The following is a 51,829-nucleotide window of genomic DNA, read 5'->3' on the forward strand; positions in this document are numbered from 1 at the left end:
ATGGGCCGTGGGAAGGAGTAACGCCATGGCATCCGAGAAGCGGAAAGTGAACCGCCGTACCGCCATTCAGGAAGTGGCGCGCGGCGTCGGAGCGGTGGCTCTCGGCGGCTTCACGCTTGCCGCGCTGGTCAAGGGCGCCTCCCGCGCGGATGCCCGCGCCCTGCGACCGCCGGGGGCGTTGCCCGAAGATGATTTTCTGGCGACCTGTGTGCGCTGCGGCCTCTGCGTGCAGGCCTGTCCCTATGGCACGCTGTCTCTGGCCGAATGGGGGCAGGAGGCGGCGGTCGGCACGCCCTATTACACGCCGCGCCAGACCCCTTGCTACATGTGCCGTGACGTGCCGTGCGCGCGGGCCTGTCCCACCGGCGCGCTCGACCGCGACATTCCCTCGATTACCGATGCCCGCATGGGGCTTGCCGTGCTCGTCGGGCATGAGGACTGCCTCAACTACAAGGGCATGAACTGCAGCATCTGCGTGCGCGTCTGCCCGATCCGCGGCAAGGCGATCACGCTCGAGCCGGGCGAGTGGAAGGGCCGCAAGATCAAGATCCCCACCGTTCATTCCGAATACTGTACCGGCTGCGGCACCTGCGAGAAACACTGTGTGACCGGTCACGCTTCCATCCGCGTCCTGCCGCGCGATCTCGGCAAGGGCGGAGCCGGGCGTAATCCGGCGGGACGCAAGGGATGATCGGCTGGCTGATTTCGGATAACCGCCGCCTGAGCGTGGCGGAGAGGGGACTCTGGCGCTCCCACAAGTTCTGGCTGCTGCGGCGGATCAGCCAGGTTTCGGTGCTTGGCCTCTTCGTGCTGGGACCCTGGTTCGGGATCTGGATCGTGCGCGGCAATTTCGGCGCCAGCGACATCTTCGGCCTGCATCTGGCCGATCCCTATGTGGTGCTGCAGGGAATCGCGGGCGGCGCCTGGCCTGCCTGGCCTGCGCTGACTGGCGCGCTGATCGTGGCGGCCGCCTATTTCCTGCTCGGCGGGCGCGTCTATTGCGCCTGGGTGTGTCCCGTCAACGTCGTTACCGATACGGCCTACTGGCTGCGCGAGAAGACCGGCCTGACGCGCGATCGCAAGCTGGACCGGCGTGCGCGCCTCATGATCCTGGCGGCCACCTTTGTCGCCTCGGCGGTCACGGGAACGGTCGCCTGGGAATTCGTGAATCCGGTGAGCCTGTTGCAGCGCGCCTTCATCTCCGGCATCGGCTTCGGCTGGGTGATCATCCTGGCCGTGTTCTTGGTGGACCTGTTCGTCGCCCGCCGTGCCTGGTGCAGCCATCTGTGCCCGGTTGGCGCCTTCTGGAGCATCATCGGCCGCGGTTCGGTCGTGCGCGTGTCCGCGAAGCGGCGCGAGGCCTGCACCGACTGCGGCGCCTGCTTCAACATCTGCCCCGAGCCGCATGTGATCACCCCGGCCCTCAAGGGCACCGGCACGCGCCTCATCCTTTCCGGCGACTGCCAGAACTGCGGCGGCTGCATCGACGCCTGCCCGGTGAGTGTGTTCGAGTTCTCTTCCAGGCTGTCGGAAGGCGAATGGGTAGGGGGAGCGAGCGTTACGGGGCAGAAGCGGGATGGTGTGGGTAGTTCTGCCTAGATCCGAGTATCGGCTGATCTCCGGCCATCTGGTGATCGGGCTAATTCATTGGTGCGGGAGTGCTCGAATGGGCGGATCCTGAAGTTGTGAGATTGCTAGAGTTTCAAGGCGATGGCCTGAGCTCTTGTGCCACGTCAGGCGAAGGACTGGGCGGGCCTTGTAAGAAGGTATGCCAGGTGACGCTAAGGCTATGAACGACGGACATCGAGTTCAGCGGGACGTTCCAGGCCCCGGGGTAACAGTGGTGTGCCGCTCACGCGCTCCGCAGTTCGGAAAGCTGGGATCGTCGTCCGCACCGAACAATCAGTATAACGATGGGAAGTGGAGGCAAGGCAATTTGTGGTGAGCGCGCAGGGATTCGAACCCTGGACCTACTGATTAAAAGTCAGTTGCTCTACCGGCTGAGCTACGCGCTCTCCCCGCGTGCCCCTGCGGAGGGAAACGCGGCGGAACATAGTTGCCAGGGCTTCGCAGGTCAACTGCAAATCCGGGCAAGCTTAACATAGCTGTAAATAAGTCGCCTCACCAGTTTGTGAACGCTGAATTTCGCCTGTTTGGCCGGCAAGACCTCCGCGATGCGGCGCTTTGCCCGGTCTCCCCCATTGGGTTTCTGGCCTGCGGACGCTATAACCCGGCCCAGCCGGATCAGGCAGGCTGGAGAACGGCCGATGGTTCGGCCGTGCTGGTGCAGTCCCGGAACAGGCAGCAGCCGTTTCCGGGAGGGCTGCGCAGGACGGAGCGGGGCAGGTTCAGGCATCGGAAAGATCTGGACTGCTCCGGCGCGATTCCGGGAGCGGCGGGAACCGTATCCCTCAGGACTTGCGCGGAATCAGGGGTTTGTACGTTTCTGTGTCCCACGGGAACGCAGAGGCGGACCGGCGGAGCGCCGGAGGAACGCGGCGGTGGCCGTGCGATCAACCAGTCGAGGGGAAGACGGGCATTCATGGCACTCGAGATCGGATATGGCAGCGCGCTTGTGGCAGGGGCGATTTCCTTCCTGTCGCCCTGTGTCCTGCCGCTGGTGCCTCCTTATCTCTGCTACATGGCGGGCGTGTCCATGGATGACTTCCGCCGTCCCGGGGACGCCCGCGCGCGATTCGCGCTGATGTCTGCGGCGTTTGCGTTCGTGCTTGGCTTCTCCACCGTCTTCGTGGCGCTGGGGGCAGGCGCCTCCTCCATCGGCGCCGTCCTGCGTGCCTGGCAGCAGGAACTGGCCGTCATTGCCGGCATCGTCATCATCGTGATGGGCCTGAACTTCCTCGGCATCCTGCGCATTCCGATCCTGTCGCGAGAGTTCCGCTTCCAGGGAGCGTCCCGGCAGGCCGGCGTCGGCTCCGCCTACCTGATGGGCCTGGCCTTCGCCTTCGGCTGGACGCCCTGCATCGGCCCGGTGCTCGGTCCGATTCTGACGCTTGCGGGTGCCCGCGAGACCATCGGCGAGGGCGCGTTGATGCTGGCGGTCTATTCGCTGGGCCTCGGCATACCGTTCCTGGTTGCCGCCCTGTTCTCCGGCGCCTTCATGCGTTTCATGCAACGTTTCCGCGTTCACATGGGCCGCGTCGAGAAGGTGATCGGCGGCCTTTTGGTCCTGGCCGGCGTGCTGTTCCTCTCGGGCGGAATCCAGACTGCGGCCTTCTGGCTTCTGGAGACCTTCCCGGTGCTTGGAACGCTTGGCTGAACCGCGTTCGGCGCTCTTGCAACCCGCCCACGGTTGCATGCTAGAAGACTGAAATCGCTTTGATCGAAGGAATATCCATGACGTCGAGAACCTGCCTTTCCATCATCCTGGCCGCGGGCGAGGGAACGCGCATGAAGAGCAGCCTTCCCAAGGTGCTGCACAGGGTTGCCGGCCTGGAAATGGTGGCGCATGTCATCAACGCCGCGCGCGCGGCGGGTTCAGACGCGCTTTCCGTGGTGATCGGCCACGGCGCCGAGACTGTCCGCGCTGCGATCGAAAAGCGGTATGGCACCGGGGCGCTTTCCTTTTTCGTGCAGGAGAAGCAGCTCGGCACGGCCAATGCGGTGCTTGCGGCCCGCGAGGCCATTGCGCGCGGCCATGACGACGTCCTGGTGATGTTCGGCGATACGCCGCTCATCGACGCGGATGCGCTGCTGGCCATGCGCGCCGCCCTGGCGCAAGGCGCCGCGGTCGCCGTCATGGGCTTCCGCACGGAAAATCCCACCGGTTATGGCCGCCTTATCGAGAAGGATGGCAGCCTCGTCGCCATCCGCGAGGAGAAGGACTGCACCGACGACGAGCGCCGGATCCGCTTTTGCAACGGCGGCATCATGGCGATTGCAGGCCGCCACGCGCTGGCGCTGCTCGACCAGGTCGGCAACGAAAACGCCAAGGGCGAATATTATCTGACGGACATCGTGGAAATCGCCGTTCGGCAGGGCCTCGCCGTCCGCGCCGTCGAAGCGTCCTTCGAGAACGCGCTGGGCGTTAACAACCGCGTGGAGCTTGCGCAGGCCGAGGCGATCTGGCAGGGCCGCCGGCGCGAGCAACTCATGCGCGAGGGCGTGACCATGATCGCGCCCGAGACGGTGTTTCTGTCCTTCGATACCGAGATCGGTCCCGATACGGTAATTGAGCCCAACGTCTTCTTCGGTCCCGGCGTGAAGGTGGGCGCGGGCGTCACCATCCATGCCTTCTGCCATTTCGAGCAGGCGACGATTTCCGCCGGTGCCGAGATCGGGCCCTACGCCCGCCTGCGCCCGGGAGCGGAGATCCAGAACAAGGCCAAGATAGGCAACTTCGTCGAGGTCAAGAAGTCCGTGGTCGAGGTGGGCGCCAAGGTCAACCACCTGTCCTACATCGGCGACACCACCGTGGGCACCAAGGCCAACATCGGCGCGGGCACCATCACCTGCAACTATGACGGCTTCAACAAGCACCGAACGGTGATCGGCCCGGGCGCCTTTGTTGGTTCCAATTCCTCGCTCGTCGCGCCGGTGACGATCGGGGCAGGTGCCTATGTGGGCTCGGGCAGCGTCGTCACCAAGGACGTTCCCGACGATGCGCTCGCCGTCGCCCGCGGACGCCAGGTGAATCTGGAAGGCCGCGGCAAGGCCCTGCGCGAGCGCCTTGCGCGGGAAAAGGAAGAGAAGACCAACGCGGCGGGGAAGAAGTAGGTCCCCTCCATCGCGAGGTGGCGCGGCCTTCGATTCCGTCCTGTCTGTCCAGGAAGTGGTAGGAATGGGCTGCGAAACGGAGCCCCGCCCGGCATTGGCCGGGCAACCCTTCACAGTCCCTTGCGCTCCATTGCCTCCTCAAGGCCGGGCGGGACGTCGATGCCGAAGACGTCCTGCAGCACGGCCCGCACTTCTGCGGGCGAGGTGAATTCCTGCTGGGACGCGTTCTCCCCATGCCGGTTGAGCCGGCGGTTGAGCAGCGCATGGCGCCCGCCGGGCACTGGCCTGGCCGCCATCAGTGCATTGACGAAGGCCGACTGCGGGTGCGTCGAAAGGTAGTAGTTGGTGATCTCGTAATCGGCGAGCCGGTGTTCGTCGAGGTCGAACCGGTAGACCGCCCGCCAGTCATTGCCGATGCGTGCCAGCAGGATCCAGTAGCCGCCCGCCCGCTCGAGCCGGAACGTCTCGTGCGGCGTCGGCTGCTCCGTCCCTCCTTCGAGCCGCAGCGGCGCGGTGAGCGTGATGCCCCCGAAGCCCACGTCGGCAATCCAGACCGCTCCGTCCATTTCAATCCGCAGCAGCATGTGCGTGCGCGGTCTGACCTCGCCCGCCGGATAGTTCCACATCACGCGGGCCGCTAGACCGGTGACCCGGAAACCGAGGGCTGTCAGCACGTGCATGAAGAGGGTGTTATGCTCGTAGCAGTATCCACCGCGCCGGGATCCGACCAGCTTGGCCTGCAGCGAGGCGAGGTCCAGCCGCACCGGCCGACCCAGCAATGAGTCGAGGTTCTCGAAGGGAATCGCGAGCGGATGCAGAAGATGCAGCGTCTTCAGCGTCTCCAGCGTGGGTTCCGGCGTTCCCGAAAATCCGATGCGGCGGAAGTAGGCGCCGAGATCGAAGCAGGCATCGAGATCAATGTTGCCCACAATCATAGTCTCCTCCTCTGGGCATTTTTTGCACGTCCGCGCAGCGGCGACAACCGTCTGACGCGCTCACACGGACTTGTGCCCAGGGGAGGGGGACCGGGTCATTTGGGGCTTGCCCGGTTCGCAAAAACCGCTTCAATGGTACGAATACTGTTTTGATGGGTGACTATGCTGCCGGGGTTGGCGACCGGCCCGGGTCGGGCGAGGCGGCATGGGATCACTGCGACTGGTAAGGATCATGACGATAAAGACAGAAAAGAATTCAACGGCCCTGAAACCCCGTCACGAGGTCATGCCGCTTCTGGTGGATGTGGCAATGGGCCGTGCCACGGCGGATCTGGTGATCCGCAACGGCCGCTGGGTCAACGTGCATTCGGGCGAGATCATTCCAAACACGGACCTTGCCATCGTGGCGGGCCGCTTTGCCTATTGCGGGCCGGATGCGAGCCACACGATCGGCGAGAACACCGAGGTCGTCGACGCTGGCGGACGCTATCTCGTGCCTGGCCTGTGCGACGCGCACATGCACGTCGAAAGCGGCATGGTGACAGTCACCGAGTTCTGCCGCGCCGTTATTCCCCACGGTACGACCAGCATGTTCATCGATCCGCACGAGATCGCCAACGTGCTTGGCATGGAGGGTGTACGCCTGATGCACGACGAGGCCATGGCGCAGCCCGTCAACGTCTATGTCCAGATGCCCTCCTGCGTGCCCTCAGCACCCGGACTGGAGAATGCCGGCGCTATCCTTGGTGCGGACGACGTGGCCGAGGCCATGACCTGGCCGAACATCATCGGCCTCGGCGAGGTGATGAACTTCCCGGGCGTGGCCATGAACGATCCCACCATGGTGGGAGAGATCGCCGCCTCCATGAAAGCCGGCAAGACCATCGGAGGTCACTACGCTTCGCCGGATCTCGGGCTTGCCTTCCACGGCTATGTCGCCGGCGGCCCGGAGGACGACCACGAGGGCACCCGTATGGAGGACGCCATCGCCCGCGTCCGCCAGGGCATGAAGGCCATGCTGCGCCTGGGCTCGGCCTGGTATGACGTGGCCACCCAGGTCAAGGCGATCACGGAGGAGGGGCTCGACCCGCGCAACTTCATCCTCTGCACCGACGACAGCCACTCCGGCACGCTGGTGAACGATGGCCATATGGACCGCGTCGTCCGGCATGCGATCGCCCAGGGGCTGAAGCCGGTGACCGCGATCCAGATGGCGACCATCAATACGGCCGAGCATTTCGGCCTTGCGCGCGAGCTGGGCTCGATTGCCCCCGGTCGTCGCGCCGACGTACTGATCGTCTCCGACCTTGCCACGATGGCAATCGACGAGGTCTACGCCCGCGGCCGCCTGCTCGCCCGCGACGGCAGGCTCGTCGCCGACATCCCCGCGTGGGACTATCCGGCGAGCGCCAAGAACACGGTGAAACTTGGCAAGTCGCTGTCGCCCGAGGACTTCGACATTGCCGCTCCCGAGGGCGCCAACAGCGTCCGGGCGCGCGTCATCAACATCATCGAGAATCAGGCCCCGACGCGCGCGAGTGTTGCCGAGCTCAAGGTCGAGAACGGCCTCGTCACCATGGACCGCGGGAACGACATCTGCCAGATCGCGCTGGTCGAGCGCCATCGCGGCACCGGCACGGTGGTCAACGCCTTCGTTTCCGGCTTCGGGTACACGAAGGATTGTGCGCTGGCCTCCACCGTCGCGCACGATTCCCACCACATGCTGGTGGTCGGCACCAACAAGCGTGACATGGCGATTGCGGCCAACCGCCTCAACGAAGTGGGCGGCGGCGTGGTCCTGATTTCGGAGGGCAGGGAGCTTGCTCTGGTCGAGCTGCCGATTGCCGGTCTCATGTCCGCCGAGCGGGCGGAGATCGTGGCCGAGAAGGCCTCGCGCCTAACGGAGGCCATGCGCGAAATGGGCTGCACGCTCAACAACGCCTACATGCAGCACTCGCTGCTGGCGCTGGTGGTGATCCCCGAGCTGCGCATCTCCGACATCGGCCTGATCGACGTTACCACCTTCCAGAAGGTCGATCTGTTCGTCTGATCCGGCACGGATGGGTTGGTCACGGGAGCTCCGCCCGAATTGCGCCAGAACAATGCCCCCGACCGTTTTCGTGCTTCAATGGAAAGCCGGAACGGTCCGGCAGCCCTCGGGGGAAACGCCTTTGCCGCCTACGGTAGTCTGGCGCAAACGGAGATCTGGATCGCTCCCCGGTTTTGTCCGATGCTTGGACGACTCGAGCCGGACAGGGGGGCTTCCGTTCCGGCAAGCCCGCACCTGATCGGGGACAGTCCGCAGGCTGGCCCGTCGTCTGTCCCCACCCGCTTGTCCGGTCACCTCAGGCATTCATCTTCGAGAGAGCTCTCATGACATCACCACGTCTGTTCACTCCGATCGAGATTGGCAAGCTGAAGCTGGCCAACCGCATCGTCATTGCGCCGATGTGCCAGTATTCGGCCGAGAACGGCTGCATGACCGACTGGCACACCATTCACTACGGCAACCTCGCGCTCTCCGGCGCGGGCGCCCTCACCATCGAGGCGACCGCCGTGGTTCCGGAGGGCCGCATCACTTATGGCGACGTCGGCCTCTGGGATGATGCGACCGAAGCGGCGATGGGCCGTGTTCTGGACTCCATCCGCCGCTGGTCGGACATGCCGATCGTCATCCAGCTGGCCCATGCCGGACGCAAGGCTTCCACCGAGAAGCCGTGGCTTGGCGGTCACCAGCTTGCGCCGAATCATCCGAACGGCTGGCAGACGGTCTCCGCCTCCGCGCTGGCCTTCAAGGAGGGGGACAACCCGCCGGTGGCGCTGGACAGGGATGGTCTTGCCCGCGTGCGCAACGCCTTTGCCGATGCGGCCCGCCGCGCAGCTCGTCTCGGCATTGACGCCATTCAAATCCACAGCGCCCACGGCTATCTTCTGCACCAGTTCCTGTCGCCCCTGTCCAACCGGCGTGACGACGAATATGGCGGCAGCCTCGAAAACCGCATGCGCTTCCCGCTGGAGGTGTTTGACGCTGTGCGTGACGCCTTCTCGGCAGACCGGCCGGTTACTGTGCGTGTCTCCGGCACCGATTGGGTGGAAGGCGGCTGGGATATCGAGCAGACCCTCGAATATGCAAAGGCGCTGGAGGCGCGCGGCTGCGACGCCATCCACGTGTCGAGCGGCGGTCTGGATCCGCGCCAGCAGTTCTGGGTCGGCCCGAACTATCAGGTCCCGCTCGCCCGTGCTGTGAAGCAGGCCACCAGCATGCCCGTGGTGGCGGTGGGCCTGATCACCGATTACGAGCAGGCGGAGGCAATCATCGGCACCGGCGATGCCGACATGATCGGCATTGCGCGCACCATCCTCTACGATCCGCGCTGGCCGTGGCACGCGGCGGCCCATCTCGGCGCGACGGTGCAGGCTGCGCCTCAGTACCTGCGAAGCCAGCCCCATCGCTATCGCTCGCTGTTCGAGCCGATGAAGCAGAAGGGCTGACGGCCATACAACCGACCGGCCTCATGGCAAGCCTCTCGAACCATGAGGGCGTCGAACCATGATACCGGTCGATGGTGTTCTCCCGGTTGGTGCCAGACTTCCCCTCATGTTTCGGCAGGATCGACATGAGGGGAGAGCTGCCCCGGCCCCGTCTGGGGCCCTCAGAACGGTCGTGACGCCTGCGGCCGTATTCCGTATTCTCTTTAGCGCCGCCAGAACATTGGCGTGAAGATCACGAGCACGGACAGGATCTCGAGACGTCCGAGCAGCATGGCGAAGGCCATGATGAACTTCGCCACGTCGCTGAAGCTTGCGAAACTGTCGTCCGGCCCGACCATGGTTCCGAGCGCCGGACCGACGTTGGTAATGGCCGTCAGAGCTGACGTGACCGCGGTGACGAGATCGATCCCGGTGGCGGCGAGCAGCAGGATGATCGCCGCCCACACCATGAGGAATGCGGCCAGAAACAGCACTACCGCCCGCTGTAGATCTTCCTCCACCGGCCGGTCGCCGTAGCGGACGATCTGGATGGAATTCGGGTAGACCAGCCGCCTGAGGCCGTTGCGCAGGAGTTCGTAGAGGATCAGGAAGCGGTAGGCCTTGATGCCGCCGGCCGTGGAGCCGGAGCAGCCGCCGAGGAACATCGCCAGAAATGCGGCAGCCACGCCGAGCGAGCCCCATTCGCCGTAGTCTTCGGTGAAGAACCCGGTCGTCGTGATGATGGACACAAAGTTGAAGGCCGAATGCGTGATGGCGCTGGCGAACGAGCGGTCGGTGGAGAGTTGCAGGTAGATTGCGCCCAGAATAACGAACAGCAGGATGTAGGTCGCGTAGACCCTGATCTGCGGATCCTTGAGCGCGTCGGCGCGGCCCTTCACCAGGAAGAGGATCAGCACCGGAAAGGGCAGTCCGCCGATGAACATGAAGATGGTGGTGATCCACAGGATCGTCGGGTGGTCGTTGTAGAAGCTCATCGACGCGTCGTGCGTGGAGAAGCCGCCTGTGGAGAGCGTGGTCATGGCGTGGTTGAGTGCGTCGAACAGGCGCATGCCGGCGAAGGTGAAGGCCATGGCGCACAGGAAGGTCAGCATCACATAGATACTGATGAGCGACCGGACGAAGATCGAGAAGCGGTCAAAGGGCTGGTCCTCGACATGGGTCGACTCGATCTTGAAGTACGAGACGCCGCCCACGTTGAGGAAGGGCAGGATGAACAGGCCGAGGGCGATCACGCCGAGGCCGCCCACCCATTGCAGCAGCGAGCGCCACAGCAGGATTCCAGGGGGCATGAGATCCAGCCCGACGAGCACCGTTGAACCGGTGCTGGTGACGGCAGAGACCGCTTCAAAGAATGCGTCCGCCACCCGCAGGTCGAGAGAGGAGGCGATCAGCGGCACGGCTCCGACCACGCAGGACGTAAACCACAACAGGCTTACCAGTATGAAGCCGAAGCGCGTCGACAGCACCGGCCTCGACCCTTGGGTGGCCAGCGCCACGCCTGCCGCGAGCCCGCCGCTGAAGAAGGCGGAGACCGCGAAGACCCGCCAGTCGTCATTCCCGTAATAGAGGTCGACTGCGGACGGAAACAGCATCGCCACGGACAGGTAAAGTGCGAAGATCGAAGCTATGTGGATCGCGGCGCGAACAGCCGTGTACTGCACAGGCAGGTCCTCCAGGGCGCTTCAACATTGATGTGCGCGATCGGTCGAAGACGAGATTCGCGTCACGCAGCACAATATGCGATAGCAAGGGTGTGACTGAAATCAGCGCGATAATCCAGCCGTTGCGTGACAAGGACCGCAGGAATGAACGCTTTTGTTGAGCGCGTGAAGAAGGCCGAAGAGGCCCTGGGCGCATTGTTTCCGCCGACACCCCTCCAGCATAACGCATATCTTTCGCGAAAGACGGGCGCGCACATCTACCTCAAGCGCGAGGATCTGACGCCCGTGCGGTCCTACAAGCTGCGCGGCGCCTTCACCTTCATCCGCAGGGCGCTGGAGGCGGACCAGGGTGTCGAAAGCTTCGTCTGCGCCTCCGCCGGCAACCATGCCCAGGGCTTCGCCTATGCCTGCCGCCATTTCCGCAAGAAGGGCGTCGTCTTCATGCCGGTCACCACCCCGCAGCAGAAGATCGACAAGACGCGGCTTTTCGGCGGTGAGTATATCGAGGTCCGTCTGGTCGGCGACTTCTTCGACGACTGCAACCGCGCGGCGGAAGTCTTCGCTGCCTCGACAACCGCCCTCATGGTTCCGCCTTTCGATCATGAGGACATCATCGAGGGGCAGGCGACCATCGGCCTCGAGCTCGTCCAGCAGCTGGGCGACCGCCTGGACGGCGCGCTGATCATCCTGCCGGTGGGCGGAGGCGGCCTGGCTTCCGGCGTCACTTCCTATCTCAGGGAGGTTGGAGCAGGGTGCGAATTTCTCTTTGTCGAGCCCGCGGGCGCGCCGAGCCTGGCCCGCAGCCTCGAGGCCGGCCGTCGCATCCGGCTGCCGCTGGTCGACACGTTTGTCGATGGAGCGGCGGTGGCCGAAATCGGCAAGGAGCCCTTCCGCCGCCTGAAATCCTTCCCCGCCGAGTCGGTACATCTGGTTCCGGAGAACAGCATCTGTTCCGCCATCATCGACATGCTCAACATCGAGGGCGTGGTGCTGGAGCCCGCCGGCGCCATGTCCATTGACGTGTTGAAGACGCTGCCGCGCGCCAGCATCAAGGGCCGCACGGTGGTCTGCCTGATTTCCGGGGGCAACTTCGACTTCGAGCGCCTGCCTGACGTGAAGGAAAGGGCGCTTCGCTTCGAGGGCAAGAAGAAATACTTCATCTTCCGTTTCCCGCAGCGTCCCGGCGCTTTGCGCGACTTCCTCGGCCTGCTCGGACCGGAGGACGACATCACCCGCTTCGAGTACCTGAAAAAGTCCGCCCGCAACTTCGGCTCGGTGCTGATCGGCATCGAGACCAAGGATGCGAGGAACTTCAAGGGCCTGATCAAGCGTTTTGACGAGTCCGGCTGGGCTTATCAGGATATCACTGACAACGAGACGATCTTCAGCCTGCTGATCTGAGGAAGGCAGCCATATGGGTGAGGTGGCCTATGTCGTTCTGTTCCGAGGCGTCGGCGGTGCCACGCTACTGCCGGTAAGGGAGCTGCGCGCCCATCTGGAAGAAGGCGGCTTCCGCCATGTCTCGACCTATATCAACTCCGGCAATGCGGTCCTTGCGTCCCCCATGGCAGAGGGCGAGGTGGCCGAGCACGTGACGGCTATCGTCCGCGCCTGCATGGGCTTTGACAAGCACGTCTTTGTCCGCTCGCTCGCTGATTGGACCGCCTCGATCGAGGCGAACCCGTTCGTCAAGGCGGAGGCTGAGCCTACGAAGCTCCACCTTTACACGCTGGAGCGTGAGCCCGAGCCGGAGGCGGTTGCGCGTCTGAAGGCGAGGGCCAAAGGGACAGAGCGTTTCGCCGTGAGGGGCAGGACACTCTACCTTCATACGCCGGACGGCATGGGAACGTCTCTTTTCGCCCAGAAGATCGAGCCTACGCTGGGACTTGCCGCCACGGCGCGCAACTGGCGGACGGTTTTGAAGCTTGGCGAGATGCTGAGAAAGATTCCGCTGCTGAAATAAATCGTTTGCTATTTGCTTCCCTCTGGCCCATATGTGCGTCAGGCGCATGGGCCGGCTGTCCGGCTTTCTCCGCAATGGGACTGGTTGCGCTTGCCTCCCGCGGCCTTCGAGTCCGGGAAAAGGTTGCGGAAGGGCCGCAGCCGCGACAGCGCAGCCGTGCGGGATGACCCGCCGCCTTGTCGTTTCAGAAGAAAAATCCGTTTGGCGGGTTGCGCCCCGCCGCACCAGCAGCGTGCATTGTCGCACGCGCAAGAAAGAGACCATTTTGACGAATACAATCGAAGCAGCTCGCACCGGGTTCGCCACCCTTGGCATTTCCGGCATGCTGCTGAAGGCGCTCGAAAGCGCCGGCATGACCGAGCCGAAGCCGATCCAGGCCGAGGCAATTCCCCACGCTCTGGAGGGCCGCGACATTCTGGGCCTCGCCCAGACTGGCTCCGGCAAGACGGCCGCCTTTGCGCTGCCGATCCTCGCCCGCATCATTCGTGAAGGCGCCCGCAACAAGCCGCGCACGGCCAAGGCTCTCATCCTCGCACCGACCCGCGAGCTCGCGGTCCAGATCGAGGACGTGATCCGCGCTCTGTCCAGGGGGTCGCGCATTTTCACCGCGCTGGTTCTGGGTGGTGTGTCGCGCGGCGGCCAGGTCCGCCGTCTCGCCCAGGGCGTCGACGTGCTGATAGCCACGCCCGGACGTCTTGCCGACCTGATGCAGGAAGGAGCTGTCACCCTGTCCGAGACCCGCTATCTGGTGCTGGACGAGGCCGACCGCATGCTCGACATGGGCTTCATTCATGAGGTCCGCCGCATCGCGAAGGCGACCCATCCCGACCGCCAGACGCAGCTCTTTTCGGCCACCATGCCGAGGGAGATCGAGTCCCTGGCGGCCAGCCTGCTCAAGCATCCGGTTCGCGTCGAGGTAGCCCGTCAGGGCACCACCGCCGCGGAGATCCGCCAGAGCGTCATCATGGCGCGCGTCAAGCAGAAGCGCGGCGTTCTTGCCGAGCTTCTTTCCGGCGATGCCATGAAGCAGGTGATCGTCTTCGCGCGCACCAAGCACGGCGCCGACCGCGTGGCCCGCGACCTCGAACGCGACGGGTTCGCTGCCGCCGTGATCCACGGCAACAAGTCCCAGAACGCGCGCCAGCGCGCGTTGAACGATTTCCGCACCGGCAGGGCCCGCGTTCTGGTGGCGACCGACATCGCCGCGCGCGGCATCGACGTGCCCGGCATCAGCCACGTGGTCAACTACGACCTGCCGGATGAGGCGGAAAGCTACGTCCACCGCATTGGCCGCACCGGCCGCAACGGCGCCTCCGGCGAGGCCATCACCCTGTGCGATCCGGCCGAGATGAGCCGTCTGCGCCAGGTGGAACGGCTGATTCGCCAGAAGCTCGCCGTCACCCGCGACGTGACCGGTGTTCCGGCGGCCGAGCACGGGACCCGTGCTCCGGCTTCGCGCGGGGCCGGCAATGCCCGTTCCGCCCCGGTCGCGCGAAAGGCCGAAACGGCGGAGCAGGGCAGGGGGCGCGACAGCCGCCCGCACGCGGTTCACGCCCGCGAGGACCGGCAGGCGGCAGGAAAGCCGCGCCAGCGCCGTCGCAATCGCCGTCCGGCCAACCAGGATCAGCGACGCGACACCCGCGCCGCCTGACCCCGTAACGACTTCGATCCCGTCACATGGCGGGGAACTTCGAGAAGTTCCAGCGCCGTCCGGCCCTCCGGGCGGCGTTGCCATATTCCAGTTCCTCTGTGCAGACTCCGCATGACCGTCCCCCCGCAACGAGCATGCCGCTTTCCGAACCGGCCATCCCAACTTATCCGGGACAGGCAGGGCCCTGTGCGGTGCCGTCGGCTGCCTTCCTGTTTCCCGATTCTCGGCCAGCTCCGGGCCGGAAATTATCATCTCATACAAACAACTGGACCTCTGCCGCCGGCAAACTAAAGTACCGCCGTTCGATCTCAGGGGAGGTGAGTCGATGGTCGGGATTGTTGCGCTTACGGCAGCCTACATGCTGTCGCAGTTCTATCGCTCTTTCCTGGCCGTGCTGACCCCCGTTCTTTCTCAGGAGCTGAATGCCACCAACGCCGAACTCTCGATGGCGTCGGGTACGTGGTTCATTGTGTTCGCCCTCATGCAATTCGCGGTCGGCATGGCTCTCGACCGCATCGGGCCGCGGATCACGACGGCTGCGCTGCTCGGCCTCTGCGGAACGGCAGGCGCTCTTCTGCTTGCCGTGGCATCGAGCCCCTGGGCCGTGATCGTCGCCATGGCACTGATCGGCATGGGCTGCGCGCCGGTGCTGATGGCCTCCGTGTTCATCTTTGCCAAGCTCTATCCGCCGAAGCGGCTGGCGACGCTCACCTCGTCCTTCATGGGGCTCGGACTGGTGGGCAGCATCATCGGCACGTCGCCGCTTGCTGCCGCGGCGGAATACTGGGGCTGGCGCGCGGTGATGATTGGCTTTGCCGTCGTCACCCTGGCCTGTGCGCTTCTGATCTACCTGTTCGTGAAGGAACCTCCGCGGGAGCAGGCCCCGTCGACCGATGGCTTTATTCGCGGTTATGTCGAACTGCTGCGGACGCGCTCGATCCTCTTCATCATCCCTATGGCACTGGTCATTACCATTGCCTCCCAGACGATCCGCGGCCTGTGGATGGGACCGTATCTGCATGACGTCTATCACGCCGACCCCGTCGAGATCGGCCAGATCGCCCTCTACATGGCGATCGCTCTTGTGGTGGGCTCGTTCGCCTACGGCCCGCTCGACACCATTTTCCGCACCCGCAAGTGGATCCTGGTCTGGAGTTCCATCGTCACCATCGCCGTGCTCCTCTGGCTGACGATGGAGCCGGAAGCCCCGATGTTCCACCTGATCTCGGCGCTGGTCGTGATCGGCTTTTGCGGCAGTGGCTATGGCGTTCTCCTTGCCCATGGCAAGGCGTTCATGCCCTCCCACCTGATCGGCCGCGGCTCGACGCTTCTCAACTTCTTCTCGATCGGCGGCGTGGGAGTGGCGCAGTTCATCACCGCCGGCATCTACGCGGCCGCAGCCGTTCCGGGTGATCCGGCATGGGGCTATCAGGTCGTTTTCCTGTCCCTCGCGGTGATGATGATCGTGGGGCTGTTGTTCTACCTCTTCTCCGAGGATGCGGCGCCGGTGCGATAAGATTTTGCGCCGGAGCCGACATGCCCGGGATGATGGTGAAAAATAATTTTCAAATGACGTCGATTATCGAATTTTAATGCCAGAAATCGACGCGCCGAAGAAACCCCAACCTTGCCAGCAGGGGGGCCTCTTTCTAGTGTTCGGGCAAAAGAGGATTTCCCATGTATTCGTCTGTACTGGAAGCTATTGGCAACACGCCGCTCATCAGACTGAAACGCGCTTCGGAAGAAACGGGGTGCGAGATCTACGGCAAGGCCGAATTCATTAACCCCGGTCAGTCCATCAAGGACCGCGCCGCTCTCTTCATCATCCGTGACGCGGAGCGCCGCGGGCTCCTGCAGCCGGGAGGCCGCATCGTCGAGGGAACCGCGGGCAACACCGGCATCGGCCTCACGCTGGTCGCCAAGGCCCTGGGCTACCGCACGACGATCGTGATCCCCGAGACCCAGAGTCAGGAGAAGAAGGATGCCCTTCGCCTGCTGGGCGCCGAGCTGATTGAGGTTCCCGCGGTTCCGTACCGCAATCCGAACAATTACGTGCGCCTGTCCGGCCGCCTCGCCGAGCAGCTCGCGAAGACCGATCCCAACGGGGCGATCTGGGCCAACCAGTTCGACAACGTTGCCAACCGCGAGGGGCACCGTGTCACCACGGCCCGCGAGATTTGGGAGCAGACGGGCGGCAAGATCCACGGCTTCGTTGCCTCCGTCGGCAGCGGCGGCACGCTGGCAGGCGTTGCCGCGGGCCTGCGCGAATTCAACAAGGACATCAAGATCGGCCTTGCCGATCCGCGTGGCGCCGCGCTCTACAGCTACTACACGACCGGCGAGCTGAAGTCGGAGGGCGACTCCATCACCGAGGGGATCGGCCAGGGCCGCATTACCGCGAACCTCGAGGGCTTCCGCCCCGACTTCGCCTACCAGATCCCGGATAGCGAGGCGCTGCCCATCATCTTCAGGCTGGTCCAGGAAGAGGGGCTCTGCCTCGGGGGCTCGACGGGCGTCAATGTCGCCGGAGCCATCCGGCTGGCCAAGGATCTCGGCCCCGGTCACACGATCGTGACCATGCTCTGTGACTATGGAACCCGTTACCAGTCGAAGCTGTTCAACCCGACCTTCCTGCGCACCAAGCAGCTTCCGGTTCCGGAGTGGCTGGAGCAGAAGGTCGAGATCGACGTTCCCTTCGAGCCGGTGTGAGTTTGTACTGAACGGTGACCGGGCAAATCTCAGGCAACACTGCCCATGGAAAAAGCCGCGCTCTTTCGAGTGCGGCTTTTTCTGTGACCTCCCTACGGGCCGGGCGTTCACCCCTTCAGCATCAGGTCAAGGTTCTGGACGGCCGCGCCCGAGGCTCCCTTGCCGAGGTTGTCATAGACGGCGATCAGCAGCGCCTGCGCCCGCTTGTCGTTGGCGAAGACATGAAGCCGCATCCGGTTGGTGTTGTTGAACACCTCCGGCTGGATCTCCGGTGAGCGGTCGATGGCCTCGAACGGCGCCACATCCACGACGCTGTCTTCCAGCGAGGCGAAGTGGTCGGCGATCGCCTCGTAGATCTCAGCGCCCTTCGGCACGCGAAGCAGGTGTCCGAGCTGCAGCGGCACCATGGTGATCATCCCCTGCGCGAAATTGCCAACCACCGGCTGCATCAGCGGATCCAGCCCGAGCTTCGCATACTTGCGGATTTCCGGCAGATGCTTGTGGTTGAGCGTCAGCGCATAGGGCAGGTACTCCGGAGCATCTTCGCCCTTGGCCTCGTAATCCTCGATCATCGAACGGCCGCCGCCCGTGTAGCCGGAGATGCCGTTGATGGTGACGGGGAAATCGGCCGGCAGCAGGCCCGCCGTGATCAGTGGGCGCAGCATGGCGATCGGACCCTGCGGCCAGCAGCCGGGATTGGCGACGAAGCGCGCCTTGGCGATGATCTTGGCCTGCTCCCTGTCCATCTCTGGGAAGCCGTACACCCAGCCCTCAGCGGTGCGGTGGGCTGTCGAGGCGTCGATGATGCGCGTGCTGCCGTTCTCGACCAGGGAGACGCTCTCGCGCGCCGCATCGTCCGGCAGGCATAGGATCGCGATGTCGGCGGCGTTGAGATATTCGGCGCGGGCGGCGGGGTCTTTCCGGCGCTCGACGGGAATCGAGATCAGTTCGATGTCGCTGCGTCCCTCGAGCCGTGAGCGGATCTGAAGGCCGGTGGTGCCGTGTTCGCCGTCGATGAAGATTTTTGCCATTGTCGTGCGCCTGTGAAAAAGTCGCGTATCACATGATCCAATCGGCCGGGAAAATCAACCGCGCAGCGCGGCAGAAACGCCTGGAGCGGGCAATTCCGCAGGCCGTGGCCCGTTCACGTCCGCCAATGAACACAGTGTTCACTTTTGCGACAAAGTCGGGCCTTGACCGGAAACCTCCCAGAGAGTTGAAAGCGCGTGGGGGCGGGCGGTTCTATCGTGCTGCAGGATCTGCAGATCGCCGTCGCGCGTCCCGGAGAATTGTGTGTTTGTCAGGACCAGCGTGGCCGGTGCCATGCGGCAACAGTAAGTGCAATAGAACAATAGAAGAATGACTCTCAGGCTGAACATCGTAATCGGAAGCACCCGCCCGGGCCGCGTCGGCCCCGTCATCGGCAATTGGCTCAAGGAATTTGCGGCAAAGAACAGCAAGTTCGCCGTCGAACTGGTTGACCTTAAGGACTTCGATCTGCCGCTCCTGGACGAGGCCAACCACCCGGTTCTGCAGAAGTACGAGCACGAGCACACCAAGCGCTGGGCGGCGAGCGTCGCTTCCGCCGATGCCTTCATCTTCCTCACGCCGGAATACATGTCCTTCCCGCCGGCCTCGCTGGTCAATGCGCTGCAGGTCGTGACGCGCGAGTGGGCCTACAAGCCGGCCGGCATCGTGAGCTATGGCGGCATTTCCGGCGGCCTGCGCGCTGCCCAGGAGCTGCGCCAGCTGGTCGCCAACCTCAACATGCACGCTCTGCCGCAGACGGTTCCGGTCCCGCAGTTCGCCCAGTTCATCAACGATGAGAGCACGTTCGTGCCGAGCGAACCGATCGAGCAGGGCGCCAAGGGCCTTCTGGACGAGCTGTACAAGTGGGCTTCGGCCCTGCAGGCGATCCGTCAGGCCGCCTGACGCGATCCGCACGGAATACAGTTTCAGAAGGGGCCCCTCGGGGCCCTTCTTTTTTGCCCGCAGAAAGCTCTCCTTGCCCGCAGAGATCTCGCGCTGTTTTCTGCCTCGGTTTTCTCGGCTGCGGGCGAAGTTGGGGCAACAAAAAAGCGGGCTTGAAGCCCGCTCTTCTGCAAATTCTGTAGCGCTGGATTAGCGCTTGGAGAACTGGAAGGAACGGCGGGCCTTGGCGCGGCCGTACTTCTTGCGCTCCACCACGCGGCTGTCGCGGGTGAGGAAGCCGCCCTTCTTGAGGACGCCGCGCAGCTCCGGCTCGTAGTAGGTGAGTGCCTTGGCGATGCCGTGACGGACAGCACCGGCCTGGCCCGACAGACCGCCGCCGACGACCGTCGCAACGATGTCGTACTGGCCGACGCGGTTGGCGGCCACGATCGGCTGCTGCAGGATCATCTGCAGAACCGGACGTGCGAAGTACTTGTCGAACTCCTTGCCGTTGACGGTGATCTTGCCGGAGCCCGGCTTGACCCACACGCGGGCGATGGCGTTCTTGCGCTTGCCGGTGGCATAGGCGCGGCCATAAGCGTCGAGCTTCTGCACATGGACAGGAGCGGCCGGCTCAGCGGCCTGCGTCGCGGCGCCCAGTTCCTGGAGTGAATTCAGTTCAGCCATCGGCCTACACCCTTACGTTCTTCTTGTTGAGCGCTGCGACGTCCAGCTTCTCGGGGTTCTGGGCCTCGTGCGGATGGTTCGGGCCCGCATAGACGCGCAGGTTCTTCATCTGGCGGCGGCCAAGAGGACCGCGCGGAATCATGCGCTCGATGGCCTTTTCCAGAACGCGCTCGGGGAAGCGGCCTTCCAGGATCTGGCGAGCGGTGCGCTCCTTGATGCCGCCGATGTAGCCGGTGTGCCAGTAGTACTTCTTGTTCTCGTACTTGCGGCCGGTGAAGACGACCTTGTCGGCGTTGATGATGATGACGTTGTCACCGTCGTCGACGTGAGGCGTGTAGGTCGGCTTGTGCTTGCCGCGCAGGCGGTTGGCAACGAAGGCGGCGAGGCGGCCGACGACGAGACCCTCGGCGTCGATCAGCACCCACTTCTTCGTCACTTCCGCAGGCTTCTGCGAAAAGGTCTTCATGGTGATGCTTCCACTAATCCAATCCTGCGGGCCTCCGCAGGACTTTTCTTGTTGCTTGAACCGATGGCTTGCGCCCTCGAAACGTGACCTAGGTCACGGTTGCGCGCTTATACGTGCACAGCAGCGCCGAGTCAATATCCGCCTGCCGGGCATCGCTCGCGTAAGTCTAGCAAAAACAACGGGTTAATGTTGTGGTATTATTTTACCGCATTTAACGTGCGGTCGGGATCGAATATGTGCCGGTCGCGTGGGCGATGAGGGAGTTGTCGTGGCGCCAGTAGAGAGCCGCGTCGAACACCATGAGCCGCTTGCCGAGCTTGAGGATCCGGCATTCGGCTTCGATGATGCCGGGGCCCGCCTTGCGCATGTAATTGATGTTGAGGTTGGTGGTGACCGCCAGTTCCTCGGGCCCGATGTGGGACAGCGCGCAGCCATATCCGCCGATGTCGGCCAGGGTGAAGAGGGTGGGGCCCGAAACCGTGCCGCCCGGGCGCAGGTGCCGCTCGTCCGCTTCGAGGCGCGCCAGGCAGAAGCCTGGCCTGACGTCTGTGATCGAATACTCGGCTCCGAGCTGCGGGTACACACGGCGCATCAGCGCCGTCACCTCGCTGGCGGAAAGAACAGGTGTCAGGCCGGTGTCAGTTGTCATGTCGCCCTCCCGTGGAAGCCGGAGAATGACCTCTCCCCGGCCGCGATTCAAGCCTCGCCCGAATGGCCGGTGACAAGGCCGGCAAGAAACGGGAGCAGCGGGTTTTCACAGGGCAGGGAGGCGAGAAATCAGATTTCTCTGAAGTGCGGCTGGAGCAAATGAAATTGCTCTTATAAAGCCAATGGCGAAGGAAACGCGCCTTTGCCTGCAATCGGGCGACCGCTATTGATGGGCTCGGCTAAATCGTTTGCTTTGCTACGTCTGCTGTCTGAAGGAGGATTTCGATGACTGAACGCACGCCGGGCTTCAATACGTTGGCGGTCCACGCCGGTGCGAAACCCGATCCCGCGACGGGCGCCCGGGCGACCCCGATCTACCAAACCACGTCTTATGTCTTCAACAACGTTGAGCACGCGGCGTCCCTGTTCGGTCTCCAGGCCTTTGGCAACATCTACACCCGCATCATGAATCCCACCCAGGCGGTGCTGGAAGAGAAGATCGCGGCTCTCGATGGAGGCACCGCTGCGCTCTCCGTCGCCTCGGGCCACGCCGCCCAGCTGCTGGTGTTCCACACCATCATGCAGTCGGGCAAGAACTTCGTTGCCGCCCGCAAGCTCTATGGCGGTTCGATCAACCAGTTCGGCAACGCATTCAAGAACTTCGGCTGGGAGGTTCGCTGGGCCGATCCGGCAGACGTGTCCACCTTCGAGAGCCAGATTGACGAAAACACCCGCGCCATCTTCGTGGAGAGCCTCGCGAACCCCGGCGGCACCTTCGTCGATCTCGAGAAGATCTCCGAGGTTGCCCGCCGCCACGGACTGCCGTTGATCGTCGACAACACGATGGCAACGCCATATCTCGTCCGTCCGATTGAGCACGGCGCCGACATCGTCGTCTACTCGCTCACCAAGTTCATGGGCGGCCACGGCAACTCCATCGGCGGTGCGATCGTGGACGGCGGCACCTTCGACTGGTCGAAGTCCGGCAAGTACCCGATGCTCTCCGAGCCGCGTCCGGAGTATGCTGGCCTTGTCCTGCATCAGGCATTCGGCAACATCGCCTTCGCGATCGCCGCCCGCGTCCTCGGCCTGCGCGACTTCGGTCCCGCCATCTCGCCGATGAACGCCTTTCTGATCCTGACCGGCATGGAGACGCTCGCGCTTCGCATGCAGCGCCACTGCGACAACGCCCTGAAAGTGGCCCAGTGGCTGAAGAACCATCCGGCCGTCGCCTGGGTCTCCTATCCGGGCCTTCCGGAGGATCCGAATCATGCCCTGCAGCAGAAGTATTCGCCGAAGGGCGCCGGTGCCGTCTTCACCTTCGGCTTGAAGGGCGGCTTCGACGCGGGCGTCAAGGTGGTGGAAAGCGTGAAGCTGTTCTCGCATCTCGCCAACATCGGCGACACGCGCTCGCTCATCATCCATCCGGCGTCGACCACGCACCGCCAGCTTTCGGACGAGCAGAAGATCGCCGCCGGCGCGGGGCCCGACACCATCCGCCTGTCCATCGGCATCGAGGATCCCGAGGACATCATCGCCGACCTGGAACAGGCCTTCGCCGCGCTCTGATTTCTTTGGAACGTCCGGGGGTGCGGCCATTGCGCCGCGCCTCCCTCACTTTTCAGTCCGCCCCTTGTTCGGAAGCGCCGGCACCCCATATACGCTGCGCCCTGCGCGAGCCCGGTGTTGGCCAGCCCTGTCAGTAGACCGGGAGCAGGTTTTAACGATAACCAGCCGCGGGCCGATGTTGGCCTTGCGCAACGTGGACAGGGCATCTTATATCGGCTGAAGTGATCGAATCTGCCGCTCATCCGTGTTGCGGTCAGCCAAACAGAAGGTTCTCCCATGGCAAATCCTGTCGAGACTGCCCTCAATCTTGTCCCGATGGTTGTCGAACAGACAAACCGTGGTGAGCGTGCCTATGACATCTTCTCCCGGCTTCTCAAGGAACGCATCATCTTCCTGACGGGCCCTGTCGAAGATGGCATGGCCTCGCTGGTCTGTGCCCAGCTCCTCTTCCTTGAGGCAGAGAACCCGAAGAAGGAAATCGCGATGTACATCAATTCGCCTGGTGGCATCGTGACGAGCGGTCTGGCGATCTATGACACCATGCAGTTCATCAAGCCGCCGGTCTCCACGCTCTGCATCGGTCAGGCTGCGTCGATGGGCTCGCTGCTGCTGACGGCTGGCGCCAAGGGCATGCGCCTGGCGACGCCGAACGCGCGCATCATGGTTCATCAGCCTTCGGGCGGCTTCCAGGGCCAGGCTTCCGACATCGAGCGGCACGCCCAGGACATCATCAAGCTGAAGCGCCGCCTGAACGAGATTTACGTGAAGCATACGGGCCAGGACTACGACACCATTGAAAGGACGCTGGACCGCGATCATTTCATGACTGCGGAGGAAGCGAGAGACTTCGGTCTGATCGACCGGGTCATTTCCTCCCGTGAGGCGGTCGAGGAAAACCCGGGGGCATGACGCGACGGTCGCACTGGGCTTCCTGTCGCGTTACGGTCTCGATTACCGATGATCTCATGCAGATGGAAAGAGACATTAAGGTAATTTTGAAGATCGGGCTCCCTATATAATCCCCAGGGGTTGTTGCCGCGCATTCCAATTTGTGTTTCGTTGGCAATTCGCATCGGGGAACCAAATCCCCCGATCATCGCTCTTCCTGCTAGAATGGGGAGGGCGGCTGGCAAAGACCCGAGGGGCGCGGGTGTACTGAAAGGACGTGTGAGATGAGCAAGATCGGCAACGGCGGCGGCGGAGACTCCAAGAACACGCTGTACTGCTCGTTCTGCGGAAAGAGCCAGCATGAGGTGCGCAAGCTGATTGCAGGCCCGACCGTGTTCATCTGCGATGAATGCGTTGAGCTGTGCATGGACATCATCCGCGAAGAGAACAAGTCTTCGATGATGAAGTCCCGTGACGGCGTGCCGACACCGCAGGAAATCATGGCGGTTCTGGACGACTACGTGATCGGCCAGACTCACGCGAAGCGCGTGCTCTCGGTTGCGGTTCACAACCACTACAAGCGTCTGGCCAACGCCAGCAAGAACAGCGATGTCGAGCTTGCCAAGTCCAACATCCTGCTGATCGGCCCCACCGGTTGCGGCAAGACCCTTCTTGCCCAGACGCTCGCCCGCATCATCGACGTGCCGTTCACCATGGCCGACGCGACCACGCTGACCGAGGCCGGCTATGTGGGTGAGGATGTCGAGAACATCATTCTGAAGCTGCTGCAGGCGGCCGACTACAACGTGGAGCGCGCCCAGCGCGGCATCGTCTATATCGACGAGATCGACAAGATCAGCCGCAAGTCGGACAACCCGTCGATCACCCGCGACGTGTCGGGCGAGGGGGTCCAGCAGGCGCTTCTGAAGATCATGGAAGGCACGATTGCTTCTGTTCCGCCGCAGGGCGGCCGCAAGCATCCGCAGCAGGAGTTCCTGCAGGTGGATACGTCCTCCATCCTGTTCATCTGCGGCGGCGCCTTTGCCGGTCTCGAAAAGATCATCTCCGATCGTGGCCGGAAGACGTCCATCGGCTTCAGCGCCAATGTCGAGTCGCCGGAGGACCGCCGGACCGGTGAGATCCTGCGCCAGGTGGAGCCAGAGGATCTGCTCAAGTTCGGTCTGATACCGGAATTTGTCGGCAGACTTCCCGTATTGGCTACGCTGGAAGATCTGGACGAAGCGGCTCTGATCCAGATTCTGACACAGCCGAAGAATGCGCTCGTGAAGCAGTACCAGCGGCTGTTCGAGATGGAGAACGTGGAACTGACGTTCCATGAGGGAGCTCTGGTGGAGATTGCCCGCAAGGCGATCGAGCGCAAGACCGGTGCCCGTGGCCTCCGCTCCATCATGGAGTCCATCCTGCTGGACACCATGTTCGAGCTTCCCTCGCTGGAGGGTGTTCAGGAGGTGGTGATCTCCGAGGATGTGGTGCACGGCAAGGCCCGTCCGCTCTACATCTACGCGGATCGCGGCAACGAGAAGGGCAGTGTCAGCGCTTGAGGCGTGGCGGCTGAGTCCCTGTGGAGCACCGGCAGTTGCAGCTTGCCTCATCCGAAGGGGGCTGCAATTGAATCCAAGGGTGCTCTTGATCTTGCCACCTGGAACATCCACCTATGGGATGAAAAGTGGCGGTTGTTCAATCCGATTTGGGCGTTGCTGGGGGCAAGCCTTTACAGGGTGAACGAAGCCCGGAATCCAACTGTTCGCGGGCCGGGAAACCGACTGCGACCAAAAAGGCTGACAAATGACGGAAAACCCGAACATTTCTGGCGATACGCTTTTTCCGGTACTGCCTTTGCGCGATATTGTGGTTTTCCCCCACATGATCGTGCCTCTCTTCGTGGGGCGCGAGAAGTCGATCAAGGCGCTGGAAGAAGTGATGGGGGCGGAAAAGCAGATCCTGCTCGCCACCCAGATGAACGCAGCCGATGACGATCCTGCCCCGGGCGCCATTTATGACGTCGGCACCATCGCCAACGTCCTGCAGCTGCTGAAGCTGCCGGACGGCACGGTCAAGGTGCTGGTCGAAGGCGTCAGCAGGGCGAAGATCACCGGCTTCACGCCGCGCGAGGAATTCTACGAGACGACGGTCGAGCATCTAGTTGAGCCGGTCGATGATCCGGTCGAGGTCGAGGCGCTCGCGCGTTCGGTCATCGCCGACTTCGAGAACTATGTGAAGCTCAATAAGAAGATCTCGCCCGAGGTTCTGGGCGCCATAGCTCACATCGAGGATTACTCGAAGCTGGCCGACACCGTTGCGTCGCACCTTGCGATCAAGATCCCCGAGAAGCAGGAGATGCTCTCGACGGTCTCCGTGCGCAACCGGCTTGAGAAGGCCATGGGCTTCATGGAGGCGGAGATCTCCGTGCTCCAGGTCGAGAAGCGCATCCGCAGCCGTGTGAAGCGGCAGATGGAGAAGACCCAGCGCGAGTACTATCTGAATGAGCAGATGAAGGCCATTCAGAAGGAGCTGGGCGAGGGCGAGGATGGCCGCAACGAGATCACCGAGCTCGAGGAGCGGATCAAGAAGACCCGCCTGAGCAAGGAGGCTCGCGAGAAGGCCCAGGCCGAGCTGAAGAAGCTGCAGACCATGTCGCCCATGTCTGCGGAGGCCACGGTTGTCCGGAACTATCTGGACTGGCTGCTCTCGATCCCGTGGAAGAAGTATTCCAAGATCCGCACCGACCTGAAGTATGCCGAGGAGGTGCTGAACGCCGACCATTACGGCCTTGAGAAGGTCAAGGAGCGGATCGTCGAGTACCTGGCTGTCCAGAGTCGGCAGACGAAGCTGAAGGGCCCGATCCTGTGCCTCGTCGGACCGCCCGGCGTCGGCAAGACCTCGCTCGGCAAGTCCATCGCGAAGGCCACCGGCCGCGAGTTCGTGCGCATGGCGCTGGGTGGCGTCCGTGACGAGGCCGAGATCCGCGGTCACCGCCGCACCTACATCGGCTCCATGCCTGGCAAGGTGATCCAGTCCATGCGGAAGGCGAAGAAGTCCAACCCGCTCTTCCTGCTCGACGAGATCGACAAGATGGGCATGGACTTCCGGGGCGATCCGTCGTCGGCGCTGCTGGAGGTGCTGGATCCGGAGCAGAACTCGTCCTTCATGGACCACTACCTCGAAGTCGAATATGACCTCTCCGATGTCATGTTCGTCACGACCGCGAATACGCTGAACATCCCGCCGGCCCTCATGGACCGCATGGAGATCATCCGTATCGCCGGTTACACCGAGGACGAGAAGATCGAGATTGCCAAGCGGCACCTGCTGCCGAAGGCGATCCGCGAGCACGCCCTGAAGGACGGTGAGTTCTCGGTTTCCGAGGATGCGCTGAAGATGGTGATCCGTCACTACACCAGGGAAGCTGGTGTCCGTAACCTCGAGCGCGAGCTGATGAAGCTGGCGCGCAAGGCGGTGACGGAGATCATCAAGACTGGCAAGGAAAAGGTCGAGATCACGACGGAGAACCTCGACAAGTACCTTGGCGTCCAGCGTTACCGCTTCGGCGAGGCCGAGGGCGAGGATCAGGTCGGTGTCGTCACGGGTCTGGCCTGGACCGAGGTTGGCGGCGAGCTTCTGACGATCGAAGGCGTGATGATGCCCGGCAAGGGCAAGATGACGGTCACCGGCAACCTGCGCGACGTGATGAAGGAGTCCATCTCCGCGGCTGCCTCCTACGTGCGCTCGCGCGCGGTGGACTTCGGCATCGAACCGCCGATCTTCGACAAGCGTGACATCCACGTCCACGTGCCGGAAGGCGCGACGCCGAAGGATGGTCCGTCTGCGGGTGTCGCGATGGTCACGGCCATCGTTTCCGTGATGACCGGCATCCCGGTCCGCAAGGACGTCGCCATGACGGGCGAGATCACCCTGCGCGGTCGCGTGCTGCCGATCGGCGGCCTGAAGGAGAAGCTCCTGGCGGCGCTGCGCGGCGGCATCAAGAAGGTGCTGATCCCGGAAGAAAACGCCAAGGATCTGGCGGAAATTCCGGAGAACGTGAAGAACGGTCTGGAGATCATTCCGGTCAGCCGCGTGGGCGAGGTGCTCGAGCACGCTCTGGTGCGCAAGCCCATTCCGATCGAATGGGTTGAGCCCGCCACGTCGTCCGCCACGGTCGAATCTGGCGAGGACGCGGCCGCCCAGGCGATTGCTCACTGACGGCTCATCGGACTTTACCGGATGAAGCCGGCCCCTCGGGGCCGGCTTTTTTTAACAGAAATTGCTCGGAATCCGTGGAATTCCTAGGGTTCAGCCGTTTTTCCAGCTTGGTGAAAGCGCCCGATGTTCCTAAACTGCAGGCCTTGCCCGTGAATCGATTGCGGGCGCCATCAACAGGGGTTTGTTGTTTATGAATAAGAACGAGCTAGTGTCTGCCGTTGCTGCCAAGGCCGGCATCTCCAAGGGCGACGCACAGTCGGCAGTCGACGCCGTCTTTGCCGTGATCACCGACGAGCTCAAGGCGGGCCGTGACGTACGCCTCGTTGGCTTCGGCAACTTCAGCGTGTCTCGCCGGGAGGCAAGCACCGGCCGCAATCCTCAGACGGGCGCAGAAGTTCAGATTCCGGCACGGAACGTTCCGAAGTTCACGGCCGGCAAGGGCCTGAAGGACGCGGTCAATTCGTAAGCATTTCTCCTGCAAGGAGAGGGAAAAAAGGGCCGGGAAACGCCGGCCCTTTTTTCATGCCTATCTTGCGCGGGTCAGTGCAGGATGCTGCGCGAGAACAGGTTGATCACCACGACGCCGGTGAGGATGAGCGCGATGCCGATGATCGCTGGCCCGTCAAGCAGCTGCCGGTAGAACACGAAGCCGGCGAGCGAGATCAGGACGATTCCGAGCCCGCTCCAGATCGCATAGGCGATGCCGATCGGCAGCGTCCGGAGCGAGATCGACAGAAAATAGAATGAGGCGCCGTAGAACAGTGCGGTTGCAAGCGTCGGCCAGAACCGCGTGAACTGCTGTGTGGCGGCCAGGAATGTCGTTCCGATCACCTCGCAGATGATGGCCGCGATCAGCACCGCATAGGCAGAGAAGCTGGAAGTCATGGAAACGTCCTGTGTTGGCACGGCTTACCTATAGCAGGACTTTGCGGTTTTTCGGAGCGCGTTCGGCGTGAAAACACCATCGCATCATTGGCGCGCCGCAGCGGTATGGCGACTGCCCTGGCTCTGACTGCGCGACACTACCGTACTCTTCCGTGGAAAGAACAAGAGCGCGCCGTCTTTTCGGCGTGATGCTCACGCCTTGGCGCGCAAGGCGGCCCGTGCAGTGGCCATTCTCAAGTCTCGACTCCTTTGTCCCCGTGCGTGCGCCTGCCCGTATCCTGCAGCCAGGGCGCAGCCTGACGGAGAAAGGCAATGGAGGGAAATTTCGACAGGGCGCTGTCGCTGGTGCTGAAGCATGAAGGCGGCTTTGTCCAGCACAAGGATGACCCTGGGGGCGCGACCAACAGGGGCATCACGCTGGCCACATACAGGAGGTTCAGGAAGAGTCCGGTTTCGGTCGAGGACCTGCGGGCAATTTCCAACGAGGAAGTGTGGCAGATCTACCGGCAATTCTACTGGGACGTCATTCGCGGCGACGATTTGCCGTCGGGTATTGATTACGCCGTGTTCGATTTCGGCGTGAACAGCGGCCCCGGCAGGGCAGCCCGTTTTCTGCAGCGGATCGCCGGTGTCTCTCAGGACGGCGTGATCGGCCCCATCACCCTGGCTGCCGTGCGCGCGCTGCCGCCGGAGCAGCTGATCACGACCCTGTGCAATGAGCGTCTTTCCTTCCTCAAGCGGCTCCCCACCTGGCACGTCTTTGGCAAGGGCTGGGGAAGGCGGGTCGAGGATGTGCGCCGCGAAGCACTGGCGATGGCGGAAACGCCCGCAGCGTCGGACAGTGAGGAACCCGCCCGGCCGGTCGCAGCCTCGCCCGCCGCTGGCGAAGTCGACGGGCAAGAGCCTTCTGTGGAAGCAGCGGCCTCGCCCGACGGGGTGGTTCCGGGGACCATTGCGGTTGCGTCATCGCCCGTGTCCTCGTCTGCCGCTTCCTCCGGGCCCGGAACTGAATCCGCAAGGGAGTCCACGCCGCTCTCTCCACCGCCTTCCGCGCCATCGCCCGCATCCGGCAGACATCCGGCACCTCTTGCGGTGATGGCGGGCATTGCCGCAGCCGTTTTGGTGAGTGTGGCGGGTGCGCTGACGTATTTCTGGAACCGGATCCTGGCTTTGTTTGGAGGCTGATATGTGGGATCGCATTTGCAAGTTTTTCCATGACAGCGAAACGATTTTCTGGGCGCGCCTGCAGACCGTGATTGGCACCCTTGCCGTGATGGCGACCTATACCGACACGTCTCTCGTCACCCCGTTGCTTCCGGCAGAAGCGTTGCCCTGGTTCCTGTTCATCAATGGCGTGGCGACCGAATACCTCCGCCGCAGAAGGTCGGACATCTGATGGTGGAGGCACTGTTCTATCTGATCACTGCCGGACTGGCTGTCCTTGGCCTTGGCGCCCTGTGGGCGAAGGCGGAGAACGCTGGCAAGGCGAAAGGGGAGGCAGAATATGCCAGGCGTCGTGAGGAGGAGCTTGCGCGGATCATTCGTTCTGGTGCTGCCCGTCCTTCTGGCAGCGTGCGAGACGACCCCTTCAACCGGGACAATCTCGAATGAGGTGTGTCTGATCTGGCGGCCGTTGACCTACTCGGCCCGGGGCGACACGCCCGAGACCGTTGAACAGGTTCGCGCCCACAATGCCCGTCGGCAGGCCTATTGCGAGCATAGGCCGCCGGCGGCGCTGGCGCCTATTCTTTCGGTGCCCATTGATGGATGCTTCCAATGGATGCAGCCAGTGTGAGCGTGCTCGCCGCGTGCTTTCCTTCTTGTGCTTTGACATTTACCCCGAAAGTTTTTTGATAAACTTTTCACATTCCGCCATTTGCATGGTGGCCGGAAGGCGTTGGTAATCGAGTGGTGGGTACAATACTTGAGAGCGGATCTGTACTTCGTTCCCGAAGCAGGTGAGGCCGCCAGGGCGGTGAGGCAGCTGGACTGGTCGGCGACCCCGCTGGGCCCGCCGGAAGGCTGGCCTGTGCAACTCAAGACGGCAGTTCAGATCATGCTGGCGTCTTTGTTCCCCAAGGCGGTGATCTGGGGACCGGATTACACGACCATCTACAACGATGCGTTCCGGGCGATCATCGGCGAAACGTCCGGGTGGATGGGCAAGCCACTTGACCAGATCTGGAAGGATGCCTGGGACGAACTGGGTCCCATCACACGAAAGGCCTTTGAAGGCGAAGCCACCTACATCGAGGACTATCCGCTGCTCGTCAGCCGCTTCGGCCATTTGGAGCAGTGCTATTTCACCTTCTGCTACAGTCCGATCCTGGACAGCGACGGCCGTGTTGGCGGCGTGATGAACACGCTGATCGAAACCACCGGCAAGGTGGAGGCGGAGCGCAACGCGAAGCTTATCAACACCGAACTCGCTCACCGTATCAAGAACACCTTCAGTATCGTTCAGGCGATTGCCACCCAGACATTCAGGACGGATGGCGAAAGCGAGCACCTGCGCAGCTTCGGCAGCCGGCTGCATGCGCTGGCCAATGCCCACGAGGTGCTGCGCATGGGCCGCAATTCGAGCGGCTCGATAGAGAACATCATCGGCGGCATCACCGCGTCGCTGGGCGTGGAAGACCGGGTCCACATGGAAGGGCACCCGATCACGATTGGCCCCAAGGGCGCGCTGTCGATGTCACTGGTGGTTCACGAGCTGATGACCAATGCCATGAAATACGGCTCGCTTTCGCAGCCGGAAGGCATTGTCACCATCTCCTGGAAGAGCGGCTGGCAGGACGGCGAGCCGACGCTCTATTTCTATTGGGAAGAGACGGGCGGGCCGCGCGTGCGCCAACCGGCGGCTAAGGGTTTCGGTTCCCGCCTGATTGAAATGGGCCTTCTGGGAACCGGTGATGTCCGGATGATCTACTGGCCGGAGGGCCTTCAGGCCGTCATGACGGCGCCGCTACGTCAGATCCAGAGCGAGGGGCGTCTGGACACGGCCGAGGGCACGTAGGCAAGCCTGCCGGGCGGGTTTCTGCCTGGCTGACCGAAACGCAACGGGACGATGCGGAACAGGCTGGCGTTGCGCATCCAGCCCGCCCGCGCCGACCGGATTTCTCCGGTCAGCACATGTCCTCCTGGCCGCCGCTTTGGTTGTCGCAGTTGCCCGTCGGACCTTTTTCGGGCCGCCGCAACGCGGGCGCCATGCGGACCGTCACCGCGACTTTTGGTAAAGCTTTGTCGCGATCTCGAACATTTCCTCCGGCGCGTAATCGGGTGTGAAGGCTGACGGTGTTCCCACGAGGTCGTGGATCTTGCCGCCGTCCGGCATGCCGTCGATCACCTCGAGTTCACCGGGCGGATCGGAGGGCAGGGCGGTCTCGCCATTGCCCCAGATGCCCGCCATTTCCTTGTAGTCGGACGGGCTGAACGTGTAGAGCCGCCGGTGCGATCCCTCCGCCAGATATTTCTGGCACTCGGGGATCTTGTCGAGGGGAATGTTGGGCGTCGGCAAGAACTTGTCCAGGTCCACGCCCGTGATCTTCTTGAGCGCCAGCGCATAGGCATGCGCATGAACCGAGCCGCGCACCAGGAGATAGCCGCAAACCTCCCGACCCGTGGGATCGCTCAGGCTCTCGTAGACACGCAGCTTGTGGAGCCGTGCCCCGCATTCGAGATGGAAGTTGTGCAAGAGGTCAACGATCACGTTACCCGTCGTGGTAACCATGTCGGCGTTCCAGCTCATGGCGTTGCTGTTGATCGGCATGGAGCCGCCGGCGTGTGAAAAGAACGATCCCGCCAGCCGCATGTCCTTCATGACCTCGAACGGTGCGCCGGAAATGTCGCCGCCGTCACCGGTGTCGTCCGCGTTGCTGTCGGGGCCGTTGGCCAGCATCGCGACGCCGTTGCTCACCAGCTCCACATGTCCCAGTTCCTCCGCCGTGATGGCGGCCACCAGGCTGTAGAATGGCCGCAGTTTGCTTTTTGACCGGAAATTGAAGCTCTGGAAGAGATAGTTGCCCAGGGTGGACATCTCTCCATACTTTCCGCCGAGCAGCTCCTGCAGGGCTGCGGCGGCATTCGGGTCCTGCCTCGTCGGGGCCGGCAGTTCAACCTGCAACTTGTCTACGCGCAAGAACATGGGTCACCTCCTCAATGCCCCCGCCGCGCATATCGAACTGAAGAAGGGCGAGATGGTTCCAGAGCGCGCGGATGCTATTCGCTTCGGCTCGGCTGATGCCGCGCGGGACGGGCTACGGCTGGAGGAACCGACGGTTCGCAACGGCGGCGGTTTGACCCGCCGGGAGGCATGGTTCCGCTTTCCGATGTTCGGTTTCCGGCTCCGCAAGGTCTGGTGGTTGGACGCCTAACGGCTTCGGATTTCGGCTCCCTGCAGGAGCCCTTGGAGATGCTGGAAATTGGGAAGGGGCCGCAGCGACTGCCCCAATGACGAGGGGAAATGCAAAGAGCCGGGGAGCCGCTGCAGGTGTCTGTCTTTCACACGCCCCGCCGTGCCGCACTGATGCAGATCAAAAGGAAAAAGCTTTCTTCCTGACGGCGCGCAAGTGGCATTCCGGCGGGCCGGAAAAGCGAAGGCACATGCCTGCCCTGAACCGGTTCATGTCATGCTGGGAGGTTGGCCGGTTCGGCGGGACTGCCTGCGTCCGACCGGTTTTCCGGTGCGGAGGCTTCGAAATAAAGGGACAATTGAGCAAGGGAAGGCAATTCACCGTCGCCCCGGATTGACGGTGAATTGCTTGGCGCCGCGTTACGGACGGACGGCGATCACTTCGATTTCAACCAGGTAGCCTGGATTGGCGAGGCCAGCCACCTGGAAGACCGAGCGGGCCGGCAGGTTCGGCTGTTCCTCGGTGCCGAAGAACTGCGTGTAGCCTTCCATGAAACCGGCGAAATCCATCGTGCCTTCCTTGGCCGGATCGCCGACCAGGAACACCTGCATCTTCACGACGTCGCCCATCTTGAGGCCGAGGTCGGCCAGGGTCTTTTCGATCGACGTGAGGACGGAGACCGTCTGGGTCTTGGTGTCGCCATAGGCTTCGATGCTGTTCTTGTCCGCCGACTCGTTGACGCGCGGGGGAACCGCGCCGCTGACGTAGACGGTGGTCTTGTCGGCCTGCACCTCCACGGCGCGGGCGATTGGGAAGGTTGAGTTCGGCGTCTTGTGGCGGATGACGTCCTCGGCCATCGCTCCCGAGGTGGCGAGAAGTCCGGCGGCAATGCCGGCGGCACCAATCAGATACTTGATCATGTCGAAACTCCTGAGGATCACCTGAAACGTGATGGGTAAGGGCGGCGCCGCGTCGGGGCGCCGCCGGGACCGCGGTTAGCGGTGAGCTGCGACTTCCTCGGCAGTCACCTCGGTGGTGTAGACGTTGCCGAAGTTCGTCCGGATGTAGTTGACCACTGCCGCGACCTGCTCGTCGGACATCATCCTGCCGACCGGCGGCATGCCCTTGAGGCCGTTGATCAGCACGAAGACCGGATAGCTGGCTTCCTCGAGATTCTCGTTGTTGGCAAGCGACGGATAGACACCCGCGCCGGTTGCGCCTTCGCCGGAAGGCATGTGGCAGGCGGCGCAGACGCTGGCGTAGAGTTGCTCGCCCGTCGCGGCGCCGAACTGCCGGCCCTCGCTGAGGGTGATACCTGCCGAATCCGCGCTCGCGACGGAGGTTGCCAACATCAGCGCGCCGGTCATGCCCAGCATCAGTCTGGAAATCTTCTTCATGCTCGTTTCCCTCACATATCGCTGGATTAGCCGGCCATCACGCGCTGATGCAGGCGGGTAATGGCGTCGAGTGACGAGAGGATCGCGCCTTCCATCCAGGCGGGCAGGTAGGAGGCGTGTTCGCCGGCGAGCACGATGCGGCCGTCGATCTCGCAAAGGTTCTTGTAGTGCTCCTTACGTGCCTCGTCCGACCAGTCGCCCGCGCAGCCCAGCGTGAAGGGCGAGCGGTGCCATGCCCAGGAGATGCCGTTCTCGAACTCCTCCTTGTACTGCGGATGGATCTGCGCGCCGTACTCGACGCACTTGGCGACGCGCTCCTCCGGCGTCATGGCGGTGAACTCGTAGGAGTTCGGGCCATTCCAGGTGTAGCAGCCGAGCACCACGCCCTTGCCGGTCGATAGGTAGTCGTTGCTCGGGTAGGAGATCTGGCGGATCGGCAGGTCGGTGTAGCTGATGCCGCCGAAGATATGCTCGTCCTCTTCCCAGAAGCGGCGCTTGAACTGCAGGCCCACCTTCACCGACGAGGCATAGGGGACGGCCCGGATGGCCGCGGCCATGGCATCGCCGACGTTCATCTCGATCTGGCTGAGCACGGTCAGCGGGATGGTGCACACGCACCAGTCGGCCGAGACCTTGTTGACCGTGCCGGGCTTGGTCGTGTCCTCGTAGTAGGCGGTGACGCCGCTCTCGTCCTGCTCGATCTTGATGACCTTGGCGTTGTAGGTGATCAGGTCGCCGACCTCGCGGGCGAATGCCTTGCCGATCATGTCCATGCCGCCGGCGGGCTGGAACATGGTGGTCTGGAACTCGTAGTTCGCGAAATTGCCGAGCGAACGCCAGAGACCGGAGTTCAGTACGTCGGAAAGCGACAGCGGCGTGCTGGGAATGGGCTCGCCCGAGAGGCCGCCGCCCGGATCCTTCTTGAACCCGCGGAACTCGCTGTTGCGGACGCTTTCCTTGTACTTGTAATCGTTGTCGAGGATGCCCCAGCTCTTCAGCGCCTGCAGGAGGATTTCCTGGTCCTCCTTGGTGACTTCCTCGTCAAGCGCACCCTTCTGGGTGGTCTTCGCCAGGAGTTCCGAGACGTGACCTCGCAGGTCCGTCATGATGTCACGCACCCGCTGCGGCTTGCCGCCGAACGCCTTCGTGTTGTGTAGGAAGGCGTTGCGGTTCAGCTGCTGGAACGGCTCGAGCTTGACGCCGAGGCGGCGGCAATAGTCGAGCAGCGCATGGTGATGGTACGGGATGCGCCAGGGGCCGGGATTGATGTAGAGGCCCTCGTCGAATTCGCACTTCTGCGTGTAGCCGCAGAGTTCGGTCACCACGTCGCCGCCGCGAATGGTCCAGTTGCGGCCGCCCGGGCGGTTGTTGAATTCGAGGATCTGCACCTTGTAGCCGGCCTGGCGCAGTTCGAGCGCAGCCGTCATGCCGGCGAGGCCGGCGCCGAGAATGAGCACCGAGGCGCCTTTAGGGTCGCCCTCGAGCTTGATGGGTCCCTTGTATCCGGATTCCTGGGCAAAACCCAGGTTCGTCATGGCGTGGTACATGGCCGCGCCGCCTGCCGCGACGCCGATCATCGCAAGCAGATCGCGCCGGTTCATGCCTTTGGTCTTGCTGAGCTTTTCCATTTAGCACCCTCTTAACGAACAGCCAGGTCGGAGCGTTCTTGGGAGGATGGTTTCCCCTCTGGACTGTTCTGGTCTGAGCCTATCGGGCAGTGAAAAACTCCGTCAATCATGATTTGATGAAAATATGTGCGACAATATATGCATGATTAAAAAGTAGGCATACATGCTCGCGCCGACGGCAAGTGGAGATGTTTATCGGGATTTGTTGCGTACACCTAAACGGTCGCATGCTATTGATAACTTGGAAGAAGTGTCAGGACTGGCGTGCCCGCGTTGTGGGCATCCGGCTTCGCTCCGCTTGTGGATGAACACGGGTCGGCAGGTTGGCTGAAGCTTGGGATCGCAACCGCCAATTGATGGTGCTGCACAGGGGCTCACCCGCCTGCGAGATGGGGCGTGCTCCGGTGAAGAGATGTGCTTCTGGCGCGGACATGTCGCTTCCGTCATCGTGTCGGCTCGCGGTCCCTTCTTTCGTCCCGTCGTCAGGTTGGGATCCCTGTCTGATTCGGAATGCGTCTGTGGATCGAAGGCTGGCGCCGGCGAAGAAGCGCGACGGCGATTAAACTTGCCCTTAATGCCACTTCGGCGCTGCGGTCTTTCGTGGCCGGTGATCGGGACAAACGGCAGGAAGAAAAGAGCAAGAAGGGAACGGCTTGCCCCGCACCTAGTTCCAGGCCGCCCCGCACCTGCAATAAAGTCAACGGCTTAGGGTATGGGTGGTGGGCGATGAGAGACTCGAACTCCCGACATCCTCGGTGTAAACGAGGCGCTCTACCAACTGAGCTAATCGCCCGCCGCGCGCAGAAGGCTGCGCCAGCTATAGTGACGACCCTTTAGGCATTTCCGCCCGGAACCGCAAGGGGAAAAATCGCTTCCACAGGTTCGGAGGGCTGAACGCGAAAAAGTGCGCGATCCTGCTTGACCCCTGTTGACACGAATCTCGTTAGCCACTAATTGAGCGCCATCGCTTCGGAACGAACCGAGGCGGTGAAGCGCGGGTGTAGCTCAGTCGGTTAGAGTGCCGGCCTGTCACGCCGGAGGTCGCGGGTTCGAGCCCCGTCACTCGCGCCACTTTCTCTCCGAGAAGTCTTCTCCATAGAAATCCCCCTTGAAGAGACTATATTCGTTCCGCGGCGGTTGAACCGCCCTGATGCCAGCCGTTCGCATTGCTCGTGCGATGTCGGCCGCTTGCGCTCGAGGCGATTCCCGCTTTGTGGGAGCCTACGGGAACGGGTAGGCAAACCCCGGTCAAGGGAGCGGACGGCGAGGGATGTTCAGCGTCCCGCGATTTTCGTGGGGAATTGTTTGTGATGGCTCCCAACCATTTGACACGAATCTCGGAAGGCTCTAAACGGTCGCCGTCGCTGCCGGTTGTGGCAGCTGCGCGGGTGTAGCTCAGTCGGTTAGAGCGCCGGCCTGTCACGCCGGAGGTCGCGGGTTCGAGCCCCGTCACTCGCGCCATTTCTCTCTCTGCACAAGGCACATGAGTTCGATCGCCGGTGCCCGACCGATGGGGAGGACAGGGAACGCGGGTCCGCTGTCGGTGCGCAGCGCCCTCGCTGCAAGCCTTGCGTCCGATCGTCAATAACGCCATATCGTGGCTGCGGCACACGCCGGAAACAGTGCTTTTGAACGGACCTGGATTGCTGATTTGACCCTCTACGCCGCCGGAAAGAAGATCTTCAGCGTCGCGCCCATGCTCGACTGGACGGATGCGGCGTGCCGCTATTTCCACCGCCAGCTCACGCGGCGGGCGCTGCTTTACACCGAGATGGTTGTGGCCGATGCGGTCATCCACGGCAACCGCGAGCGCCTGCTCGGTTTCGACCCGGCAGAGCATCCGGTGGCCCTCCAGCTGGGCGGCAGCGATCCGGCGAAGCTCGCCGAGGCTGCGCGCATCGGCGCGGACTTCGGCTATGACGAGATCAATCTGAATGTCGGCTGCCCGTCCGACCGGGTGCAGTCCGGCACCTTCGGGGCGTGCCTCATGAAGACGCCAGAGATGGTGGCAGATTGCGTGGCGGCTATGAAGTCCGTGGTGAGCATTCCCGTGACCGTCAAGTGCCGCATTGGCGTCGACGATCAGGACCCGGAGGAGGCGCTCGACCGTATCGCCGATGGTGTCTTCTCCGCGGGTGCGGACGCGCTGTGGGTGCATGCCCGCAAGGCCTGGCTGCAGGGTTTGAGCCCGCGGGAAAACCGTGACATTCCCCCGCTCGTTTATGATCGCGTCTACCGGCTCAAGGCCAGATTGCCGAATCGATTCATAGGCATCAACGGCGGTATTCAGACGCTGGATGAAGCCCTTCAACATCTGATTCAGGTTGACGGCGTGATGCTGGGACGCGCGGCCTACCAGAATCCGGCGATCCTCGCCGAGGTCGATCGCCGGGTCTATGGCGAAGAGGGCGTCTCCCCGGACCTGACCGATGTCGTCGCCGCCATGGCGGATTATGCCGCGCGCCACATTGAAAAGGGCGGCAGGCTGAGCCACGTCACGCGCCACATGGTTGGCCTGTTCCACGGCCGTCCCGGCGCGCGTCGCTTCCGGCAGATCCTGTCCTCGGATGCGACCCGTCCCGGCGCGGGCCCCGAGGTGCTCATGCAGGCGCTGGCTGAGGTCGATCTGTCCGCGGCTGAGGCAGCCTGAGCTTCTGCCCTATCATCGTCCCTCATGCCGTGCCCGTCGAGGCACAAGTCTGTGGAGGCACGAAAGCTGTTCGCTGACTGGGGCAGGGGCCCCGGGGTCAGTCTGTAAGAATCAGCCGGCTGCCGCGCATCTCGAAGCTTGAGAGGCTACCGAGGAACTGCATGCCGAGCAGGCTCTGCTCCAGCCGCCCGCGCTCCGCCACCATCACCGGAACGTTCTTCCGCTCGATTCCGCCGAGCTTCAGGCTGCGCACGGTCGTGCGCGCGGCGCTGGCGCGGCCGTTGGCGGTCATCACGGGCGTGGTAAAGCTCAGCTCCCTGACCTTGATCCCGGCCCGCCTTGCATCCTCGTAGGTGAGGACGGTAAGCGAAGCACCCGTGTCCACCAGCGTACGCACCAGCGTGTCATTCACCTCGATCCGCGCCTCGAAATGTCCGTTGGACGAGCGGTCCAGCATGACCGAGATCCGGTCGTCCTTGCTGATGCTCATCGGGCTGCCGGGGATGAGCCCGGCCGTGAGCCGGTTCCCCAGGTCCTGCAGTTCGTACCGGTACTGGTATCCCGTCATCAGGATGAGGATCAGCAGCAGCCAGTAGGCAAGATCGCGGAACATGTACGACATGCGTCGCCGTGAGCCGAGAATGCCGACGGCAATCACGGCAGCCCAGAGGCTCATGTAGAGGGCGGAGGCAAACTGGTTGTCCGGCATGCCGAACACGAAGCCCTCGTCATGATTGGCGATGAGCAGGATCAGCCCCACGGCCATCACGCTCATGACAATCCAGAACAGCCGCATGGGTCACGCCCCCGTTTTGCCTGCGGGACATTTTTCCCCGTCACGGAGTGCAGCCAGCCTGGCCGCCAGGCCCGCCATCACGGCGCGCCGCTTCTCCGGTGTAAGGGAAATCCAGGCCGCGATCTCGTCGCGCGTGCGTCCGCAGCCGGTGCAGAACCCGGTTGCCTCGTCGATCATGCAGATACGCACGCAGGGTGTTTCCATCGCCGCCATGGAGAACAGATGGCCCCATGCGCCGCAAAAGGCAAGGGACGGAAATCTGTGTGCAGCGCTGCCGTCAACCGGCTTGCCGGTCGACATGACGAATCAATGACTTGTAGACTCCCCTCAAAACCCTGGTTGAAGCGGATGGTTTCGCAGCACTAATGTCGAAGAAGCGCTTCGCGCCCCGAATTGATGAAGGCCGCGGCGCGGGATGGCGGCGCAGCTTTGCTGCCTCTGCTCGGGCTTCAGGTGGCTGGCATCGTCGGGGCAGCGGCAGCAAGCCCAGCGGCTGGCGCAGATGGCTCGCGCGGGGTGGGAGCAGGATGAGAGACTGGCTCCTGGCCGCCGCCATCGTCGTGCTGCTCGCCAACCTGGCCATCGGCATCGACCATTCCGGGCGGCAGGATCTGAGCGGCCGCGCGACCGTCGCAGACGGCGACACACTGACCGTGAATGGCGTCCGCATCCGCCTGAAGGGCATCGATGCGCCCGAACTCGACCAGCTATGCCGGCGTGGCGAGGAAACCTACGCCTGCGGTCGCGCGTCCAGAAGCCATCTCGTGCAGCTCGTTGGCGGAGCGCGCGTGACATGTTCGAATCAGGGGCGCGACCGCTATGGCCGTGTGCTGGGCGTTTGCGAGGCCGGTGGCCGGGAACTCAACCGCGCCATGGTGGAATCGGGCTGGGCGGTCGCCTATGGTGGCTACACCGCGGAGGAAATGCGGGCGCGAGCGGCCCCCGCGGGCCTGTGGCAGGGCGCGTTCGACCGTCCGCTGGCGTGGCGCCAGGGCGACCACAGCGTGGCCGAGGACGGTACGGGGTGGCTGGCGCGGATCTGGGATCCGGTGGTCGATCTCTTCGCGAGGTTGGTGTCCTTTGTAACGGGAGGAAATGCGGATGAAGCTGTATGACGGTGGCAGGGCGCCCAATCCGCGCCGGGTGCGCATCTTTCTGGCGGAGAAGGGCATAGAGGTTCCGCTTGTCCAGGTCGACATCGGCAAGCTGGAGCAGAAGGGCACGGAGTTTTCTCGCATCAATCCGCTTCAGCAGGTGCCTGCGCTCGAGCTTGATGACGGTGCGATCATCACGGAAAGCATCGCCATCTGCCGCTATTTCGAGGAGCTTCATCCTGAACCCGCTCTCTTCGGCCGCGGCGCGCTTGGCACGGCGCTGGTCGAAATGTGGCAGCGCCGCGTCGAGTTTCATCTGCTTCAGGGCGTGCAGTACGTTTTCCGCCACACTCATCCGGCCATGAAGGAGATGGAAGTGCCGCAGGTGCCCGCCTGGGCCGAAGCCACCCGCCCGAGGGTGTTGAGTTTCCTGCGACTTCTCGACCGGGAGCTGGCAGGCCGCCCCTTCATCGCGGGCGAGGAATTCTCCGTTGCGGACATCACCGCCCTTGTCGCCGTGCAGTTTATGAAGCCGGCCCGCATTGACATGCCCGAAGGTCTTGCCCATCTGGAGCGCTGGTACAACTCTGTTGCAGCCCGCCCCAGCGCCTCCGCCTGAGCAAGGGGCTGCCCGTCCGCACCGGGAATGACCGAAGACCTCGAAACGCTTCTGCAGGAAATCCGCGCCTGCCGGATCTGCCGCGAACGGCCTGACGGCCCGTGCCTTCCGCACGAGCCGCGTCCCGTGCTAGTCGTTTCCACCGAGGCACGTATTCTGATTGCCAGCCAGGCGCCGGGCATGCGCGTGCATGAGACCGGACTGCCGTTCAACGACCGCTCCGGCGACCGCCTGCGCAGCTGGATGGGAGTGACCCGCGAGGAGTTCTACGATCCGAAGCGCTTCGCCATCGTGCCGATGGGGTTCTGCTTTCCCGGCTACGACCGCAACGGCGGCGATCTGCCGCCGCGGCGGGAATGCGCGCCGCAGTGGCGTGCTCGCGTGCTGGCGCACATGCCGCAGGTCGAGTTTATCCTGACCATCGGCCAGTACGCCCAGGCTTGGCATCTCGCGGGCCGGCGCCGAGGCAGCCTCACCGAGACGGTGCGGGAATGGCGGGCCATTCTGGAAAGCCCTGCAAGCCCTCGCGTGTTGCCTCTGCCGCATCCGTCCTGGCGAAACACGGCCTGGCTGAAAAAGAATCCCTGGTTCGAGGAAGAGCTGGTTCCGGCACTGAAACGCGAGATCCGGGCAAGGATTTGACACGGGGCTGTCGCAACCTTTCCGATATGTAGAAATATTTTTCTTGAAAAAGCGACCGACGGCGGCCAAATTTTGAAAAATTTTTCTAAAGAGTACCCCCATGGATCGCCTGGACAGAAAAATCCTCCGCCTCTTGCAGGAAGACGCAACCCTGGCCGTGGCCGACATCGCCAAGAAGGTCGGCCTGTCGACCACGCCGTGCTGGCGCCGTATCCAGAAGCTGGAGGAAGAGGGCGTCATCCAGAAGCGGGTTGCGCTGCTCAATCCGGAGAAGGTGAACGCGCGCGTCACGGTCTTCGTGTCCATCCGGACCAACGCGCACAATCATGAATGGCTGAAGCGCTTCTCCGAGGTCATCAAGGAATTCCCGGAGGTCGTGGAATTCTATCGCATGAGCGGCGACGTGGACTATCTGCTCCGCGTGGTGGTGCCGGACATCGCGGCCTATGATGCCTTCTACAAGAAGCTGATCAGCAAGATAGAGATCCGCAACGTCTCTTCGGCCTTCGCCATGGAGCAGATCAAGTACACGACGGAGCTGCCGCTCGACTACATGATCCTCGACAAGGAACCGGCCACCAGCTCGAACTGAGGGCGGAGGTCGCTTTTCTGCAAACAGGGGAATCTGGTTTCTGCTGGTACTCTGACGCTGGGAATGTGTCCAGCTTGAAGCCGGAACGAAGTTCGAGAGCAAAATCCTCTTACGCCCGAGTCCCTTGCAGCCGCCTGTTGAGGGCCTGAGTCAGGTCCGGGGCGGCGGCGACCAGCGCGCGAGCCGGTTCCGTCTTCGGCGAGACAAGCACGTCCTCGGTGGGGCCGCGCTCGACGATCCGCCCCTCGTGCATCACCATGGTCACGTCGCAGATCGCTCGCGCCACGGTGAGGTCATGAGTGATGAAGAGATAGGCGAGACCCAGCCTGCTGTTGAGTTCCGCAAACAGGTCGAGGATCTGCGCGCGGATTGAGACGTCGAGTGCCGATACGGGCTCGTCAGCGACGATGAGCTTCGGCCGCGTGATGATCGCCCGCGCGATCGACAGCCGCTGCCGCTGGCCACCGGAGAACTCGTGCGGATACTTGTCCATGTCGGCGGGAGAAAGCCCCACCTGTTCCAGCGCTTCCGCCACGCGGTCGCGCTTCTCCCGCGCCGACAGGCGCTTGCCCAGAAGATGCAGCGGCTCGCCCACCAGCCGCTCCACGCGGTGGCGCGGGTTGAACGAGCCGTAAGGATCCTGGAACACCACCTGCAGGTCGCGGCGTATCTCCTTGAGCTCCGGTTCTGTGCAGTCGGCAAGATCCGTGCCGCGAAAAAACACCGATCCCGCCGTCGGCCTGTCGAGCGCCAGGATCATGCGCGCAAGTGTCGACTTCCCGCAGCCCGAGCGGCCGACAAGCGCCACCGACTGCTTCTGGTGCATGGAAAAGGACACATCCTGAACGGCAGCGAAGCTCCTGCGCGGCCCGAACAACGACGTTCGCCGCAGCGGATAGTGGCGGCTGACATTCTTCACCTCCAGCAGCGGTTCGGCCTCCGGCGCAATCTCCGGTACCTTCGCCCGCGCCGGCACGTGCATGGAGGCTTCCGCGAGCTGGCGTGTGTAGGGATGGCGCTGTTCCCGCAGGATTTCCGTTGCCGGACCGGAATCCATCACCTCGCCATGACGCACGATGGTGATCCGGTCGGCAAGCTGCGCCACGACCGCGAGGTCGTGCGAGATGAGCAGCAGGCCCATCTGCTGCTCCTCCACCAACTCTCTCAGCAGGTCGAGGATCTGTGCCTGGATCACGACGTCGAGCGCCGTGGTGGGCTCGTCGGCAATGAGCAGCTTCGGCTTCATCGCGCAGGCCATGGCGATCACCACCCGCTGGCGCTGGCCGCCCGACAGTTCGTGCGGATAGCGGTTGAGCGGAAACCGGCTTTCCGGCAGGCCGACACGGTCGAGTATCGCCCGCGCGTGCGCCTCCGCGTCAGGGCGGTTCGCGCCCGTGTGCCAACGGATTCCCTCCGCCACCTGCTCGCCGATGGTCTTCAGTGGATTGAGCGCCGTCATCGGCTCCTGGAACACCATTGCGATTTCCGCGCCGCGCAGGCGGTTCATGGCGGTCTCGGGAGCGGCGAGGATGTCCACGCCGTTGAGGTTGACGCGGCCGGTGGCCGTCATGCCATGGGGCAGGAGCTTCATGACGCTGAGCGCCGTCATCGACTTGCCGGAGCCGGACTCGCCCACCAGCCCGACGATCTCGCCCGGGTTGATCGCGAGGCTGATGCCCTTGAGGATCGGCAGATCCCCGAGCAAGACATGCAGGTTTTCGATATCGAGCAGGCTCATCGCGGGCGCCTCTGCCTGGGGTCGATGGCATCGCGCAGCCCGTCGCCGAGAAGGTTGAGTCCGAGGACGGTAAGCACGATTGCCATGCCGGGGATGATGGCGAGGTGAGGGGCGATGGCGATGCGCGTCTGCGCGTCGAACAGCATCCGTCCCCAGGAGGGCATCGGCGGCTGCGCGCCAAGCCCGAGATAGGAGAGGCCGGCTTCGGCGAGGATGCCAAGTGCGAACTGGATCGTGGCCTGCACGAGCAGCAGGTTCGCGATGTTGGGCAGAATGTGCTCGATGGAGATCTTGAGTCCGTCCTTGCCCGAGGCGCGCGCGGCCAGGATGAATTCGCGCGGCCAGATGGCAAGTGCCCCGCCGCGCGCCACCCGCGCGAAGACGGGCACGTTGAAGATGCCGATGGCGATGATGGCATTCACAGCGCCGGGACCGAAGATGGCGGTGATCATCACCGCTGACAGCAGCGACGGGAACGCGAAGATCACGTCATTGGCGCGCATCAGCACCTCGTCCATCCAGCCGCCTTTGGCGGCGGCCCAGAGGCCGAGCGGAACGCCGATACCCATGCCGATGCCGACCGCCACCAGCGCCACGGCGATGGAATTGCGCGCGCCCAGCATGATCATCGACAGGATGTCCCGCCCGAGATGGTCGGTGCCGAGCGGATGCGCCCAGGAGAAGCCCTGGATGCGACCGGCGACCGCCACTCGTGTCACGTCGTAGGGCGTCCAGAACAGCGACACCAGGGCCATCACTGCGACGGCGAGCGTGATCGCGAGGCCGATCACGAAGGAAGGCCGCGACAGCGCCCGCCTCAGCACGTGCTTTTCCGGTTCCGGCGTGAATATGGGCGTCTCGATTGTCATCGGCCGGTCCTCAGGCGCGGATCGACCAGCGCGTAACAAATGTCGACCACGAGGTTGATGAGGATCACGCTGGCCACCAGCAGGATGACGACGCCCTCGACCACGATCAGGTCGCGCTGGTTGATCGCCTGGAAAATGAGCCGCCCGAGGCCGGGCAGGTAGAACACGTTCTCGATGATGATCGTGCCGGCGAGCAGGAACGAGAACTGCAGGCCGAGGATGGTGAGCACCGGGATCATCGCGTTCCTTAGCGCATGCCGCCATAGCACCTTGCGCCGCGGCAGGCCCTTGGCGCGTGCCGTGCGGATGAAGTCCTCGCCAAGGGTCTCGATCATCGCCGAGCGGGTGACGCGCGCAAGGATCGCCGCCTGCGGCAGAGCAAGTGAGATGGCGGGCAGGATCAGTGCCTTGATGGCCTGCAACGGATTGCTCCAGCCGGGAAAGCCGCCCGAGGGCAGCCATTGCAGCCCCACCGCGAAGACATAGACGAGCAACAGCGCCAGCCAGAAGTTGGGCAGCGCGATGCCGATCTGCGCCGTGCCCATGGCGATCGTGTCGCTGAGCTTCCCGCTGCGCGAGGCGGCGAAGACGCCGACCGGAATGGCGACGGCCGTGGAAAGGAAAAGCGAGATCAGCGCCAGCGGCAGCGACACGGCCAGCCGTTCGCGCACCAGTTCGATCACCGGCGTCGAATAGGTGTAGGAGCGCCCGAGGTCTCCGGTGACGAGACCGCCGAGCCAGTCGAGGTAGCGCAGCGGCGCGGGCTGGTCGAGGCCCATTTCCTGCCGCAGCGTCGCCACGGTTTCGGGGCTCGCGTTCATGCCCAGCATGATGCGGGCGGGGTCACCGGGCAGGATTTCGAGCACGGCGAACACCACCACGGATGCGAGGAGCAGCGTGACGAGCCCGATCGACAGTCGCTTTGTGACGTAGCTGGCCATGAGCGTGTTACGCCGCGCCCTCGCTGGTGGTGTTCTGGCGCAGGACTAGTCCGTCCAGCGCACCTTCGTCAGATCGTTCGCCTGAATGGGCGAATTCTCCCACATTCCGACGAGCTTCGCATCCCAGACGCCCACCTTCGGCAGCTGGAACAGGAACGCGTTCACCGCATCCTCGGCGATGATGCGCTGCGCCTTGCGGTACAGTTCGTTGCGCTTCTCCGGATCGACTGTCGCGTCGAGTTCCGCCATCACGGTTTTGAACTCCGGATTGTTGTACCCGAAATAGTAGCCGTCGCGGCCGTAGATATCGATGTCGTTCGGTTCAGTGTGCGAGATGATGGTGAGGTCGAAGTCCTTGTTGGTGAAGACCTGCTCGAGCCACTGCGCCCATTCCATCGGGATGATCTCGAGCTTTATGTCGACTTCGGCAAGCTGCGACGTCACGATCTCGCCGCCGACGCGGGCGTAGGTCGTGGGCGGCAGCTTGATGGTTGCCGAGAAGCCGTCCGCAAGGCCGGCCTCGGCAAGCAGCTGCTTCGCCTTCTCCGCGTCATGCGGATAGAGCCCGGTCAGATCCTCGTAGGCCTCGTTCGCCGGCGAGAAGTGCGAGCCGATCGGCTGCCCGAGCCCGTTGCTCGCGCCAAGGATGATTTCCTCGCGGTCGATGGCATGGGAGATGGCCTGGCGCACCTTGAGATTGTCGAACGGAGCCTTGGCGTTGTTCATCGCCAGGATGGTCTCGCCTTCCGTCGAACCGATGACGACGGCAAAGCGCGGGTCGGCCTTGATCTGTTCGAGCGCGTCGCTCGCCGGGAAATTCGGGAAGGCCTGCACATCGCCCGAGAGCAGGGCGGGGACGGCTGCCGCAGCATCCGGCACGAAGCGGAACTCGGCCTTTTCCAGCGCCGCCGGCTCGCCCCAATAGTCGGGGTTGCGGACGAGCGTCACCGATGCGCCTCTGGCCCAGCGGTCGAAGCGGAAGGGACCGGTGCCGACCGGCTTCTCCTTGTTGGTCTCGGCGCTCTCCGGTGCCACGATCACCGCGTCGCCCCAGCCCATGTTATAAAGGAACGAGCCCTGCGGGCGCTTGAGCGTGACCTTCACGGTGAGCGGATCGACCACCTCCACGGTGTCGATCGCGGAAAACAGCACCTTCTGGGCATTGACGGAATCTTCGGCCCGGGCGCGGTCGAGCGAGAACTTCACGTCCTCCGCGTCGAACGTCGTGCCGTCATGGAATTTCACCCCGGCGCGCAGCTTGAACGTGTAGACCTTGCCGTCTTCGGAGACCTCCCAGCTTTCAGCCAGGCCGGGCAGCACTTCGCCGTTCGGTCCGATCCTGGTCAGGCCCTCGAAGACGTTGGCGTAGAGGATTTCGTCTATCGCCCCGGCGGCGCCGGCCGTGGGGTCAAGGTGCGGCGGTTCCAGGACGACGCCGATGACGAGATCGGTGCGCGCGCTCAGGGCGGCATTGGCCGACGCCAGCGTGATCGCTGCGGCGCCGAACACGGTCACAAGGCTTTTCATCAGAGGCTCACTCCCGCATGTGATCCAACGATTGCCGCCCTTCATCCTCACTCCGGTACGGCGGCAACGTTTGGGCGAAATCCATCGCCGATTAAGCAGTATTTCGCAAGCGCGAAATACGTTCATTTGTAGGGCATGGCCCAAACCGGTGTGCATTATGGGCCTTAACAAGCACGAGGGATGACCGTATCGTCCTGTCCCGTTGCAAGGGGACGCCGCATGCCAACGGAAACGGTCTTTCGTGAGGAACCATATCTGAAAACCCTTGACGCCGTCGTTACGGGTATCACCCCGGATGGCCGCATCGTGCTCGACCGCACGATCTTCTACGCCACCTCGGGCGGCCGGCCGGGCGACACTGGCCACTTCGTGCGCGAGGACGGCTCGCGCATTTCCATCGCCACCACCGTCACCGGGGAGACCAAGGAAGACATCCTTCACGTTCCGGCCGAGGGCTCGGCTATGCCGCGGGTTGGGGAAAGCGTGAAGCTCTTCATCGACTGGGATCGCCGCTACCGGCTGATGCGCATGCACACGGCCTGCCATCTGCTGAGCGTCGTCTGCCCGTTCCCGATCACGGGCGCTGCCGTGGGCGAGGAGGAGTCGCGCGTTGACCTCGACATCCCCGATCCGACCTACACGCGCGAGCTGGTCACCGAGCGGATCATGGAGCTGGTGAACGGAGACCATTCGGTCTTCACCCGCTGGATAAGCGACGACGACCTGCGCGCCAACCCGACGCTGGTGAAGTCCAAGAACGTCCGGCCGCCGATGGGGGCAGGGCGCATTCGCCTCGTCTGCATCGGCGAGGATTCGTCGGTCGATAGCCAGCCCTGCGGCGGCACCCATGTCGCCCGAACCTCGGAGGTCGGCGAGATTCACATCGGCAAGATCGAGAAGAAGGGCAGAGAGAACCGCCGCTTCCGTCTGCGCTTCGGCCCGCTGCCGGCATCCTGATGGCGCGTCAGTGGATCGTGTCGGCGGTCTGATCTGGGGTCCGATGGCCGCACGGTCCACTTAGTGCTTGCCGTGGCAGATCAAATCCAGTCTTCTGCCGGAAGTACATCCGCTGAGATCAGGGTGTGGATATGAGTGAGAAAAGCCGATTCGTGGTATCGCCTGACTGGCTCGAGCAACACCTGGACACGCCGGGCGTCTCGATCGTCGATGCCTCGTGGTACCTGCCGTCCCAGGGCCGCAATGCCGAGGCCGAGTACAACGCACGGCATATCCCCCGTGCCGTGTTCTTCGATCACGAGCTGATTTGCGATCCGGAGTCGAAATATCCCCATACGCTGCCGCATCCGCGCCAGTTCGAGCGATTTGCCAGCGCCATGGGCATCTCCGCCGACGACACGATTGTCGTCTACGACGGTCCGGGCTTGATGTCGGCCCCGCGCGCCTGGTGGATGTTCCGCGTCTTGGGGGCCAGGAAAGTTTTTATCCTTGACGGCGGCTTCGATCGCTGGAAAGCTGAGGGCCGGCCTGTCACCGACGAACCCACGCCCATCGCCGGCAGCGCCTTCATCGCCCATTTCGACGAGAGCCAGGTGGTTTTCCTCGACGAGATGCGCAAGCTCGTGGAGAACGGCGCGCAGATCGCGGACGCCCGTTCCCATGGCCGCTTCACGGGTGAGGAACCGGAGCCACGGCCTGGCCTGCGCGGCGGCCACATGCCGGGAGCCGTAAGCGTTCCGTTCAACACGCTCTCGGAAAACGGCGAGCTGCTGCCGGTGGACAAGCTGCGCGAGAAACTGGCGGCGGCCGGTCTCGATCTCAGCAAGCCGACGGTGACCTCGTGCGGCTCCGGCATCACGGCCGCGGTCATCTTTCTTGCCCTCGAATCCGTCGGTGCGAAGGGCACACGGCTCTATGACGGTTCCTGGAGCGAGTGGGGCGCCCAGCCCGATACGCCGGTGGTGACAGGGGAAAAGTGATGTCCGACGCGGAAGGGCTGCGGGTAACGGTCACCCATCTGCAGATGCACCGCCCGCCGGAGCGCTATCCCCACGCCCCGCTGGGTTTCCAGCTTGCGCTGCTCAAGTGCCGTGAGATACCGCTGCACTTCTATCGCTACATTTACGATCGGGTTGGCCGCAACTGGCACTGGACGGCCGCCCTCCGCCTCGACGACGAGGATCTTCGCGAGCGCCTGGCCGACCCGGCGCGCGAGGTCCATGTTCTCTACATCCACGGCGCTCCGGCGGGCTTCTTCGAGCTGCTCCGGATGGACGGCGGCCAGGAATGCCGGCTGATGCTCTTCGGCCTCATGTCCCATGCGATCGGCAAGGGGCTTTCCCGCTGGTTCCTGGGCTGCGCCATCCGCCGCGCCTGGGAACTCGGTCCGAAGTTCGTTTCTGTGGAAACCTGTACGCTCGACCATCCTGCCGCCCTGCCGCTCTACCAGAAGATGGGCTTCGTGCCGGTGAGCCGCAGGGAAGTGCTGGAGGTGCCGTTGTCCGACGAGGAGCGGGCCAGGATCCTCTTCCGTTAGTGCGCCGCGGACCACATCGGACGGGAGTTCTGCGCGGGGGCGGTTCTGTCTCCCCGCAGTCGCAATCCGCCAAACGTCCTGCGTGCAATCTGAACGGTTTGTGACTGTAATATTCACGTTACTTTCAGGTCTTCTGCTGCATGGTGCCGGCACGTTTCAAGGAGGCACACCATGATCAATAGGCGCAATGCTCTGTTCCTGTTTGCTGCGGCGACGATGGCGCCGGCTGCAGCTCTGGCGCAGCCGAGGATGCCGGATGAGGGGATGATTCTCCGCCGTCTGGAGGCTGCACCCCGCGAGCGCATCCGTCCCGAGGACCGGGTCACCATCGAACAGTTCAAGCGTCGTCCCGACCTGCGCCGCCGCGCGCCGTCGATCGACATTCAGGCGATCAATTTCCAGTACGACTCTGCCGAGATCGACCCATCCCAGTATTCCAAGGTTGAGCGCATCGCGTCGGCGCTCAAGCGCATCCTGCGCACCCGTCGTGGGGCGCGCTTCCTGATCGAGGGGCACACCGACGCTGTGGGCTCGCAAGAGTATAACCTGCGGCTGTCCGAGCGCCGCGCCGAAGCGCTGAAGCGCGTGCTGGTTCGCCGTTACGGCCTGCCGTCCCACGCGATCGACACGGTCGGTTATGGCAAGCAGTTCCTGCTGGTCCAGACGCCCTACGAGAGCTGGGAGAACCGCCGCGTCACCATCCGGCGTATTGATGATTTCATCCGATGAGACCATAAGGCGCCCCTCGCGGGCGCCTTCGAGTTCGTGAGTCTACTGGCGAGGCTTCGGGAACCGCGAAGCCTTGTGTCAGTTTCGGGGAGGCATGCCCTAGCCACGCCATGCGGGCTGCAAAGGCAGGCAGGACCCGGGCGGCAGGAATCTTGAAGGCAGCCCTGACGGGCAGGAGGCCTGGACAAGCCGGGACGCCCGGAAGACGCATTGCATTGGAGTTTTCATGATCCGTCACATCGTTTTCTTTTCCGCCCGAGATCCCGAGGACGTGGACCGGATTGCCCAAAGTCTGTGGAAGCTGGCCGAAATCCCCCACAGCGACTTCTTTGAGATCGGTATCAACCGGAAGGTTGACCTGTATGCAAACGACGTGGACGTGATCGTCTACGCCGAGTTCGCCAACGAGGAGGCGCTGGCCGCCTACAAGGCCCATCCGATCTACGAGGAGACGACAAATCGCGTCCGTCCTATGCGCGAGTTGCGTTACGCGGCGGATTTCGTGTCGATCCGGTAACCCGCCGTCGCTGCGAAATTCAGGATAATGCGGCTCCGGTTCCTGGATCGGAGCCGCGAAAACACGAATGGCCGGGGCAATTCAGAGTCTCCATGCAGCTCTTTGAGCAGTTCCTGGAAACGTGGAACCGGTATTCCGTCCTGAACTGTGACAAAACAATTGCTCCAGCCGCTCCGGCCCTGTCAAAGCCGCCCGCAACACGGTGGGGTCCCGCAGTCGGCCGGAGGGCCGATGTGTCCGGCGGTTGAACGAACCTCCGCCAGGGCAGGGCCGCTCTGGACCGTCCGGCCAAGCCTGATTCGCGACTGTGTCGGGGCGCGGGCCTCGGGCACGGTGACCCGCGCGCCGATGGGTAGGAGGGGAAGGGGCGCTGTTCGACCCCGCGGTTCCCTTGTGGATTGCTGGGCCTCGAGGTCATGAAACGGCGGCGGATGCAAAAAGTACTTGCACCATGTGAGCGGGTTATATAGGGGATTGCCTTGTTCGGAGCGTAGCGCAGCCCGGTTAGCGCACTAGACTGGGGGTCTAGGGGTCGTGGGTTCGAATCCCGCCGCTCCGACCATTTAATTTCAAACACTTAGACCGACCTCAACCATCTAAGCATAGATTTTATTGCCAGATTGTAGGCGGCAGGAGCTTTCGGACACAGATCGCCCGCCGACTCGTGGCTGACGGGCGCTGCTGTATGGTGTGCGCTGTGGACAACCATCAAGCGTGAGATTGAACCGCGCCGGGTTTGCCGGAGGCTGATTTGGTTTAGTTACGCGGCCATGGCTTCAGTTTCCAGAGCCGCGTAGAAGTTTGCCTCGGCTTCGGCGGGCGGG

49 protein-coding genes and 5 tRNA genes are annotated in these 51,829 nt (G+C 63.4%); 35 read left to right on the forward strand and 19 right to left on the reverse strand.

Annotated features, from left to right (window positions below):
• Positions 1-25 precede the first annotated feature (25 nt).
• Positions 26-691, forward strand: a complete 666-nt coding sequence (gene napG, locus ABD906_RS09510) for a ferredoxin-type protein NapG (RefSeq protein ID WP_345099208.1) — start codon at positions 26-28, stop codon at positions 689-691.
• Entirely contained in the window at positions 688-1,599 is a 912-nt protein-coding gene (gene napH, locus ABD906_RS09515) for a quinol dehydrogenase ferredoxin subunit NapH (protein ID WP_165278510.1), read from the forward strand. Before napG ends, napH begins: the two co-directional genes overlap by 4 nt.
• 340 nt (positions 1,600-1,939) lie before the next feature.
• Here napH and ABD906_RS09520 read toward each other — a convergent pair.
• Positions 1,940-2,015, reverse strand: a tRNA-Lys gene (locus ABD906_RS09520).
• A gap of 527 nt (positions 2,016-2,542) precedes the next feature.
• Here ABD906_RS09520 and ABD906_RS09525 point away from each other — a divergent pair.
• Both ABD906_RS09525 and glmU read left to right on the forward strand, forming a co-directional pair.
• On the forward strand, positions 2,543-3,277 hold the full coding sequence (locus ABD906_RS09525; RefSeq protein ID WP_165278509.1) for a cytochrome c biogenesis protein CcdA: 735 nt from the start codon (positions 2,543-2,545) through the stop codon (positions 3,275-3,277).
• A gap of 77 nt (positions 3,278-3,354) precedes the next feature.
• A complete protein-coding gene (gene glmU, locus ABD906_RS09530) occupies positions 3,355-4,734 on the forward strand; it encodes a bifunctional UDP-N-acetylglucosamine diphosphorylase/glucosamine-1-phosphate N-acetyltransferase GlmU (RefSeq protein ID WP_165278508.1) in 1,380 nt (459 codons plus the stop codon).
• Between the two features lie 110 nt (positions 4,735-4,844).
• Here the strand turns inward: glmU and ABD906_RS09535 are convergent, their stop codons facing one another.
• Positions 4,845-5,669, reverse strand: a complete 825-nt coding sequence (locus tag ABD906_RS09535; protein WP_345099209.1) for an arylamine N-acetyltransferase family protein — start codon at positions 5,667-5,669, stop codon at positions 4,845-4,847.
• A gap of 232 nt (positions 5,670-5,901) precedes the next feature.
• Here ABD906_RS09535 and ade point away from each other — a divergent pair, with 232 nt between their 5' ends.
• The gene (gene ade / locus ABD906_RS09540) at positions 5,902-7,719 is read left to right on the forward strand and encodes an adenine deaminase (RefSeq protein ID WP_345099210.1); all 1,818 of its coding nucleotides are present in this window, start codon (positions 5,902-5,904) and stop codon (positions 7,717-7,719) included.
• Between the two features lie 323 nt (positions 7,720-8,042).
• Positions 8,043-9,161, forward strand: coding sequence for an oxidoreductase (locus tag ABD906_RS09545; RefSeq protein ID WP_165278505.1), 1,119 nt, complete (start codon positions 8,043-8,045; stop codon positions 9,159-9,161).
• A gap of 203 nt (positions 9,162-9,364) precedes the next feature.
• Here the strand turns inward: ABD906_RS09545 and ABD906_RS09550 are convergent, their stop codons facing one another.
• On the reverse strand, positions 9,365-10,822 hold the full coding sequence (locus tag ABD906_RS09550) for a TrkH family potassium uptake protein (protein WP_345099211.1): 1,458 nt from the start codon (positions 10,820-10,822) through the stop codon (positions 9,365-9,367).
• A 144-nt stretch (positions 10,823-10,966) separates the two neighbouring features.
• Here ABD906_RS09550 and ilvA point away from each other — a divergent pair, with 144 nt between their 5' ends.
• From ilvA to ABD906_RS09575, 5 genes are all read left to right on the forward strand, one after another.
• The gene (gene ilvA / locus ABD906_RS09555) at positions 10,967-12,223 is read left to right on the forward strand and encodes a threonine ammonia-lyase IlvA (protein ID WP_345099212.1); all 1,257 of its coding nucleotides are present in this window, start codon (positions 10,967-10,969) and stop codon (positions 12,221-12,223) included.
• 13 nt (positions 12,224-12,236) lie between these two features.
• On the forward strand, positions 12,237-12,785 hold the full coding sequence (locus ABD906_RS09560) for a DUF1697 domain-containing protein (protein WP_345099213.1): 549 nt from the start codon (positions 12,237-12,239) through the stop codon (positions 12,783-12,785).
• A gap of 46 nt (positions 12,786-12,831) precedes the next feature.
• Positions 12,832-14,436, forward strand: coding sequence for a DEAD/DEAH box helicase (locus ABD906_RS09565; RefSeq protein WP_417282018.1), 1,605 nt, complete (start codon positions 12,832-12,834; stop codon positions 14,434-14,436).
• Positions 14,437-14,761: 325 nt separating this feature from the next.
• The gene (locus ABD906_RS09570) at positions 14,762-15,952 is read left to right on the forward strand and encodes an MFS transporter (protein WP_165278500.1); all 1,191 of its coding nucleotides are present in this window, start codon (positions 14,762-14,764) and stop codon (positions 15,950-15,952) included.
• Between the two features lie 161 nt (positions 15,953-16,113).
• The gene (locus tag ABD906_RS09575; protein ID WP_165278499.1) at positions 16,114-17,145 is read left to right on the forward strand and encodes a cysteine synthase A; all 1,032 of its coding nucleotides are present in this window, start codon (positions 16,114-16,116) and stop codon (positions 17,143-17,145) included.
• Between the two features lie 107 nt (positions 17,146-17,252).
• Here ABD906_RS09575 and argC read toward each other — a convergent pair whose 3' ends face one another.
• On the reverse strand, positions 17,253-18,176 hold the full coding sequence (gene argC, locus ABD906_RS09580; protein ID WP_165278498.1) for an N-acetyl-gamma-glutamyl-phosphate reductase: 924 nt from the start codon (positions 18,174-18,176) through the stop codon (positions 17,253-17,255).
• 328 nt (positions 18,177-18,504) lie between these two features.
• Between argC and ABD906_RS09585 the strand changes: the two genes are divergently transcribed.
• Complete coding sequence (locus ABD906_RS09585; protein WP_345099215.1) at positions 18,505-19,077, forward strand: NADPH-dependent FMN reductase; 573 nt, start codon at positions 18,505-18,507, stop codon at positions 19,075-19,077.
• Positions 19,078-19,266: 189 nt separating this feature from the next.
• On the opposite strand, the gene rpsI is transcribed toward ABD906_RS09585, so the two are convergent.
• The 3 genes from rpsI to ABD906_RS09600 all read right to left on the reverse strand — a co-directional run bounded on the left by rpsI (position 19,267) and on the right by ABD906_RS09600 (position 20,858).
• Positions 19,267-19,743: a 30S ribosomal protein S9 gene (gene rpsI, locus ABD906_RS09590; RefSeq protein WP_165278496.1), complete on the reverse strand. Its 477-nt coding sequence runs from the start codon at positions 19,741-19,743 to the stop codon at positions 19,267-19,269.
• A 4-nt stretch (positions 19,744-19,747) separates the two neighbouring features.
• Positions 19,748-20,209: a 50S ribosomal protein L13 gene (gene rplM / locus ABD906_RS09595; protein WP_165278495.1), complete on the reverse strand. Its 462-nt coding sequence runs from the start codon at positions 20,207-20,209 to the stop codon at positions 19,748-19,750.
• A gap of 211 nt (positions 20,210-20,420) precedes the next feature.
• On the reverse strand, positions 20,421-20,858 hold the full coding sequence (locus tag ABD906_RS09600) for a PaaI family thioesterase (protein WP_345099216.1): 438 nt from the start codon (positions 20,856-20,858) through the stop codon (positions 20,421-20,423).
• 284 nt (positions 20,859-21,142) lie between these two features.
• Here ABD906_RS09600 and ABD906_RS09605 point away from each other — a divergent pair, with 284 nt between their 5' ends.
• The 5 genes from ABD906_RS09605 (at position 21,143) to hupB (ending at position 28,001) form a co-directional block, all read left to right on the forward strand.
• On the forward strand, positions 21,143-22,426 hold the full coding sequence (locus tag ABD906_RS09605; RefSeq protein WP_165278494.1) for an O-acetylhomoserine aminocarboxypropyltransferase: 1,284 nt from the start codon (positions 21,143-21,145) through the stop codon (positions 22,424-22,426).
• Positions 22,427-22,702: 276 nt separating this feature from the next.
• Positions 22,703-23,335 carry an ATP-dependent Clp endopeptidase proteolytic subunit ClpP gene (gene clpP, locus ABD906_RS09610; protein WP_165278493.1) on the forward strand — a complete coding sequence of 211 codons (633 nt, stop codon included), beginning with the start codon at positions 22,703-22,705 and terminating at the stop codon, positions 23,333-23,335.
• A gap of 263 nt (positions 23,336-23,598) precedes the next feature.
• Entirely contained in the window at positions 23,599-24,876 is a 1,278-nt protein-coding gene (gene clpX, locus ABD906_RS09615) for an ATP-dependent Clp protease ATP-binding subunit ClpX (protein ID WP_345099217.1), read from the forward strand.
• 244 nt (positions 24,877-25,120) lie between these two features.
• Positions 25,121-27,535 (forward strand): endopeptidase La, encoded by a 2,415-nt coding sequence (lon, locus tag ABD906_RS09620; protein WP_345099218.1) that lies wholly within the window; start codon positions 25,121-25,123, stop codon positions 27,533-27,535.
• 190 nt (positions 27,536-27,725) lie between these two features.
• Positions 27,726-28,001 carry a DNA-binding protein HupB gene (gene hupB, locus ABD906_RS09625; RefSeq protein ID WP_165278490.1) on the forward strand — a complete coding sequence of 92 codons (276 nt, stop codon included), beginning with the start codon at positions 27,726-27,728 and terminating at the stop codon, positions 27,999-28,001.
• A 74-nt stretch (positions 28,002-28,075) separates the two neighbouring features.
• Here hupB and ABD906_RS09630 read toward each other — a convergent pair whose 3' ends face one another.
• Entirely contained in the window at positions 28,076-28,420 is a 345-nt protein-coding gene (locus tag ABD906_RS09630) for an SMR family transporter (RefSeq protein WP_165278489.1), read from the reverse strand.
• Positions 28,421-28,732: 312 nt separating this feature from the next.
• Between ABD906_RS09630 and ABD906_RS09635 the strand changes: the two genes are divergently transcribed.
• The 4 genes from ABD906_RS09635 (at position 28,733) to ABD906_RS09650 (ending at position 31,436) form a co-directional block, all read left to right on the forward strand.
• Positions 28,733-29,605, forward strand: coding sequence for a glycoside hydrolase family 108 protein (locus ABD906_RS09635; protein WP_345099219.1), 873 nt, complete (start codon positions 28,733-28,735; stop codon positions 29,603-29,605).
• 1 nt (position 29,606) lies between these two features.
• Complete coding sequence (locus tag ABD906_RS09640; protein ID WP_165278487.1) at positions 29,607-29,816, forward strand: hypothetical protein; 210 nt, start codon at positions 29,607-29,609, stop codon at positions 29,814-29,816.
• Positions 29,816-30,031, forward strand: a complete 216-nt coding sequence (locus tag ABD906_RS09645; protein ID WP_345099220.1) for a hypothetical protein — start codon at positions 29,816-29,818, stop codon at positions 30,029-30,031. The genes ABD906_RS09640 and ABD906_RS09645 overlap by 1 nt, the downstream gene beginning before the upstream one ends.
• 313 nt (positions 30,032-30,344) lie before the next feature.
• Positions 30,345-31,436, forward strand: a complete 1,092-nt coding sequence (locus ABD906_RS09650; RefSeq protein WP_345099221.1) for a sensor histidine kinase — start codon at positions 30,345-30,347, stop codon at positions 31,434-31,436.
• Positions 31,437-31,637: 201 nt separating this feature from the next.
• Here the strand turns inward: ABD906_RS09650 and ABD906_RS09655 are convergent, their stop codons facing one another.
• On the reverse strand, positions 31,638-32,564 hold the full coding sequence (locus ABD906_RS09655; protein ID WP_165278484.1) for a manganese catalase family protein: 927 nt from the start codon (positions 32,562-32,564) through the stop codon (positions 31,638-31,640).
• Between ABD906_RS09655 and ABD906_RS09660 the strand changes: the two genes are divergently transcribed.
• Positions 32,563-32,793: a hypothetical protein gene (locus ABD906_RS09660; protein ID WP_165278483.1), complete on the forward strand. Its 231-nt coding sequence runs from the start codon at positions 32,563-32,565 to the stop codon at positions 32,791-32,793. The genes ABD906_RS09655 and ABD906_RS09660 overlap by 2 nt on opposite strands.
• Positions 32,794-33,191: 398 nt before the next feature.
• Here ABD906_RS09660 and ABD906_RS09665 read toward each other — a convergent pair whose 3' ends face one another.
• From ABD906_RS09665 to ABD906_RS09680, 4 genes are all read right to left on the reverse strand, one after another.
• Positions 33,192-33,692 (reverse strand): RidA family protein, encoded by a 501-nt coding sequence (locus ABD906_RS09665; RefSeq protein WP_345099222.1) that lies wholly within the window; start codon positions 33,690-33,692, stop codon positions 33,192-33,194.
• Between the two features lie 75 nt (positions 33,693-33,767).
• On the reverse strand, positions 33,768-34,169 hold the full coding sequence (locus tag ABD906_RS09670; protein WP_165278481.1) for a c-type cytochrome: 402 nt from the start codon (positions 34,167-34,169) through the stop codon (positions 33,768-33,770).
• Positions 34,170-34,195: 26 nt separating this feature from the next.
• A complete protein-coding gene (locus ABD906_RS09675) occupies positions 34,196-35,797 on the reverse strand; it encodes an NAD(P)/FAD-dependent oxidoreductase (protein WP_345099223.1) in 1,602 nt (533 codons plus the stop codon).
• Positions 35,798-36,514: 717 nt separating this feature from the next.
• Positions 36,515-36,590 (reverse strand) — tRNA-Val (locus ABD906_RS09680).
• A 201-nt stretch (positions 36,591-36,791) separates the two neighbouring features.
• Between ABD906_RS09680 and ABD906_RS09685 the strand changes: the two genes are divergently transcribed.
• The 3 genes from ABD906_RS09685 to dusA all read left to right on the forward strand — a co-directional run bounded on the left by ABD906_RS09685 (position 36,792) and on the right by dusA (position 38,447).
• Positions 36,792-36,868, forward strand: a tRNA-Asp gene (locus ABD906_RS09685).
• Positions 36,869-37,181: 313 nt separating this feature from the next.
• Positions 37,182-37,258, forward strand: a tRNA-Asp gene (locus ABD906_RS09690).
• A gap of 235 nt (positions 37,259-37,493) precedes the next feature.
• A complete protein-coding gene (gene dusA, locus ABD906_RS09695; protein WP_378188597.1) occupies positions 37,494-38,447 on the forward strand; it encodes a tRNA dihydrouridine(20/20a) synthase DusA in 954 nt (317 codons plus the stop codon).
• Between the two features lie 97 nt (positions 38,448-38,544).
• Here dusA and ABD906_RS09700 read toward each other — a convergent pair whose 3' ends face one another.
• Positions 38,545-39,243 carry a retropepsin-like aspartic protease family protein gene (locus ABD906_RS09700; protein WP_345099225.1) on the reverse strand — a complete coding sequence of 233 codons (699 nt, stop codon included), beginning with the start codon at positions 39,241-39,243 and terminating at the stop codon, positions 38,545-38,547.
• Positions 39,244-39,246: 3 nt separating this feature from the next.
• On the reverse strand, positions 39,247-39,456 hold the full coding sequence (locus ABD906_RS09705; protein ID WP_165278638.1) for a DUF1289 domain-containing protein: 210 nt from the start codon (positions 39,454-39,456) through the stop codon (positions 39,247-39,249).
• A gap of 314 nt (positions 39,457-39,770) precedes the next feature.
• Here ABD906_RS09705 and ABD906_RS09710 point away from each other — a divergent pair, with 314 nt between their 5' ends.
• From ABD906_RS09710 to ABD906_RS09725, 4 genes are all read left to right on the forward strand, one after another.
• On the forward strand, positions 39,771-40,358 hold the full coding sequence (locus ABD906_RS09710; protein ID WP_345099226.1) for a thermonuclease family protein: 588 nt from the start codon (positions 39,771-39,773) through the stop codon (positions 40,356-40,358).
• Positions 40,345-40,956 carry a glutathione S-transferase family protein gene (locus ABD906_RS09715; protein ID WP_345099227.1) on the forward strand — a complete coding sequence of 204 codons (612 nt, stop codon included), beginning with the start codon at positions 40,345-40,347 and terminating at the stop codon, positions 40,954-40,956. The genes ABD906_RS09710 and ABD906_RS09715 overlap by 14 nt, the downstream gene beginning before the upstream one ends.
• Positions 40,957-40,983: 27 nt before the next feature.
• Entirely contained in the window at positions 40,984-41,598 is a 615-nt protein-coding gene (locus ABD906_RS09720; RefSeq protein ID WP_345099229.1) for a uracil-DNA glycosylase family protein, read from the forward strand.
• Between the two features lie 100 nt (positions 41,599-41,698).
• A complete protein-coding gene (locus tag ABD906_RS09725) occupies positions 41,699-42,190 on the forward strand; it encodes an Lrp/AsnC family transcriptional regulator (RefSeq protein WP_345099230.1) in 492 nt (163 codons plus the stop codon).
• Between the two features lie 109 nt (positions 42,191-42,299).
• On the opposite strand, the gene ABD906_RS09730 is transcribed toward ABD906_RS09725, so the two are convergent.
• Genes ABD906_RS09730 through ABD906_RS09745 form a run of 4 tightly spaced genes read right to left on the reverse strand, consistent with a single transcriptional unit; the run spans position 42,300 to position 47,265 of the window.
• Positions 42,300-43,928 carry an ABC transporter ATP-binding protein gene (locus tag ABD906_RS09730; protein WP_345099231.1) on the reverse strand — a complete coding sequence of 543 codons (1,629 nt, stop codon included), beginning with the start codon at positions 43,926-43,928 and terminating at the stop codon, positions 42,300-42,302.
• Positions 43,925-44,797 carry an ABC transporter permease subunit gene (locus tag ABD906_RS09735; RefSeq protein ID WP_165278473.1) on the reverse strand — a complete coding sequence of 291 codons (873 nt, stop codon included), beginning with the start codon at positions 44,795-44,797 and terminating at the stop codon, positions 43,925-43,927. Before ABD906_RS09735 ends, ABD906_RS09730 begins: the two co-directional genes overlap by 4 nt.
• Positions 44,794-45,738 (reverse strand): ABC transporter permease subunit, encoded by a 945-nt coding sequence (locus ABD906_RS09740; protein WP_165278472.1) that lies wholly within the window; start codon positions 45,736-45,738, stop codon positions 44,794-44,796. The genes ABD906_RS09735 and ABD906_RS09740 overlap by 4 nt, the downstream gene beginning before the upstream one ends.
• Before the next feature lie 45 nt (positions 45,739-45,783).
• The gene (locus ABD906_RS09745) at positions 45,784-47,265 is read right to left on the reverse strand and encodes an ABC transporter substrate-binding protein (protein ID WP_165278637.1); all 1,482 of its coding nucleotides are present in this window, start codon (positions 47,263-47,265) and stop codon (positions 45,784-45,786) included.
• A gap of 219 nt (positions 47,266-47,484) precedes the next feature.
• Here ABD906_RS09745 and ABD906_RS09750 point away from each other — a divergent pair, with 219 nt between their 5' ends.
• The 6 genes from ABD906_RS09750 (at position 47,485) to ABD906_RS09775 (ending at position 51,567) form a co-directional block, all read left to right on the forward strand.
• On the forward strand, positions 47,485-48,222 hold the full coding sequence (locus tag ABD906_RS09750) for an alanyl-tRNA editing protein (protein ID WP_345099232.1): 738 nt from the start codon (positions 47,485-47,487) through the stop codon (positions 48,220-48,222).
• Between the two features lie 131 nt (positions 48,223-48,353).
• A complete protein-coding gene (gene sseA / locus ABD906_RS09755; RefSeq protein ID WP_345099233.1) occupies positions 48,354-49,202 on the forward strand; it encodes a 3-mercaptopyruvate sulfurtransferase in 849 nt (282 codons plus the stop codon).
• Positions 49,202-49,759 (forward strand): GNAT family N-acetyltransferase, encoded by a 558-nt coding sequence (locus ABD906_RS09760; protein WP_345099234.1) that lies wholly within the window; start codon positions 49,202-49,204, stop codon positions 49,757-49,759. Before sseA ends, ABD906_RS09760 begins: the two co-directional genes overlap by 1 nt.
• Positions 49,760-49,930: 171 nt before the next feature.
• Positions 49,931-50,488: an OmpA family protein gene (locus tag ABD906_RS09765; protein ID WP_165278468.1), complete on the forward strand. Its 558-nt coding sequence runs from the start codon at positions 49,931-49,933 to the stop codon at positions 50,486-50,488.
• 226 nt (positions 50,489-50,714) lie between these two features.
• Positions 50,715-51,005: a Dabb family protein gene (locus ABD906_RS09770; protein ID WP_345099235.1), complete on the forward strand. Its 291-nt coding sequence runs from the start codon at positions 50,715-50,717 to the stop codon at positions 51,003-51,005.
• A 484-nt stretch (positions 51,006-51,489) separates the two neighbouring features.
• A tRNA-Pro gene (locus ABD906_RS09775) sits at positions 51,490-51,567 on the forward strand.
• Positions 51,568-51,829 lie beyond the last annotated feature (262 nt).

The sequence above is a fragment of the Chelativorans composti genome (genome assembly GCF_039541695.1).
Classification (GTDB): domain Bacteria; phylum Pseudomonadota; class Alphaproteobacteria; order Rhizobiales; family Rhizobiaceae; genus Chelativorans; species Chelativorans composti.

Excerpts from the sequence above, each read along its gene's own strand:
- napG (WP_345099208.1), top strand. The coding sequence starts at position 26 with ATGGCATCCGAGAAGCGGAAAGTGAACCGCCGTACCGCCATTCAGGAA.
- napH (WP_165278510.1), top strand. The coding sequence starts at position 688 with ATGATCGGCTGGCTGATTTCGGATAACCGCCGCCTGAGCGTGGCGGAG.
- ABD906_RS09525 (WP_165278509.1), top strand. The coding sequence starts at position 2,543 with ATGGCACTCGAGATCGGATATGGCAGCGCGCTTGTGGCAGGGGCGATT.
- glmU (WP_165278508.1), top strand. The coding sequence starts at position 3,355 with ATGACGTCGAGAACCTGCCTTTCCATCATCCTGGCCGCGGGCGAGGGA.
- ABD906_RS09535 (WP_345099209.1), bottom strand. The coding sequence starts at position 5,669 with ATGATTGTGGGCAACATTGATCTCGATGCCTGCTTCGATCTCGGCGCC.
- ade (WP_345099210.1), top strand. The coding sequence starts at position 5,902 with ATGACGATAAAGACAGAAAAGAATTCAACGGCCCTGAAACCCCGTCAC.
- ABD906_RS09545 (WP_165278505.1), top strand. The coding sequence starts at position 8,043 with ATGACATCACCACGTCTGTTCACTCCGATCGAGATTGGCAAGCTGAAG.
- ilvA (WP_345099212.1), top strand. The coding sequence starts at position 10,967 with ATGAACGCTTTTGTTGAGCGCGTGAAGAAGGCCGAAGAGGCCCTGGGC.
- ABD906_RS09560 (WP_345099213.1), top strand. The coding sequence starts at position 12,237 with ATGGGTGAGGTGGCCTATGTCGTTCTGTTCCGAGGCGTCGGCGGTGCC.
- ABD906_RS09565 (WP_417282018.1), top strand. The coding sequence starts at position 12,832 with ATGGGCCGGCTGTCCGGCTTTCTCCGCAATGGGACTGGTTGCGCTTGC.
- ABD906_RS09570 (WP_165278500.1), top strand. The coding sequence starts at position 14,762 with ATGGTCGGGATTGTTGCGCTTACGGCAGCCTACATGCTGTCGCAGTTC.
- ABD906_RS09575 (WP_165278499.1), top strand. The coding sequence starts at position 16,114 with ATGTATTCGTCTGTACTGGAAGCTATTGGCAACACGCCGCTCATCAGA.
- argC (WP_165278498.1), bottom strand. The coding sequence starts at position 18,176 with ATGGCAAAAATCTTCATCGACGGCGAACACGGCACCACCGGCCTTCAG.
- ABD906_RS09585 (WP_345099215.1), top strand. The coding sequence starts at position 18,505 with ATGACTCTCAGGCTGAACATCGTAATCGGAAGCACCCGCCCGGGCCGC.
- rpsI (WP_165278496.1), bottom strand. The coding sequence starts at position 19,743 with ATGGCTGAACTGAATTCACTCCAGGAACTGGGCGCCGCGACGCAGGCC.
- rplM (WP_165278495.1), bottom strand. The coding sequence starts at position 20,209 with ATGAAGACCTTTTCGCAGAAGCCTGCGGAAGTGACGAAGAAGTGGGTG.
- ABD906_RS09600 (WP_345099216.1), bottom strand. The coding sequence starts at position 20,858 with ATGACAACTGACACCGGCCTGACACCTGTTCTTTCCGCCAGCGAGGTG.
- ABD906_RS09605 (WP_165278494.1), top strand. The coding sequence starts at position 21,143 with ATGACTGAACGCACGCCGGGCTTCAATACGTTGGCGGTCCACGCCGGT.
- clpP (WP_165278493.1), top strand. The coding sequence starts at position 22,703 with ATGGCAAATCCTGTCGAGACTGCCCTCAATCTTGTCCCGATGGTTGTC.
- clpX (WP_345099217.1), top strand. The coding sequence starts at position 23,599 with ATGAGCAAGATCGGCAACGGCGGCGGCGGAGACTCCAAGAACACGCTG.
- lon (WP_345099218.1), top strand. The coding sequence starts at position 25,121 with ATGACGGAAAACCCGAACATTTCTGGCGATACGCTTTTTCCGGTACTG.
- hupB (WP_165278490.1), top strand. The coding sequence starts at position 27,726 with ATGAATAAGAACGAGCTAGTGTCTGCCGTTGCTGCCAAGGCCGGCATC.
- ABD906_RS09630 (WP_165278489.1), bottom strand. The coding sequence starts at position 28,420 with ATGACTTCCAGCTTCTCTGCCTATGCGGTGCTGATCGCGGCCATCATC.
- ABD906_RS09635 (WP_345099219.1), top strand. The coding sequence starts at position 28,733 with ATGGAGGGAAATTTCGACAGGGCGCTGTCGCTGGTGCTGAAGCATGAA.
- ABD906_RS09640 (WP_165278487.1), top strand. The coding sequence starts at position 29,607 with ATGTGGGATCGCATTTGCAAGTTTTTCCATGACAGCGAAACGATTTTC.
- ABD906_RS09645 (WP_345099220.1), top strand. The coding sequence starts at position 29,816 with ATGGTGGAGGCACTGTTCTATCTGATCACTGCCGGACTGGCTGTCCTT.
- ABD906_RS09660 (WP_165278483.1), top strand. The coding sequence starts at position 32,563 with ATGGGTCACCTCCTCAATGCCCCCGCCGCGCATATCGAACTGAAGAAG.
- ABD906_RS09655 (WP_165278484.1), bottom strand. The coding sequence starts at position 32,564 with ATGTTCTTGCGCGTAGACAAGTTGCAGGTTGAACTGCCGGCCCCGACG.
- ABD906_RS09665 (WP_345099222.1), bottom strand. The coding sequence starts at position 33,692 with ATGATCAAGTATCTGATTGGTGCCGCCGGCATTGCCGCCGGACTTCTC.
- ABD906_RS09670 (WP_165278481.1), bottom strand. The coding sequence starts at position 34,169 with ATGAAGAAGATTTCCAGACTGATGCTGGGCATGACCGGCGCGCTGATG.
- ABD906_RS09675 (WP_345099223.1), bottom strand. The coding sequence starts at position 35,797 with ATGGAAAAGCTCAGCAAGACCAAAGGCATGAACCGGCGCGATCTGCTT.
- dusA (WP_378188597.1), top strand. The coding sequence starts at position 37,494 with ATGCTCGACTGGACGGATGCGGCGTGCCGCTATTTCCACCGCCAGCTC.
- ABD906_RS09700 (WP_345099225.1), bottom strand. The coding sequence starts at position 39,243 with ATGCGGCTGTTCTGGATTGTCATGAGCGTGATGGCCGTGGGGCTGATC.
- ABD906_RS09705 (WP_165278638.1), bottom strand. The coding sequence starts at position 39,456 with ATGGCGGCGATGGAAACACCCTGCGTGCGTATCTGCATGATCGACGAG.
- ABD906_RS09710 (WP_345099226.1), top strand. The coding sequence starts at position 39,771 with ATGAGAGACTGGCTCCTGGCCGCCGCCATCGTCGTGCTGCTCGCCAAC.
- ABD906_RS09715 (WP_345099227.1), top strand. The coding sequence starts at position 40,345 with ATGAAGCTGTATGACGGTGGCAGGGCGCCCAATCCGCGCCGGGTGCGC.
- ABD906_RS09720 (WP_345099229.1), top strand. The coding sequence starts at position 40,984 with ATGACCGAAGACCTCGAAACGCTTCTGCAGGAAATCCGCGCCTGCCGG.
- ABD906_RS09725 (WP_345099230.1), top strand. The coding sequence starts at position 41,699 with ATGGATCGCCTGGACAGAAAAATCCTCCGCCTCTTGCAGGAAGACGCA.
- ABD906_RS09730 (WP_345099231.1), bottom strand. The coding sequence starts at position 43,928 with ATGAGCCTGCTCGATATCGAAAACCTGCATGTCTTGCTCGGGGATCTG.
- ABD906_RS09735 (WP_165278473.1), bottom strand. The coding sequence starts at position 44,797 with ATGACAATCGAGACGCCCATATTCACGCCGGAACCGGAAAAGCACGTG.
- ABD906_RS09740 (WP_165278472.1), bottom strand. The coding sequence starts at position 45,738 with ATGGCCAGCTACGTCACAAAGCGACTGTCGATCGGGCTCGTCACGCTG.
- ABD906_RS09745 (WP_165278637.1), bottom strand. The coding sequence starts at position 47,265 with ATGAAAAGCCTTGTGACCGTGTTCGGCGCCGCAGCGATCACGCTGGCG.
- ABD906_RS09750 (WP_345099232.1), top strand. The coding sequence starts at position 47,485 with ATGCCAACGGAAACGGTCTTTCGTGAGGAACCATATCTGAAAACCCTT.
- sseA (WP_345099233.1), top strand. The coding sequence starts at position 48,354 with ATGAGTGAGAAAAGCCGATTCGTGGTATCGCCTGACTGGCTCGAGCAA.
- ABD906_RS09760 (WP_345099234.1), top strand. The coding sequence starts at position 49,202 with ATGTCCGACGCGGAAGGGCTGCGGGTAACGGTCACCCATCTGCAGATG.
- ABD906_RS09765 (WP_165278468.1), top strand. The coding sequence starts at position 49,931 with ATGATCAATAGGCGCAATGCTCTGTTCCTGTTTGCTGCGGCGACGATG.
- ABD906_RS09770 (WP_345099235.1), top strand. The coding sequence starts at position 50,715 with ATGATCCGTCACATCGTTTTCTTTTCCGCCCGAGATCCCGAGGACGTG.